This window comes from Nonomuraea indica (assembly GCF_002850745.1).
GTDB classification, from domain to species: Bacteria; Actinomycetota; Actinomycetes; order Streptosporangiales; family Streptosporangiaceae; genus Nonomuraea; species Nonomuraea indica.
The window spans coordinates 163,394-219,917 of sequence record NZ_KZ559468.1 but is presented as its reverse complement, the minus strand read 5'-3'; the positions used below and the strand labels follow the sequence as shown (position 1 = coordinate 219,917).

Below are 56,524 nucleotides of genomic sequence, written 5' to 3'. Positions count from 1 at the left end.
GTAGAGGCCGACCGTCACGGCGCGTACCGCCACCGCGCCGAGGTCGGCGTAGAGCCACTCGGGCCGGTTCTCGGAGTGGACCGCGATCCGGTCGCCCGGCTCGACGCCGAGCGCGAGCAGCGCGTGGGCGACCAGCTCGGCCCGCTCCCAGTAGCCGGACCAGGTGACCTCCCGCCAGATGCCGAGGTCCTTGTGCCGCAGCGCGACGGCGCCGGGGGTGGAGAGGGCGCGCTCGCGCACCCGGGTGACGATGGTGGTCAGGCCGGCCGCGTTCCGCTCGCCGATGGTCGCCGTCATGCCGCCCCTCCCAGGTACGCCTTGATCACTTCGGGGTCGCGCTGCACCTCGGCCGGGGCGCCCAGCGCGACGGGCCGGCCGAAGTCGAGCACCAGCACCCGGTCGGCCAGGTCCATGACCAGGCCCATGTCGTGTTCGACGAGCACCATCGGGATGCCCAGCTCGTCGCGGATGTCCAGGACGAACCTGGCCATGTCCTCGGTCTCCTCCAGGTTCATCCCGGCGACCGGCTCGTCCAGCAGGAGCAGCCGCGGCTCCATCGCCAGCGCCCGGCCCAGCTCGACGCGCTTCTGGACGCCGTACGGCAGCAGCCGCACGGGGTGGCGCCGCCACGGCTCCAGCTCCAGGAAGTCGATGATCTCCTCGACCCTCGCGCGGGCGGCCAGCTCGGCCCGCCTGGCCCGGCCGTACCAGACGACGGCGGCGAGCGCGCCGTAGCGGAAGTGGTGGTGACGGCCGAGCATGAGGTTGTCCAGGACGGTGAGGTTGTGGAACAGCTCGACGTTCTGGAACGTCCTGGCCAGGCCGAGCGCGGCGATCTCGGGTGGCCGCCGGGCCAGCAGGTCCTCGCCGAGGAAGGTGACCCGGCCGCGCTGCGGCCGGTAGACGCCCGACAGCACGTTGAAGATCGACGTCTTGCCGGCGCCGTTGGGACCGATGATCGCCAGCAGTTCGGCGGGGCCCACCTCGAAGGTGACGCCGCCGATCGCCTGGACGCCGGCGAAGCTCAGGTGCACGTCCTGCACGCGCAGGACCGGCGCGGCCGGCCCGGTGTTCACGACAGCCACCGCTTCCTCCGCTTGTAGTGCTTGACCTCGCGGAAGGACCGGACGGTCCCGAGGTAGAACTCCTTGATGTCCTCGTCGGCCAGCAGCTCCCCGGCCGGCCGGTCCATGACGATCTTGCCGGTCTCCATGACGTAGCCGTGGTCGGCGATCGACAGGGCCATGGTGGCGTTCTGCTCCACGAGCAGCACGGTGGTGCCCTGCCGGTTGATCTCGACGATCAGGTCACGGATCTGCGTGACCAGGGCGGGGGCGAGCCCCAGGCTGGGCTCGTCGAGCAGCAGGTAGCGGGGGCCCGCCATGAGGGCGCGGCCGACGGCGAGCATCTGCTGCTCGCCGCCCGACAGGTAGCCGGCCACGTTGGACCGCCGCTCGCGCAGCAGGGGGAAGAGGTCGTAGACGCGGTCGAGATGGGAGACGCGCTCGGTGTGGCCACCGACCCTGAGGTTCTCCTCGACGGTCAGCTCGGCCAGGATGCGGCGGCCCTCCATGACCTGGCTGATGCCGCGCCGGACGATCTGCGCGGGGCTGAGATGGTGGACGGGCTCGCCCTCAAGGGTGACCGAGCCTTTGGTGATCTTGCCGTCGTGCACGTCGAGCAGGCCCGACAGGGCACGTAACAGCGTGGTCTTGCCCGCGCCGTTGGCGCCGAGCAGGGCGACGACCGAGCCAGGGCGGACCACGAGGCTCACGCCCCGCAGCACGAGCATCACGTCGTCGTAGACGACCTCGAGATTGCGGACCTCCAGCAAGCCGGCTCCCGGGATTGTGGTGTACGTCACCCCCCGTGTGCTCACAATCTGGACCGCGACCACGCCGATCAGCAAGAGGCGTCGCCAAATTGGAATGCTGTTCTAGTCCTAGGATTTCCCCTATGGCAATTTGTGAGCATCTTTCCAGCGCAGCCGACCCGACCGCCCGCACCCCGGACGGCTGCGAGGAGTGTCTGGCCACCGGCAGCCGGTGGGTGCACCTGCGCCGCTGCCTCACCTGCGGGCACATCGGCTGCTGCGACTCCTCGCCCAACAAGCACGCCACCCGGCACTTCCACGAGGTCGCCCACCCCGTGATCCAGTCGTACGAGCCCGGCGAGCAGTGGCGCTGGTGCTACGTCGACAACGAGATGGGCTGACCGCCTTCCTGGTCCGAAGGCCTTCGGCGGCCGGGCCGCTCAGCGTTCGAGGATGGCCTCCTCGAAGTCGAGCTGGGCCATCACCTCGCGCATCACCTCGTCGTCCAGGCGGCGCTCGTCGCGCAGGCGGACGAAGACCTCGCGCTCGGCCTGGAGCATGTCCCGGCGCAGCCGCCGGTAGAGGGCGCTGGGCGTCTCCGCCCCGTCCTGTCCGGTGCCGCCGCCGAGCCGTTCCCACGCGCCCAGTGAGCGGCGCCACGACTTCTCGCGGAGCTGGTCGATGACCTGCTTGCGGATCTCGTCCGGCTCGCCCTCCAGCTCGGTCAGGCGGTCCAGCACCTCCAGACCGGCGGTGAGCGCGGCCTGCTGGGCGTTGGCCTCGGCGAGCGCGTCCTCGTAGCGTTCGCGTTCGCTGGAGACGCCGAGCCGCCTGATCAGGGCCGGGAACGACAGGCCCTGGACGAGCAGCGTGGCGATCACGGTGGTGAAGGTGAGGAAGAGCATCATCGGCCGGCCCTGGACGCTCTCGGGGATGGAGAACGCCGCCGCCAGCGACACCACGCCGCGCATCCCGGCCCAGCTCACGACGGTGACGTGCGCGCGCGTGGGCGGCGGCTGGTCGGCGGGCCCGAACAGCCGCAGCAGGAACGCCGTCGGGAACACCCAGGCGAACCGCACCAGCACCGTCACCAGGAACACCGCCAGCGCGTAGAGGGCCACCTCCCACGGGCGGTAGCCGCCGATGCCCTGGATCACCGTGACGAGCTGCAGCCCGATCAACGCGAAGACGATCGTCTCCAGGAAGAAGTCGACGACCTTCCACACCGACGTGGACACCAGCCGCGTGCCGAACCCCCGGAGATGCATCTGGTGCCCCAGGTAGAGGCCGACGATGACCACCGAGATCACGCCCGAGGCGTGCACCGACTCGGCGGTCAGGTAGGCCGCGAACGGGATCAGCAGCATGAGCGTGTTCTCCACCAGCGAGTCCCGCGTGTGCCGGAACAGCCAGGCGAACACGAAGGCCAGCGCCAGCCCGACGGCCACCCCGACCGCCGCCGCGTACAGGAACTCGCCGACCGCGTGCAACAGGTCCACCGTGCCGCCGACGGCCGCCGCGATCGCCACCCGGTAGGCGGTCAGCGCGGTGGCGTCGTTGAACAGGCTCTCCCCCACGAGGATGGTCAGCGGCCGGCGCGGCAGGCCGAGCCTGCGCCCGACCGCCACGGCCGCCACCGCGTCCGGCGGCGCGATGATGGCGCCCAGCGCGAACGCCGCCGCAAGGGGCAGCTCGGGCAGCAGCAGGTGCACGAGGAAACCCACGGCGACCATGGTGACCAGGACCAGCCCCACCGACAGCAGCGCCACGTGCCGGGTGACCTCGCGCAGCCGCAGGTAGGAGCTGTCGAGCGCGGCCGAGTACAGCAGCGGCGGCAGGAAGACGTACAGCACCAGCTCGGGCTCCAGCGGCACGGCGGGCACCAGGGGCGACACCAGCAGTCCGGCGGCGACGAGCAGCAGCGGAGCCGACCAGCCCCGGCGGCGGGCCACGGCGGCGACGGCGACCGCCCCACCCGCGACCAGCAGCAACTGCAGGCCCGTTGTCGGATTCACGGGTTTCCTCCCGGTTTGCGGACGGCACGATGGGTTCCATCATGCCGTCCGGTCATCCGGAATCCCGCACAGGCCTGGGGACTCCCGCGGCCGGCGCCGGCGGGCGGTCACCAGTCCCGGCGTTCGCCCCTGTCGTCGTAGCCGCGCTCGTCGTAGCCGCGCTCGTCGTAGCGGCGCTCGTCGTAGCGGCGCTCGTACTGCGCCTCCCCGTAGGGTCGCTCGTCGTAGCGGCGCTCGTCGTAGCGCTCCTCGGGGTGCAGGCGCTCGCCGGTGGAGAACATCGGGTCGCCGCCGACGTAGGGGCGGGACAGCGAGCCGGGGTCCTGCTGGGGGTGCTGCGTGCCGGGCTCGCTCAGGGCGAGCAGCGGGTCGACCGGGTTGGGCGCGCTCTGGCGGGGTGGCGGGTACGCGTCCTGGCCGGAGTACGGGCCCTGGCCGGAGTACGGGCCCTGGCCGGTGTAGCCGTCGGCGCCTCGGTAGGAATCGGCGTACGGGGTGTCCAGGCTGGAGTACGTGTCCTGGCTGGAGTACGTGTCCTGGGCCGGGTAGCGGTCCCGGGACGGCGGGGGCGGCGGGACGGCGCCGCGACGGCCGGCGCCGGGGATGCCGTGCATGGGGGTGCCCAGGCCGGCCGTCCCCGCGCTCTGCTGGTAGCCGGAGTCGGACGGGGTGTAACGGTCCTGGCGAGGCTCGCGGCGGGGCGTGCCGAGCGGGTCGGCGGCCTGCGACGGGAAGCCGAGCGGATCGGTGGACAGCGGCGCCGGCCGCATCTGGTAGCCGCGCTCTCCCTGGGCGGCCACCTGGTGCGGACCGGAGAAGGGGTCGGGGTCCAGGCTGTACTGCGGGCCCGTCGGGGTGGACTCGTCGACGTACTGGGGGCCGGTGAACGGCTCGGCGCGGCCCGGGTCGCGGTAGGAGGGGCCGCCGTAGGACTGACCGGCGCCGGGGTCGGTGTACTGCGGGTCGGTGTACTGCGGGCCGGTGAACGGGCTGCGCTCACCGTACTGGGGAGGCTGCTGGGGGGCCGAGGTGCCGCGCGGCGGCGTGGTCTCGCTGTAGGAGGCGACCAGCTTGTCCTGCGGGGCGGGTTTGTCCTGGGCGGGCGTGCCCCTGGCCACCAGGACGTCGTTGGGTGAGAGCGTCGCCGTGGGACGCTCGTCGGGCTGCGCCTGGGGCATGGGCTGCGACATCGGCTGGGGCGCCGGCGGGGCCACGGGCTGGGGCGGGCGTTGGTACTGGCCGGTGCCCGGGATGACCTCGGTGCCCGGGTCGTGCGCGGGCACGGCGGGCTGCTCGCCCGTGGCCTCCGCGTAGCCGTCGTCGAGGGTGTCGAGCAGGCGGCCGACGTCGTCCATCGGCATGCGGAAGCTGGCGGTGCACATCTCTCCCCGCCACAGGCTGAGGACCAGCGTGCCCTCGTGCCACGTCACCCGGAGGCACCGCTCCTGACCTCGGGCATCGAAGAACACTTCACCGAACGACGGCAACGGGACAACTTCCGACATGGCAGACATACTGCTTTAACCAGCCTTTATTCGTCCACTCAACCCCGGAAAACCCTACTTGACCGGACCTCCCACCCCCATCGGGAGCCCCTCCGGCCACTCTATGCGATGACCGCCGGGGTCCTGATCGTTCAGTGTGCCACGTGCGCCGCCGGACGACTCGGCGAACGACGGGATGCGTCCATCCGATCACAGCCCGCTGCGGGCCGGCGCCGACGATCACGAGGCTGTGGACGACGCGGTTCCGGACGACCCGCCTGTGGATGTCCGGCGCGGCGCGCCGCCGAATGCGGGTACCGTTTACCTCCGTGCCGGACTCCCATCTCCCGCCAGTCGACGAACTGCTCAGCATCGCGGTCAACGCTCTCGGAGGGAGCGAGCGGCAGGGCCAGATCACGATGGTCCAAGCCGTCCAGCGGGCCATCGACAACGAGGAGCACCTCGCCGTCCAGGCGGGCACGGGCACGGGCAAGTCGCTCGCCTACCTCGTGCCCGCGATCCGCCACGCGATGGAGTCCGACACGCCCGTGGTGGTCTCCACCGCCACGATCGCCCTGCAGCGCCAGCTCGTCGACCGCGACCTGCCCCGGCTGTCGGAGGCCCTGGCCAAGGAGCTGCCGCACGAGCCCACGTACGCCATCCTCAAGGGCCGGCGCAACTACCTGTGCCGCTACAAGGCGACGGCGGGCTGGCCCGAGGAGGACGAGCAGGACCAGCTGTTCGACCCGCGCGAGGTCAGCGCCACCGGCCGGATGGTCCAGCGCATCCAGGAGTGGGCCGAGGAGACCGAGACCGGCGACCGCGACGAGCTGGTCCCGGGGGTGAGCGAGCAGGCGTGGCGGCAGTTCTCGGTGAGTGCCCAGGAGTGCCTCGGCGCCAGCCGCTGCCCGAGCGGCGCCGAGTGCTTCGCCGAGCTGGCCCGCTCGAAGGCCGGTGAGGTCGACGTGGTCGTCACCAACCACGCGCTGCTGGCCATCGACGCGATGGGCGACCTGCCGGTGCTGCCCGAGCACGACATGGTGGTCGTGGACGAGGCCCACGAGCTGGTCGACCGGGTGACCTCGGTGGTGACCGGCGAGCTGTCGGAGACGTCGGTGTCGCTGGCCGTGCGCCGGGTGGCCCGGCTGATCGAGCAGCCCATCGCCGACCAGCTGCAGGAGGCCGGCGAGGATCTCAAGGCGCTGCTGGCCGCCGCCCCGCCGGGCCGGGTGGACGAGCTGCCCGAGGTGCTCGCGCTCACCCTGGCGCTGGTGCGCGACTCCGCCGCCCGCTGCGTGACCGCCCTCGGGCCGCGCGGCGCCGACCGGGACGACCCCGACAAGGCCGGGCAGCGCAAGGCGGCGTTCACGGCGCTGGACGAGGTGCACGACACCGCGGTGCGCATGCTGGAGGCCTACGGGCACGCCTCGGAGGCCGACCGGGCCGAGGTGGTCTGGCTCGACGCCGCCACCGACCGCCGCCCGCCCGTCCTGCGCGTCGCCCCGCTCAACGTCGGCGGCATGCTGCGCGACCGGCTCTTCGGCGACCGTACGGTGGTGCTCACCTCGGCCACGCTCGCCCTCGGCGGCACGTTCGACGGCATGGCCCGCCAGTGGGGCCTGGGCGCGGCGTCGAGCCCGGCCTCCGGCTCGGGCGGCGGGTCCGGCACGGGCTCGGGTGCCGGGTCCGGCAAGGGCTCGGGTGCCGGGTCCGGCAAGGGCTCGGGCGGCGGGTACGGGGCCGACTCCGCCAGGACGCGCGACTGGCAGGGCATCGACGTCGGCTCCCCGTTCGACCATCCGCGCGCCGGCATCCTCTACGTCGCCAAGCACCTGCCCCAGCCGGGCCGCGACGGCCTGCCCGAGCAGTACGTCGACGAGATCGCCGAGCTGATCGAGGCGGCGGGCGGCCGCGCGCTCGGGCTGTTCTCCTCCATGCGGGCCGCCAAGGCCGCCACCGAGGCGCTGCGCGACCGCCTCGACGTGCCGCTGCTGTGCCAGGGCGACGACTCGACCATGCTGCTGGTCAAGCAGTTCGCCGAGGACGAGCCGACGTGCCTGTTCGGCACGCTCTCGCTGTGGCAGGGCGTCGACGTGCCCGGCCCGTCGCTGCGGCTGGTCATCATCGACCGGGTGCCGTTCCCGCGCCCCGACGACCCGCTCACCTCGGCCCGCCAGCGCCACGTGGCGGCCAAGGGCGGCAACGGCTTCATGACGGTGGCCGCCACCCACGCCGCGCTCCTGCTCGCCCAGGGCACCGGCCGCCTGCTGCGCTCGCAGCACGACAAGGGTGTCATCGCGGTGCTCGACCCGCGCCTGGCGACGGCCCGCTACAGCGGGTTCCTGCTGGGCTCGCTGCCGCCGTTCTGGCGCACCACCGACCCCGCCATCCCCCGCGCCGCCCTCAAACGCCTGGCCGCCGAGGGCTGACCCGCGCACGAGGGCTGACCCGCGCACCGGGGGCACGACGTGCGGTCGTTCGGGACCGCGCGTGGAGCCGCCGGAGTCGCGGCGCCGCCGCGCGTGGAGCCGCCGGAGTCGCGGCGCCGCCGCGCGTGAAGCCGGGGTTCAGGGGGTCCAGGGGGCGAGGTCGGGGCGCTTGGGGTCGACGCCGTCGCCGCTGGAGACGCCGCGCAGGCGGCGGGCCACCCACGGCACCAGGTGCTCGCGCATCCACAGGGCGTCCTCGCGACGCTTGGTGCGCGGATCCACCGTGCGCGCCGGCCACTCCTTGCGCCAGTCGTCGAACGGCACGCCGAGCACGTCGAGGACGCGGGCGGCGACCAGACGGTGACCGTCCTCGTTCATGTGCAGCCGATCGTCGCTCCAGGCGCGCCAGTCGCGCAGGCCCTGCATCGACCACAGGTCGATCAGGTGGCAGCCGTAGAGGTCGGCGATGGAGCGGATGTGCAGGTAGTAGATGGCGAACCGGCCGCGCAGCCGCCGCATGAGCGGGGTGTCGCGCGGATCGACGCCGGTGAACAGCAGCACGTCCGTGCCGCACGCGCGCAGGTCGCGCACGGCTCGGGCGAGGGTCTTGGCCATCACGTCGGGGTCGCTGCCGGGCCGCAGCAGGTCGTTGCCGCCGGCGCAGAGGCTCACCAGGTCGGGGGCCGTCTCGACGGCGAGCGGCACCTGCTCGGTGACGATCTGGTCGAGCAGCCGGCCGCGTACGGCCAGGTTGGCGTAGCGGAACGCGGGTTCGTCGGCCGCCAGGCGCTCGGCCACCCGGTCCGCCCAGCCGCGGTAGTGGCCGCCCTCTCCCGGGTCGTTCAGGCCTTCGGTGAAGCTGTCGCCGAGAGCCATGAAGGAACGGTAGTGACGGGTCATGAGCACCTTCTCCCGGCGCTGGTCGGAGCGATCGGCGCGGTCGGGGCGGCCGCACTCGCCGTGGTCATCGGGAGATCTCCCGGTAGGCCGCCTCCAGCAGCTCCTCGGCCGGGTCTTCGAGCCGGCCCGGCCGGGCGAGGTCGTCGAGGACGACGAAGCGCTGCTTGGCCCCGCGGTTCTTCTTGTCGAGCCGCATGTGGTCACGCAGCTGCGGCCAGGCGTCGGCGCGGTAGGCGACGGGCAGGCCGACCGAGGTGAGGATGGAACGCGTGCGCTGGACCAGGTCGGCGCCGATGCGCCCGTCGAGGCGGGACAGCTCGGCGGCGTAGACCATGCCGATGGCGACGGCCTCGCCGTGACGCATCCGGTAGTGCTCGGCGCGTTCGATGGCGTGGGCGAGCGTGTGGCCGTAGTTGAGGATCTCGCGCAGCCCCGCCTCACGCAGGTCGGCGCCGACGACGTCGGCCTTGACCCGGATCTTGCGCTCGATGAGCTCGCGGGTGTGGCGGCCGTCGGGCCGGGTGGCCGCGTCGGGGTCGGCCTCGACGAGGTCGAGGATCTCCGGGTCGGCGATGAAACCGCCCTTGATGATCTCGGCGAGTCCGGCGACGTAGTCGGCGCGCGGCAGCGTGGGCAGCGTGGCCAGATCGCACAGCACCCCGGCGGGCGGCAGGAACGTGCCGACGAGGTTCTTGCCCTCGGGCGTGTCGATGCCGTTCTTGCCGCCGACCGCGGCGTCGACCATGGCGAGCAGCGTGGTGGGCACGAGCACCACCTGGACGCCGCGCAGCCAGGTGCCGGCCACGAACCCCGCCAGGTCGGTGGTGGCCCCGCCGCCGACGCCAACCACGGCGTCGGATCGGGTGACGCCGTAGCGCCCTAGCGCCGACCACAGCTGGGCGGCCACCTCGACGGTCTTGGCCTGCTCGCCGTCGGGCACCGGCAGCGCCACCACGTCGTGGCCGGCGTCGGACAGCGCCTCGCACACGGGGCGGGACATCTCCGGCAGGCTCGCCGGGTGGATCACGGCGACCGTGCGGACGCCGGGCTTGAGCAGCCCGGGCAGTTCGCCGAGCACGCCCGTGCCGACGACCACGTCGTACGGGCTGTCACCCCTGACCGTGATCCTCGTCGCGGCCGTCGTCATGGCGTGTGCTCCCTCCGTCGTCGCGCCGGCCGGGCGGCGCTCCGCGCCGTCATGTCGGCAACCCCCGCACGATCTCGTCGACCAGCTCGCCGGGCTCGCGGCCGTCGGTGTCCACGGTGAGGACGGCCAGCCGTTCGTAGACGGGGCGGCGCTCCTCCATGAGCTTCTTCAGCTGGCTGCGCGGGTTGAGCACGAGGAGCGGCCGGGCCGAGGCGAGGCCGACCCGCTGCACCGCGGCGGACAGGCCGACCTGCAGGTAGACGACCCGGTGGCCGGCCAGCAGCGCCTGCGCCTCCTCGTTGAGCACCGCGCCGCCGCCGAGCGACAGCACGCCGTCGTGCTCGGCCAGCGCCGAGCGCACGGCCCGCAGTTCCAGCTCGCGGAAGCGGGCCTCACCCTCGTCGACGAAGATGTCGGAGACGGGCTTGCCGGCGACGGCCTCCACGTCGGCGTCGGTGTCGCGGAAGGCGACGCCGATCCGCTCGGCGAGGAGTCGGCCGAGGGTCGTCTTGCCGGATCCGGGCGGGCCGATGAGCACGACCCTGGGCTGCGCGTCACGAGTCACTTGATCACCATCGAGGACAGGTAGCCGGACAGGTTGCGGGCGACTTCCTCGACGGAGTCGCCGCCGAACTTCTCCAGCGCCGCGTCGGCCAGCACCAGCGCGACCATCGCCTCGGCGACGACGCCGGCGGCGGGCACGGCGCAGACGTCGGAGCGCTCATGGTGGGCCTTGGCGGCCTCGCCGGTCTTGACGTCGATCGTCGCCAGCGCCCGTGGCACGGTGGAGATGGGCTTCATGGCGGCGCTGACCCGCAGGACCTCGCCGTTGGTCATGCCGCCCTCGACGCCGCCGGCGCGGTTGGTGATGCGGCGCACGCCGTCGCCCTCGGTGTACTCGATCTCGTCGTGGGCGCGGGAGCCGGGCCGGCGGGCGGTCTCGAACCCGTCGCCGACGGCCACGCCCTTGATCGCCTGGATGCCCATGAGCGCTCCGGCCAGGCGGGAGTCGAGGCGGCGGTCCCAGTGGGTGTAGCTGCCCAGGCCGGGCGGCAGGCCGTAGGCGAGCACCTCCACGACGCCGCCGAGCGTGTCGCCGTCCTTGTGCGCCCGGTCGATGACCTCGACCATGGCGGCGCTGCCCTCGGGGTCGGCGCACCTCACCGGGTCGGCGTCGACGCGCGCCAGGTCGCCGGGGCCGGGCAGGACCTCGGTGGGCGTGCGGGCCTCGCCGATGGAGACCACGTGGCTGACCACGTCGACGCCGAGCGCCTGCTTGAGGAAGCGCCTGGCCACCTCGCCGAGCGCCACCCGGGCGGCGGTCTCGCGGGCGCTGGCGCGGTCGAGGACCTGCCGGGCGTCGTCGAAGCCGTACTTCTGCATGCCGGCCAGGTCGGCGTGGCCGGGCCGGGGCCGCGAGCGCGGGGCGTTGCGCGCCAGCCCCTCCAGCTCGGCGGGGTCGACCGGGTCGGCGGCCATGACCTTCTCCCACTTCGGCCATTCGGTGTTGCCGATGCGGATGGCGACCGGGCTGCCCATGGTGCGGCCGTGGCGGACGCCGCCGACGATCGTCACCTCGTCCTGCTCGAACTTCATCCGGGCGCCGCGGCCGTAGCCGAGGCGGCGGCGGCGCAGCGCCTCGTCGATGGCGGCCGTGGTCACCTCGACCCCGGCCGGCAGGCCTTCCATGACGGCAACGAGCTCCGGGCCGTGAGACTCTCCGGCGGTCAACCAGCGCAACATGCGTACAAGTCTTCCACGTGCCGCCCAGTGGGATGGCCGGGCGTTCACCAGCCGAGACGTCAGAGCCCGGAGCAGAGCGCGGCGAGCGCGCCGAGCAGCATGAACGGGCCGAGGGGGAACTCGGTGTCGCGGCTCGCCCGGCCGGTGGCGAGCAGCGCCAGGGCGTACAGGGCGCCGCAGAGCTGGCCGGCCACGGCGGCGACGACCCATGCGGGCCAGCCGAGCGAGGCGGCGGCCATGCCGATGAGCCCGGCCAGCTTGACGTCGCCCAGTCCCATCGCGGCGGGCCTGACGAACCAGAGCACGCCGTAGACGGCGGCCAGCGCCGCCGCGCCGAGCAGCGCGCGTGGCAGCTCTCCCCCGGGCAGCAGGCTGAGGGCCAGCAGCGGGTATGCCGGGAGCGTGATCGCGTCGGGCAGCCGGCTGGTGCGCCAGTCGATGATCGCCAGCGCCGTGCCGGCGACGGCGAAGAGCACGTACGGCAGGCCCGCCCGCCAGGCGACCAGGGCGGCCACGGCCGCGGTGACCAGTTCGACGGCCGGCGGCCAGGCGGGGACGGGCACGGTGCGCAGGGTGCGGGCGAGGGCGGCCCGCGCCTCGGCCCCGGTGTCACCGGGGTCCTCCCGGAAGGCGCCGGCCAGGGTCCTGACGTAGGGGCCGGCGAGGAGACCGAGCAGCGCCGCCAGTGCTACCACGGGGCGACCCTAGTGCGCGGTGGCGGGCGGCGCGGGAGTTCGGCCGTTGCGGGCCTCCGGAGAGGGGGGTACGGGCCCGCCGATTGGGCGCAGGGGGGAAGCGGGTCAGCGCCGGGCGGGCCGGTCAGGCCTGCTCCGATCGCTCCCGCGCGGGTCGCTCAGGGCTTGCGGGAGAACCAGCGGCGCCTGCGGGCCGGCGGCGCGGGGGCGGGCTCGACGCGGGCCACGGTGACGCCGGGCAGCGTGCCGAGCGTGCCCGACTCGACGGCGGCCAGCGCCTGCAGCACCTCCCCCTCGATCACGAACGTCACCGGCCCGGCCACGTCCACGACGACGGCGGCGGCCTGCTCGCCCACCGCGGCACGGCAGACCTGCAACGTGCTCGCCTGGATGGGCCGCGCGTCGGGCCGCCACAGCGTCAGCGCCCGGGTGCCGGTGAACGCCAGCACCGCCTCCCGTCCGTCCTTGCCGACGAGCTTGGGCAGCGCCATCTCGCTCTCCTTCTCCTGGCGCACCGCGTGCTCCCCCACCTCGGACGAGGTGAGCAGGGCCACGACGGGCACCAGGAGCCGGGTGCCGGTCAGGGCGCCGAGGACCTCGGCGGGACCGGCCGTGCCGTCGGCGTAGGCCGCGAGCGCGGCGGCCACACCGGGTGCGGCGCTGCCGTCGTCGTCCGGGTCGAGAGGTTGTGGGATGGTCGGCACAGGCCGAGACTACCCGTGGCCGCTCGCGGTCCCGCATCCGGCCGCTCGAGCGCCGCCGGGAACCCTCGGCGCCGCTACCGGGGAAGGGTGAGGACGATGTACGTACGGCACGCGAGCGAGATCTGGCGGGACTTCCCGGAGCTGGTCCCCGGGGTGCTGTCCGCGGGCGGGATCACGGCGGAGGTCCGGCGCGAGGCCGTGGACGCCGTGGTGAGCGAGCACGAGCGGGTGGCGCTGACCCGCCTGGCGAACTCGCCGGAGGGCGAGCTGCCCGAGGTGCGGGCGTGGCGGCGGGCGTTCTCGCGGATGGGGCTGAAGCCCACGCAGTACCGGTGCGCCTCGGAGTCGTTGCTGCGGCGGCTGCGCAAGGAGGGGTCGCTGCCGCGGATCCACCCGCTGATCGACGTGTGCAACGCGCTGTCGGTGGCGTACGCGATCCCGGTGGCCGTGTTCGACGTCTCCGCCGTCACCGGCGGGCTGGAGGTGCGGTACGCGAGCGGGCGGGAGACGTACCTGACCTTCTCCGGGGAGACGGAGAGCCCGCCGCCCGGCGAGGTGGTCTTCGCCGACGAGGCCGGCCGGGCGCACGCCCGGCGCTGGACCAACCGGCAGAGCGGCCTGTCGGCCGTCCGCGACACGACGAGCGAGGTGCTCATCGTCGCCGAGGCGCTGCACGAGTCGGCGCCCGCCGACGTCGGCAAGCTCGTGGCGGCGCTCGCGGGGGTGCTCGGCGACCTGTGGCGGGCCCGCCCTGCGCACACCGTCCTGACCGCGTCGGCGCCCCGCTTCGACACCTGAGACCGCACGGGCTCCGCGCCCTCCAGGACCGTACGACCCGCCACAGGCGGCCGTCCAGACCCGCACGACCCGCCACCGGCGGGCGTCCGGACCCGCACGACCCGCCACCCGCGGCCCATCGCACCGCACGCCCCGCCACCCGCGGCCCTTCGCAGCGTGGTGACCGGAGCGGGCGGCTCCGGACGGGCGCGGCGGGTCAGGGGGCGGAGATGGCCGCCACCGGGCCGCCGCCCGACGGCCCCTGGTGGACGGCGGCCACCGACACGAACACGGCCGGGTCGCCGGTGACCGAGGCCGCCACGCCGCCCACGGCGGCCTTGATCTGCCGGTGCCAGTGGACGTCGGAGTCGTCCAGCATGATGTTGCGCCGCCCCCGTACCCGGCCCGAGGGGTCGGCCTCGCACTTCATGAAGACGTTCACCAGGCGGTCGCCCAGGTCGGACGGGTGGGGGCGGTCGGGCAGGCCGAGGCCGGAGTCGCGGATCGCCGCCCAGATGCCGTCGGCGTCCAGCGCGTCCTTCATGACGCTGTGCCCGATCCGGTACCGGCCGCCGATGCCGCGAACGTTGCCGACGAGCACGATCTGCGCCCGGTCGAGCTCCACCCCGGAGGAGCAGGACGCGACCGACGAGTAGAGGGAGAGGTCCTTGTGGATCTGGTCGGCGTGCGGCATCTCGATCTCGCCCAGGGCGACGGCGATGCCGAGGGCGGTGGTGGAGTTCGACAGGTCCATCGAGGGGCCGGTCTCCTCGATGGCGGTGTCCTTGCCGCGGCGTCTGGCGTCGGTGATGGTGGCGAGGGTGAGCAGCGGCGTCTTGGTCTGGACGTAGTGGACGTCGCGCGGGTCGTCGATGCCGGCGATCTTCATGGCCTCGCGGACGCCGGCCGCGACCTTCTCCACCATGGCGGGCCGGCCGATGTCCTCCGGCAGGATCACCTCGCTCATCGCCACGCCGACCGACACGCGCGGCTCGTCGGACGGCACGGCGACGGCGGGGTCCAGGCTCGCGAAGACGGTGGCGTGCGGGCTGAGGACGCCGTCGGTCCCGCCCGACCACACCAGGGGCACGCTGTCGGGAGCCGGGTGCCCCCTCCTCGCGAGCACCTCGCGGAAGGCCCGGTCGGCCAGGATGCGGGTGTAGTCGTTCACGCCGCCGTTGCCCTCGGTCTTGCCGATGACCGCCAGGACCCGGTGCGCCTCGATCACCCCGTCGTCGATCAGCCGCTCCAGGCCGGAGGCGTCGGTCACGCTCTCGATCGGCACCTTGCGCACTTCAATCGGATCCGGCATCGCACGCCCTTTCTGCACCTGTCCGGCGGATACCCCACCACGTGCCCGGCACGCGGTCACCCCACGCGGCCCCTCGCGCGAAGGACGCGCAAAGACCCCGAAGAACACCGCGAGACCACGACGCTACTCAGACTCGGCGTCCGTTTTCATGGGCAATGTCTGCCCAACGCCGCGGCCCTCGCCTGTGAGGCGGGGCCGGGTAGGGTGCGGGCGTGATGCGCACCGCGAACGTCAACGGGATCAGGCTCGCCTTCCGCGAGGAGGGGGACGCCACGGCGCCCCCGATGGTGCTGCTGCACGGCCGCACCGCCGACCACAACGACTGGAACGGCATCACCCAGCACTTCGCCGCCCGCCACCACGTCGTCGTCCCGGACCTGCGCGGGCACGGCGCCAGCGGGCGCCCGGACGGCTACCTGCTGACGGACATGGCCGACGACGTCGCCGCCCTCCTCGACCACCTCGGCCTCGGGCGGGCCACGGTGGTGGGCCACTCCCTGGGCGGCGTGGTCGCCTACGTGCTGGCCGTGCGCCATCCGGACCGGGTCGAGCGGCTGGTGCTGGAGGACGCGCCGCCGCCGTATCCGCTGGAGGGGCGCCCGCCCCTGGTGGAGGACGACTCCGTCCACTTCGACTGGCGGATGATGCACGCGACCGAACGGCAGCTGGTGCGGCCCGACCCCGCGTGGGCCGAGGCCCTGCGACGGGTGGCCGTGCCAGCGCTGGTGCTGTCGGGCGGGCCGGCCAGCCCGTTCGGCGCCGAACGGCTCGCCGAGCTGATCCCGGGCGCCCGGCTGGTCACGATCGGCGTCGGCCATCTCATCCACGTCGGCGACCGCAAGGCGTTCCTGCGGGCGGTCGACGACTTCCTCGCCGCCACCGGCACGGGAACGGCGGCGGGCACGGGAACGGGCCCGGGCGTCGGCTGAGCCAGGCGAGCGGCACCTCGGCCGAAGCGCCCGCCGCGCGGCGCACGCGCGAGGCACGCGCGGGGGACGCGCGAGGCACGCGGGGGGACGCGGGGCCACCCGGGCGGCACGCGGGGGACTCGCGGTGCACGCGGATCACTCGGTGCTTTCGGGGGAAAAAATACCGATCGTACGGTGTGACCGTAATGTCACCTAGATCGGTAAGGGTGGAAGGGTGAGAACGAGGCTCGGTGAGCACGTGCGGGAGCGGCTGGGGGGCTTCGCGGTCGTCGCGCCGTCGATCGCCCAGGCGGCCGTCGGCGCGGGCCTCGCCTGGACCATCGCCGTCAACCTGCTCGGCCACCCGCACCCGTTCTTCGCCCCCATCGCGGTGCTGATCGGCCTCGGCGTGGGCCTCGGGCAGCGACTGCGCCGGGTGGCCGAGCTGGTCGTGGGCGTCAGCCTCGGCGTCGGCGTCGGCGACCTGCTCGTGTCCTGGATCGGGTCCGGCCCGTGGCAGATCGCGCTCGTGGTCGCCCTGGCCATGACCACGGCCGTGCTCCTCGACGGCGGCGCGCTGTTCGTCGGGCAGGCGGGCTCGTCGGCGGTGCTCGTCGCCGCGCTGGTGCCCGGCGACGGCTCCGGCGGCCTCGACCGGATGCTCGACGCGCTCACCGGCGGCCTCGTCGCCATCGCGGCCGTCGCGCTGCTGCCCGCCAGCCCGTTCTACCTCGCCGCCCGGCACGCCTCCACGGTGCTCGACGCCCTGTCCACGGTCCTCGAACGGGCCGCGCAGGCGATCGAGTCGCGCGACGCCGACCTAGCGGCCGAGGCGCTGGAGGAGGGGCGCGGCACGCAGCACGCCATCGAGGAGTTCCAGCAGGCGCTCGCCACCGGCAAGGAGATCGCCACCATCTCGCCCCTGCACTGGCACCGCCGCGCCCGGCTGGCCCGCTACGAGCGGGCGGCCGTGCCGATGGACCACGCCCTGCGCAACTCGCGGGTGCTCGCCCGCCGCACCCTGGCGGCACTCGGCGAGGCGGACCCGCCGTCGCCCGCGCTCGCCGAGTCGCTGCGCGAGGTGTCGGAGGCGGCGCTGCTGCTGCACCTGGAACTGGCCGCGGGCCGCGAACCCGAGCTCGCCCGGCAGGCCCTCACCGCCGTCGCCGCCCGCCAGCGGCCCGAACGGCTCGGCTTCTCGGCCGACGTCATCGTCGCGCAGCTGCGCTCCATCGTCGTGGACCTGATGCTGGCCACGGGCGCCGCCCCCGAGGAGGCCGGAGCCGCCCTCGCCCCGCTCGACTCCCCCGCGCGCGGCACCGACCGCCCGGAAGAGCCCCGCGAGGGCGGAGCGCGCTAGGCGGACAGCCGCTTCAGCCGCGCCACCGCCTCGTCGATGACCTCGTCCTTCTTGCAGAACGCGAACCTGACGAAGTGCCTGCCCCGCTCGGCGTGGCTGTAGAACACCTGCGTCGGCACGGCCACCACGCCCGCCAGCTCCGGCAGCCGGCGGGCCAGCTCCAGCCCGTCGGTGAAGCCGAGCGGCCGGATGTCGGTCTGCACGAAGTACGTGCCGGCCGGCCGCAGCACGTCGAACCCGGCCGCCGCCAGCCCCGCCATCAGCCGGTCACGCTTGTCCTGCAGCTCCGCCCGCAGCCGCGACACCCAGCCCAGCTCGTGCCGCAGGCCGTGGGCGGCGGCGAGCTGCCACGGCGCGCCCGCGGTGAACGTCGTGAACTGCTTGACCGTCGCCACCGCCCCCACCAGCTCCGGCGGCGCGCACACCCAGCCGGTCTTCCAGCCGGTCACCGAGAACGTCTTGCCCGCCGAGGAGATCATCACCGTCCGCTCGCGCATGCCGGGCAGCGTCGCCAGCGGCACGTGCTCCGCCCCGTCGAACGTCAGGTGCTCGTACACCTCGTCGGTGATCGCGATCAGCCCCCGCTCCCGGCACAGCTCCGCGACCACCTCCAGCTCCTCACGGGTGAACACCGTGCCCGTCGGGTTGTGCGGCGAGTTGACCAGGATGGCCCGGGTCCGCGGCGTGACGGCCGCCCGCAGCTCCTCCGGGTCGAACGTGAACCGCCCCGCCACCGGCCGCATCGTCACCGCCACCAGCTCCGCCTGGGCCAGCGCGATCGAGGCGGCGTAGGAGTCGTAGTACGGCTCGAACGCGATCACCTCGTCACCCGGCTCGCACAACGCCAGCACACTGGCGGCGATCGCCTCGGTGGCGCCGACCGTCACCAGGATCTCGCCGTCGGGCGCGTAGTCGAGCCCGTAGCGCGACCGGCGGTGCTCGGCGACCGCCTGGCGCAACTCCGGAACCCCCGGACCGGGCGGATACTGGTTGGCGCCCGACCGGATGGCCCGCACCGCCTCGTCGAGCATCGCCGGCGGCCCGTCGGTGTCGGGGAACCCCTGGCCGAGATTGATCGCACCGGTGCGGGCGGCCAGCGCGCTCATCTCCGCGAAGATCGTGGTGCCGAACACGCGCATGCGCGCCACAAGTGCATCGTTCACGGGCCCAGACTATTAGGCTCGTCCCCTGTCGGCCCGGCCGCCCGCCGGGACGTTTCACCGTAGGGTGGTTCGCCTGGTGGCCAAGACGCGCATTCGCGAGCTGGACGCCCTCCGCGGTTTCGCGGTGGGCGGGATCATGCTGGTCAACACCTGGCAGCACGCGGTGGACAGCGTGCCCCCCGACGCCCGCAACGGCTTCGACTGGACGATGCAGGCGGTGGTCCAGGGCCGGTTCTACCCGATCTTCTCGCTGCTCTTCGGCATCAGCTTCGTGCTGTTCCTCGAGCGGGCGGGCCGGTGGCTGCTGCTCTCACGCCTGTTCTGGCTGTTCTGGATCGGCATCGTGCAGCACTCCTTCTACGAGGGCGAGGTGCTGACCGACTACGCCTTCTACGGCCTGCTGGTGCTGCTGCCCGCGTCGTTCCTGTCGAGCGGGCCGCCCGTCCTCGTCCTGGGGATCGCGGTCGTCGGCTGGGCGCTGGGACAGGACCGGTCCGCGCTGCTCATCATCCCCGGCCTGTTCCTGATCGGCATGGCCCTGATGCAGATGCGGCCGTCCCCGCGGCTGCTGTGGCCGGGCTTCGCCGTCAGCACGGTGGCCGCCGCGCTGCTGACCGTCGCCTACGAGACGGGCGGCGGCGCAGTCGTCTACCGTCTCGCCGCGCTCGCCGGAGCCGCCGCGTTCACCACCGGGACGCTGCTCCTCCTGCGCTCCCGCCGGTCGGCGCCGATCTCGGCGGCGCTGGAGCCGCTCGGCAGGATGGCGCTGACCAACTACGTCACCGGCACCGCCGTCATCGTGCTCACCGGCGGGCTCCTGCACGCCGACCCCACCCGCTGGTCCGTCCCCGTCATCGCGGCGGTCACCCTGGTGGCGCAGGCGGAGGCCAGCCGCTGGTGGCTGGCCCGATACCGGTACGGCCCGCTGGAGTGGGCCTGGCGGTGCCTGACCTGGTTCAGGCCGGTGCCGAACCGGCTAGAGTCGGGCCGTGACCACAATCGCCCTCTGCCAGATCCCGGTCTCTCCTGACCCGGCGGTCAACCTGGAGCGGGCCCGCGAGGCGCTCGCCAAGGCCGCCGGCGCGGACCTGGCGATCTTCCCCGAGGCGACGCTCACCCGCTACGGCCGGCGCATCACCGACCTGGCCGAGCCGCTCGACGGACCGTTCGTGTCCGGCCTGGCCGAGGCCGCCCGCGAGCACGGCACGGCGGTGATCGCCGGGGTGTTCGGGCCCGGGGACCGGCCGGGCCGCGTGCGCAACACGGCCGTGGCACTCGACGCCTCCGGCGAACTGCGCGGCGCCTACCACAAGATCCACCTGTTCGACTCGTTCGGCGCGAAGGAGTCGGAGCTGGTCACGCCCGGCGCCGAGCCCGTCGTGGTGGAGCTGGCCGGGCTGCGCGTCGGCCTGGTCACCTGCTACGACGTGCGCTTCCCCGAGCTGACCAGGGCGCTGGTCGACCAGGGCGCCGAGCTGTTCGCGGTGATCGCCGCGTGGGGCTCCGGACCGCTCAAGGAGGACCACTGGGTCACCCTCGTCCGGGCCCGCGCCCTGGAGAACACCATGTGGACCGCCGCCGTCGGCCAGGCGCCCAACCCGGCCGAGTCGTCCGACGGGTTCGGCGTCGGACGCAGCCTGCTGGTCGACCCGCTCGGCGTGGTCCGCGCCGACCTGGGCAGCGCCCCGGGCGTGCAGGTCGTCGAGCTGGATCCCGAGGCGACCGCGGCCGCCCGGACCACCCTGCCCTGCCTCGAACATCGCGTACTAGGGGTCAACAGATCGTAAAGTGGGAAGCATGAGCAGAACGCTGATGCAGAAAGTGGTCCCGCCGCGTCTGCTCGTGCCCTATCTCTCGGGCAAGCGCACGGTCATCTCCGGCTACGTCTACCGGGTGCAGGACTGCGAGCGGCTGACCACGCCCCGCGACCTCTATTTCGGGCTCGACCTGTCGTTCGACGGCTCGGAGCTGACGGCCGACGTGCCGGAGCTCTACGTCCTGCGCTGGCACGCCCGCGACGTCGACACCTACGTGGTGCCGTACGGGCCGCACATGGGCGGCGACTGGAGCGACGTGGCGCCGTTCGCCGGCAACGGGTTCACCAGCTCGGCCCAGCACGCGGTGCCGCAGTTCCACACGGTGCCGATGCCGATCCCGGCGGGCGCCGAGATCGTGCACGTCACCGCCTCGGGCGAACGCCCGTTCGCCTCCTACGACGGGCTCACCTGGCGGCAGGCCGCATGAGCGCCGACCTGACCCCCGTGGCCTCCGGCTTCGTCGCCCGCTTCGGCGAGCGCACCCTGCCGGCCGCGCTCGGCCCCGACAGCGACGAGGTCGTGCTGTTCAGCGAGGACCAGCTCGACGGGTTCGAGCAGGCGGCCGGCTACTGGCGGCGCACCGTGCGCCGCGCCGAGCTGGAGTGGCTCGTGCTCGTCCGCACCGTCGGCGCGTTCGGCGGCGAGCCGTGCGTCGTGCTCGACGAGGACGACGACGGCCTGCACATCGCCTATCTCGGGCACAGCGGGATGAAGGCCGAGGCGCTCGGCTACTGGATGGTCGACCACGGCGCCTACGAGGTCGTGGTGCCGCGCGAGGAGGTCGTCTCCATCCGCGTCGAACGCGTGCCCGTCCCCTAGAGTCCCGGGAGGCCGAGGCCGCGGAAGCGGGCCGTGCGGGCGGCCAGGCGGGCGTCGTGGTCCTGCGTGAGCAGCCCGGCGATCTCGTACTCCAGCGCCCGCCCCACCCGCTCGCAGAACGCCCGGTGCTCGTAGGCGGCGTCGGGCACCTCCGGGATGACCCGGTCCACCACCCCCGACCGCCTCAGATCGGTCGCGCGCACCCCCTGCGCCTGGGCGATCTCCGGCGCGAAGTCCGTGGACCGGTAGAGGATCGCCGAGGCCCCCTCCGGCGGCAGCGGCGACAGCCAGGCGTGCTGGGCGCACAGCACCCGGTCGGCCGGCAGCAGCGCCAGCGCCGCGCCGCCCGCGCCCTCCCCCAGCAGCAGGCAGACGGTCGGCGCCGGCAGGGTCACCAGGTCGGCCAGGCAACGGGCGATCTCACCGGCCAGCCCGCCCTCCTCGGCCGCCTTCGACAGCGCCGCCCCCGCCGTGTCGATCACGGTCACCAGCGGCAGCCCCAGCTCGGCGGCCAGCCGCATGCCGCGCCTGGCCACCCGCAGCCCCGCGGGGCCCAGCGGCGAACTCGACCGCTGCCGGTGCCGGTCCTGCCCCAGCACCACCGCCGGGGCGGCGCCGAACCTGGCCAGCGCGAGCAGCAACCCCGGCTCGTTCTCCCCCACGCCCGTGCCGTTGAGCGGGGTGACATCGGTGGCCGCCAGCTTGAGCAGGCTGCGCACCCCCGGCCGGTCGTCGCGCCGCGAACGGGTGATCGCCTCCCACGCCTCCACCGGCCGCAGATCCTCCTCGGGCGCCGCCCCCGGCTCCAGGCCGCTCGTGTCGGCCCGCAGCACCGACAGGGCACGGATGGCCACGTCACGCGCGTCGGCCGCCGACACCACCGCGTCGATGAGGCCGTGCCGGTAGAGGTTCTCGGCCACCTGCACGCCCTCGGGGAAGGGGTAGCCGTGCAGCGACTCGAACACCCGGGGCCCCAGGAACCCGATGAGCGCGCCCGGCTCGGCCGCCGTGACGTGCCCGAGCGACCCCCACGACGCCAGCACGCCGCCGGTCGTGGGATGGCGCAGGTACACCACGTGCGGCAGGCCCGCCGCGCGGTGCGCCTGCACCGCCGCGGTGATCTTCACCATCTGCACGAACGCCGTCGCGCCCTCCTGCATGCGCGTGCCGCCGGAGGCGGGCGCGGCCAGCAGCGGCAGCCGCTCGGCGGCCGCCCGCTCGACCGCCAGGGTGATCCGCTCGGCCGCCGCCACCCCGATCGACCCAGCCATGAACGAGAACTCGCTGGCCACGACCGCCACCCTGCGCCCGTCGAGCAGCCCCTCACCGGTGACGACCGCCTCGTCGTACCCCGACTCGGCCCGCGCCACGGCCAGCTCCTCGGCATAGGAGGAGCCGGGCACGGCCGGATCGACGGGGGGCGCGTCCCACGACTTCCACGACCCCCTGTCGAGGACCGTGTCGATCAGTGCGCGCGCGTCCGGTCGGCTCACCAGTGCTCCTTACTGTCATGCGGTGCTGCAATGTTGACGCACGAACGTACCGGCCGGTGCCATGAAATGCCGATCATCTCTCTCGCGCTTCGAGCCAGGCGAGCACCGCGCCCGTGTCCTGGCCGAGCGCCGGCGGCGCCACGTGCTCCATCGCGGCGAGCCCGTCGAAGCGCAGCGGCGGGCCCGGCAGCTCGACCCGGCCCAGCACCGGATGGTCGACCTCCACGACGAGTCCCTGCGAACGCGTCTGCTCCCAGGAGTAGACCTCGTCCAGCGAGCGGATCGCCCCCGCGGGCACCCCCGCCTCGCCCAGCCGGGCCAGCCAGTGGGCGCGGCCATGGGCGGCCAGCGCCTTCTCCATCTCGGCGATCAGCTCGTCGCGGTGGGCGAACCGGTCGCGGTTGGTCGCGTACCTCGGCGCGCCGGGGTCGATGCCGAGCAGCGTCGCCGCCCTGCGCCACTGGCCCTCGTTGGCCACGGCGATCTGCAGCATCCCGTCGGCGCAGCGGAACGCCCCGTACGGGGCGATCGAGGCGTGGTGGTTTCCGTTGGCCCCCGGCACCTGCCCGCCCACCGTCCAGGCGGTGCCGTGGTAGGAGTGCACGCCGGTCACCGCGGCCAGCAACGAGGTGCGCACCACCCGTCCCCTGCCGGTGCGCTCACGCTCGTACAGCGCGGCGGCCACGCCGTACGCGCCGTGGATGCCGGCGAGCAGGTCGGCGATCGAGGCGCCCACCCGGTACGGCTCGTCGCGGGACGGACCGGTCAGCGACATGAGGCCGGCCTCCCCCTGGGCGATCTGGTCGTAGCCGGGCCGGCCGCCCTCGGGACCGTCGTGGCCGAACCCCGTGATCGACAGGATGACCAGGCGCGGGTTGAGCTCGTGCAGGCGCTCCACGGGGAAGCCGAGCCGGTCGAGGACGCCGGTGCGGAAGTTCTCGACCAGCACGTCGCTCTGCCGGACGAGCCGCTCGACGAGCCGCCTGCCCTCGGCGGACTTCAGATCGACGGCGATGGACTGCTTGTTGCGGTTGGCCGCCAGGAAGTAGGTGGAGATGTCGTGATCCGGCCCGACGAAGGGCGGACCCCACCCGCGCGACTCGTCGCCCCCGTCCGGGTGCTCCACCTTGATCACTCGCGCCCCGAGGTCGCCCAGCATCTGCGCCGCGTGGGGGCCGGCGAGCGCCCGGGACAGGTCCAGCACCACGATGTCACCAAGAGGTCCGGGCACGGTCGTCCTCCAGCCTGCGTCAGCGGGAGAGGACATTCTCTCCCCTACCCCGGCATGTCCCCTAGCCTGGGTGCGTGCAAGCACTGGCCGACCGCATCCTGGCGGCCCCGCCTTCCTGCGGGCCCGTCCGCCTCGTCGCCGTGGACGGCCCGGCCGGGTCGGGCAAGACCACGTTCGCGGTCCGGCTGGCCGCGGTGCTGGACTGTCAGGTCGTGCACAGCGACGACTTCCCGGTGCCGTGGGAGGAGGGCCCCGGACCGTGGTTCGGCGCTCTGGAGGAGCAGGTGCTCCGGCCGCTGCTGCGCGGCCTGCCGGGGGCGTTCCGCCGCTACGACTGGACGCGAGGCGCGTACGCGGAGCTCGTCCCGGTCCCGGTGGCGCCGGTGCTGATCGTCGAGGGCGTCGGCACGGCCCGCCGGTCGGCCGCGAGCCTGACGGCGCTCGCCGTCTGGGTGGAGGCGCCGGAGGCGCTGCGGCTGCGGCGCGTGACCGAGCGCGACGGTCCCGGCCTGGCGGACCGGTGGCGCGCCTGGTTCGAGGCGGAACGGGCCTGGTTCGCCGAGGACGGCACCCGGGACCGGGCCGACGTCGTGTTCGACGGGAGCCGACCGGCCGAGGCCTTTACAATGTAGATTTCTTGGTCGGCCGAGCTCGCGCCGGCGCCGGAGCGCCCCGGACACCAGGGGCGGTCGGCCGTCCCGCTCAGGGGGCGCTCTCCGCGAGGACCTTGGCGAAGGCCCGGGCGATGTCCGCGGCGCGGGCGGGGTCGTCCATGAGCATCGGCTGACGCAGCCACACCACGCTCCGGGCCGCCTCGGCGGCGGCCGGGCACGGCTCGGCGCGTGCTCCGGCGCCGGTCAGCGCGTCCATCGTGCCGAGCGGCGGGTATCCGGCGTCGAGTGGCACCCCCTCGGCCGCCATCGCGGCCAGCAGGAAGCCGCGCTCCACGGAGGCGTCGACCCGCAGCATCAGCAGGTGCCGCGAGTCGCGGGTGGTGCCGGGCGGCGGAGGCACCACGGTCACCGGCGGGCCCGAGTCCCGCGCCGGCAGGTGAGCCAGCTCGCGTCCGACGGCCGCGCAGAAGGCGTCACGGCGGGCGATCTCGTCGTCGAGCCGGTCCAGCCAGGGCAGCAGCAGGGCAGCCTGGACGTCGGTGAGCCGGAGGTTCCAGCCGACGGAGGGGTGGCCGTACCACTGGCCGCCGACCGCGCGGCCGACGTTGCACGCCGACCAGATCGCCTCGTAGACCGCCTCGTCCCGGCAGACGATCAGCCCGCCCTCGCCCGCGGTCATCGCCTTGCTCGACTGGAAGCTGTAGACGCCCGCGTCGCCGAGGCCGCCGACCGGCCGGTCGCGGTAGGTCGCGCCGTGCGCCTGGGCGGCGTCCTCGACGACCGCCAGACCGTGCTCGGCGGCCAGGGCGGTCAGCGGGTCCATGTCGGCGGGACTGCCCGCCAGGTGGACCGGCATCAGGGCCGCGGTCCGGTGGGTGAGCGCGGCCCGTACGGCGTCCGGCGACAGGTGCAGGTGGACCGGGTCCACGTCGGCGATCACGGGGACGGCGCCGGCGAGCAGCACCGCCGTGGCCGACGCGACGAACGTGTAGGCGGGCACGATCACCTCGTCGCCCCGCCCCACCCCCAGCCCGCGCAGCGCGGCGAACAGCCCGAGCGTGGCGTTGCCGACGGTCACCCCGTACGGCACCGCGGACCGGCGGGCGAAGGCGGCGGCGAGGTCGCCGGTCACGCCGCCGCCCTGGGCGGCCCCCCACCGGCCGCTCTCCAGCACCTCGGTGACCAGCGCGCGCTGCGCGGCGTCGAGCGGCGGCGGCCAGGAGGGCCACGGGGCGGTGCGGACGGGGGTGCCGCCGTGCAGGGCGAGGGTCACGGGAGGTCCCTTCGGACGCGGGAGACGGGATCACCGAGGACGCGGGCGAGGTTGCCGCCCTGGACCAGCGCCCGGTCGGCGGCGGAGAGGGGGGCGAGGGCGACGCGGCCGTAACCGATCCGCAGGTCGAGGAAGCACGCGTCGGAGCCGAACACCACCCGCTCGGCGCCGGCCGTGGCGACCAGCCGGGCGATCCAGCGGCCGGTCATCCTGGACCCGCACACCTCCAGGTACAGGTTCGGATGTCCGGCCGTCAGCCGGGCCGCGCGGTCGAACCCGTACGGCCAGAGCCCGGTGTGCCCCATGAGCAGGGGGACGTCCGGATGGCGGGCGGCGACGGCGGCGAACCGGGCCGGGTCGCTCCACGGCGAGTCGGTCTGGCCGTGGGCGAGCACCGGCAGGCCGAGCCGCCAGACGGGCTCGTAGCGGGGGTCGTCCAGCGGGCACCGGTGGACGTCGGGATGCAGTTTGACCCCCCACACCCCCTCGCGGGTCAGGGGTGTGCGGTGGTGCGGGTTGTAGACCTGCCAGACGCCGAACCTGCCCGGGAACCGCCTGGCCGCCTCCATGGCCAGCCGGTTGCCCGTCTCGGCGTCGGGGCCGACGGCGAGCAGGTGGCTGACGCCCATGGCGGTGACGCCGATCGCGTCCATCGTGGCCACCAGGCCCTCGGCGGTCGGGTCGGGGATGAGGAAGTCGGGCCAGGTGCCGATGTGGCCGTGCGCGTCGAGCACCGGCGCCGCCTGCGCCGCCGCGGCGCCGGCCGCCTCGTGACCGGTGGGGCCGGTGGTCACAGCAGCCTCCCCAGCGAGCCGGCGGCGATCAGGTCGACGTCGGCCGGCTCCAGGTCGAGATGGTCGAGCAGGAAGCGCGGGCCGCAGTCGTCGGCCACCGGCGCCCCGGTGCCGAACACGAGCCGCCCGGCGCCGAACCGCCCGGCCAGCCACTCGACGCCGCGCTGGGTGTTGACGGTGCCGATCTCCACCCACACGTCCGGCGCCTCGGCCATCAGCTCCGCGAGCGCGCGCAGGCCCCGGTAGCCCGGGTTGAGCACGAGGACCCGCAGGCCCGGCAGCCGCGCCGCGAGCGTGCGGAGCGCGGCGGGCGAGGTCTCGTCCAGGTCGATGGCGACGGGCAGTCCCAGCTCGGCCAGCCAGCGCAGCGCCATCGGGCCGGTCAGGTCGAAGCGGTGCCGCTCCGGGCAGAGCCTGACCAGCCGCACGCCCCACTGCAGCACCTCGGCCGGAGCCGCGGGGGCCGACGCGCCCGGCACGCCCGGCACCACCACGGGCACCGGGACGAGCCGCGGGTCGTCCAGCCGCAGGAGGGCGTCGTTGCCCGCCTGCGGGTCGGAGTAGAGGCTGAGCGCGTGGGTCACGCAGGCCCGGTCGATGCCCAGCCGGTCCATCTCGGCCCGCGGGTCGGCGGGCAGGTCGTCGAACGGCACGGGACCGATCAGCCGGTGAGCGTCAATGACGAATTTCGGCACAGACCGAAACTAGTTGCCCGCCGGCGGGACGGTCAAGGGCGGGCAGGCCGGGTCCAGCCGGATCCTGGCCAGGTCGCGGCCGACGAGCGCCCAGGCGTCCCAGGTGCCCGGCACGAAGTGGAGCTGGGGGTTGGTGTACCACTCGTCGCCGAGGCCGGTGGCGAGCAGCTTCGCCTCGTCGCCCAGCAGGTAGGCGTTACCGCCGCCGCGGAAGACGGAGGTGAAGACCCTGCCCCGGTGCACGGTCAGCTCGCCGTAGCCGGCGATCGTGCCCTGGCGCACCACCTTCCGGGTCGTCAGGTCCATGGCCGTCCAGGTGCCGGAGTCGCGCTTGTAGACGGCGTACAGCAGGTCGCCGTGCACCTTGATGTCCTGGAACGTGCGGTGGCCGGGCACCGGGTCCACCTGCCAGAGCACCTTGCGCGACCTGAGGTCGAAGGCCGCCACCGAGGCGGTCGTGTGCACGGGCGGGACACCGCCGCCGCCGAGCACGTCGCCGCCCAGGTACACCACGCCCCGCTTCGCGTCGAGCGACAGGCTCATGAGGCTCTGGTCGGGGATGACGTCCACGTAGACGTCGATGGCTCCGGTGCGGGGGTCCACCACGGACAGGGCGCCCTTGAGGTTCGCCCCCAGCGGGGCGCTGGCCACGAGCAGCTTGTCGGTCACCGGGTCGTACTCGATGTCCCACGGCCGCTGCTGGCCGTGGCCGAGGAAGCCGACGCCGCGCACCTCGTCGGTGCGCAGGTCGATGGAGACGATCTGCCCGCTGGGGTACATGGCGGCGTAGATCTTGTCGCCCCGCCGCACCAGGTCCTTGGGCTCGCCCGGCAGCCGGAACCGGCGCTTGTCACCGGTGCGCAGGTCGCGGACCTCCATCGAGAAGTGGCCGCCGACGTACACGGCCCGGTTGGGGACGAGGAGCATGCTCTGCGGCCGCTCGGTGCCCGGGGGCAGCCCCGCGTCGAGCAGGTCCGTGAACTCCGACGCGCCGGTGCTCGGGTCCAGCGTCCACACGCCGCCGCTGCCCGCGAAGCCGATGAGGGCGTTCTCGCCGACCGGCTGGATCAGCCGGGTCTCGTCGCCGGGTGCGGGCGCGTCGGCGACCCTGGTGAGCGCGGTGTCGCCGGTCCGGTATCGGTGGACGGCGCCGTCCGGGCGGGAGGTGGCGTAGACCGTGCCGTCGCCGGTCACGGCCAGGGCGTCGAGGGTGCCCGACTCCAGCTTGACCCGTCGCAGGTCGGAGCCGTCCTTGCGCACGTCGATGAGCTCGCCTCCGGCGGCCGCCAGCACGCGGTCGCCGTGCAGGGTGACCACTCCGACGCCGGTGGGGGCGGCCGCCAGCTGCTGGACGGCGCCGCTCGTCCGGTCGATCCGCACCAGCTTCGCCTTGTCGAGCAGGCCCGCGTAGACGTATTCGTCGTCGGCGGCGACCGCGCGCGCGTACCGCTCACCCTGGGCCAGCACGCCGAAGTCACGGACCGCGCCCGTGGCGGGGACGTACTCGAAGACCCGGCCGCCGGGATAGGTGCCCGCGTAGAGGGTGCCGTCGGGGGCGGCGGCCAGGCTCCACACGAAGCCGCCGTTGCGGCCGAAGGAGTGCAGGTGCCGCACCTCGCCGGTGGCGATGTCGAAGCTGTAGAGGTCGGGCACCGGGTACGTGCCCACGTACACCTTGCCGCCGGAGACGGCGATGCCCCAGCCGCCCTCCGGCTCGCCCGTGGCCGGGCCGTCGGGGAGGGTGACGCTCCTGATCACCTTGCGGGTGCTCAGGTCGAGCTCGGCGAGCACCGGCGGCTTCGGGCCGCGGGTCACGACGTAGGCGCGCCCGTCGTGGACGGCGGAGCCGACGATGGCCCCGGTGACCGAGGCGGGGCCGTAGGTGCGCACGGCGGGCTCGGCGCAGGTGGCGGCGGCCTGTGCGGCGGGGGCGGTGAGGAGGGCGGGGAGCAGCCCGGCCACGGCGGCCAGGACACGTCGGAGCATGCCGAGCACCTCGCGTTCATTTCTGTTCGATTTAGGTCCAGACCGTAACTGGGTGGGCGTAGTACGTCAATGGCATGATGGCGCGCATGACGACAAGGGATGGGGCCGGTACGGCGTTCGACGCGTGGCGGCTGATCGGGGACCTTGAGGTGACGCTCGACGTCGACGTGCTCGTGGGCGCCTATCCGGACCGCGACGGTCCACGGGGCGACCCCGGCGAGGTGCTCGCCACGCTGGCCCGGCACCGGATCCGGGAGGGCGCGGCGGCGAGCCTGCGCGCGGCCCTGTTCGACGTGCGGTCCGGCAACGACGAGGCGCTGGCGCTGGGCGCGCTCCGGACGGAGGGGTCGGCGTTCGCCCCGGTCGGCGCGGTGGACCTGCGCGACCCGGTCGGAGCGGCGCGCGAGCTGGAGCGGCTGGCGGCGGCGGGGAGCCGGGCGGTCCGGCTCTTCCCCGACGAGCAGGGTGTGGAGGCCGGGTTCCCGTCCGTCCGCCACGTCGCCCGCCGCGCGACGTCGCTCGGCCTGACCGTGCTCACCGGAGGTGACGTGCGGAGGTTCTGGCGGCCGTTCGCGGGGATCGGCGCCCGCGTCGTCTTCCTCGACACGCACTTCTACCACCTGGGCGACTTCCTGGTGGCGGCCGCCGACGAGCCGGGCTTCCACACCTCGACCCGGCTGCTCAACTCCCCCGACGCGCTGGAGACCGCGGCGGCGGAGGTGGGCGCGGACCGCCTGCTCTACGGCTCGCGCGCCCCGCACTGCGAACCGCTCGTCCCCCTGCTGCGCCTGGCCACCGGCGGGCTCGGTCCCGACGAGGTCGCCGCGGTGGCCGGCGGCAACGCCCGGAGGCTGCTTTCATGATCATCGACGTGCACGCCCACTGGGGGCCCTGGTTCTTCACCATGGACGTGGCCGAGGCGAGCCTGGCCACCATGGACCGCTACGGCATCGACCGGGCCGTCGTCTCGGCCACCGAGGCGGTCATCTACGACGCCCCGGCCGGCAACCGGGCCCTCGCCCAGGTGCTGGAGAGGCAGGAGCGCCTGCTCGGCTACGTCACGGTCAACCCGCGCCGGCTGCGCGAGGCCGCCCGGGACCTGGACACCTACCTCCCCACCGGGAGGTTCGTCGGCGTGAAGATCCACACCGACTACACGGGGTCACCCGTCACCTCGCCGCAACTCCGGGAGGCCCTGGCGCTCGTCGCCGAGGCCGGCTGCCCCGCGCTCGTGCACACCTGGGGCGCCTCCGTGCTGGACCTGGCCCAGGTCTGCCTGGACACGCCGGGGCTCCGGGTGATCGCGGGGCACATGGGCGCCGACGGGTTCCGGTACGCCATCGAGGCCGCCGCCGCCTGCGACCGGCTCTACCTCGAACCCTGCTGGTCGCACGCGCCGGCCGGGCGCATCGCCGAGGTGGTGGCGGCCGTGGACGGGAGCCGGCTGCTGTTCGGCACGGACGCGACGCTCATCGACCCGTCGTCGGCCTTCGGCGCGGTCGCGGCGGCCGGGCTCTCCGCCGAGGCGGCCGAGCGGGTCGCGTGGCGCAACGCCGCCCGCCTGTTCGGGATCTAGACATTACGGACCAGCCCGTTATAGCGTGCGGCAAACTTCACCAGGGAGCCGCACATGATCCCCCGCCGTCGTTTCCTGCAGGCGGCGGCCACCACCACAGTGGCCGCCGCCCTGCCCGTCACCCTGCCCGCCGCCCCCTCGTCAGCCGCGGCCGCCCAGGTCCGGCAGCCCGAGGGAACCGTCACCGACCTCGGCCCGGCCAGCGTCGCCAGCCCGCTCGGCAACGCCGAGATCGTGGGCGACGTCCTCTACGCCGGAACGCGCGGACTGTCGCCCAACGCCGTCGGCGCCTACGACCTGACCAAGGATTCGGTCACGGCCCATTTCGACATCCCGACGGGCATCGGCATCTGGGCGATGTGCCGGGCGGGCACCGACGTCTACGCCGGCACCCACGCCCGCTCCGACCTCTACAAGATCGACACCGTGACCGGCACGGTGACGAAGGTGGCCGCGTACCCCGATCACTTCATCTGGACCATGGCCTCCTCCCCCGACGGCAAGATCTACCTGGGCACGTCGGAGCCCGGCCGGGTCCGCGAGTACGACCCGGCCACCGGCGCCAGCCGGGACCTCGGCGAGGCCAGCCCCGGCGAGTCGTACGTGCGCAGCATCCAGGCCGACGACAGGTACGTCTACGCCGGCGTCGGCGCCAACGCCCACCTCGTCGCCATCGACCGCGTCACCGGCGAGCGCCGTGAGCTGCTCCCGCCCGAGCTGGCGGACCGCGACTGGGTGGCCAGCATGAGCGTCTCCGCCACCCACATCGCCGGCGGCATGAACTCGCTGGCCGAGGTCCTCGTCCTGGACAAGGCCGACCCCACCCGCTACAAGGTCGTCAAGGCCACCGCGCCGGGCGAGAAGTACATCGTCTCGGTGCTCCTCCACGACGGGTACGTCTACTTCGCCGGCCGGCCCACCGGCACCCTCTACCGGTACTCGATCGCCGAGGACCGGCTCGAGGTGCTCGGCGTGCCGTACTTCGAGGCGGCCACCCACCGCCTCCTCGCCCACCAGGGACGCGTCTACGGCGTGCAGGACAACGCGGTCTTCGTCTACGACCCGGCGACGGGCACGATCGACTACCGCAACCTGGTCCAGCGCGGACTGCGGGCCGCCCCCGAGGAGCCCATGTCCGTCCACTCCGACGGCGCGCGCGTCTACGTCGGCGGCAAGAGCGGCGCCGACGTCCACGACCTGGCGACCGGCAAGGTCACCCGGCTCGGCATCCCCGGCGAGCCGAAGACCATGCTCACCGTGCGCGACACCACCTACATCGGCGTCTACACCCAGGCCGCCCTGTACGCGCACCGGCCGGGCCAGGCCGAGGCCGAACTGCTCGCCCGGGCCGGCAACCAGCAGGACCGGCCGCGCGACCTGGCCTACGACGCGCGCACCGGGCTCATCGTGATGCCCACGCAGCCGGAGCCCGGCCACATCAACGGCGCGCTGTCGCTCTACTCCCCCCGCACCGGGAAGCTGGAGACGTACCGGCCCGCCGTCGAGCGGCAGACGGTCTACTCCGTCGTCACCCGGCGCGGCACGGCCTACCTCGGCACCCTCATCCAGGAGGGGCTGGGCCTGCCGCCGGTCACGACCACGGCCCGCCTGGCCGCCTGGGACCTGACCGAACGCCGGCTGCTGTGGCAGCTCGAACCGGTGCCCGGCGCGCGCTCCATCACCTCGCTCGCGCTCGGCCGGGCCGGGACCATGTTGTACGGCATGGCGAGCACCGGCGAGGTGTTCGCGTTCGACCTGGGCGCCAGGAAGGTGACGAGGACGCTCAAGGTCGGCGCGAAGGGCGGCGAGCTGTTCGTCACCGGCCAGGTGGCCTACTGCACGGACGGCGACAAGGTGTACAAGATCGATCTGCTGTCGTTCACGGCGACTGCCATCGTGACGGGGCTGGCCGGCCAGTGGTTCGGCGGCGAGCCCAAGCTGGCGCTGGACCCCTCGCGCCGCGCCCTGTACGGGCTGCGCGGCCGCAACCTGGTCCGCATCGCCATCTCCGGACGTCCCTGACCTCCTCCTGCCCGGCGAGGCGGCCGCCTACGTGGCGAGGCCCGCCTCCCCCTGACCGGCAGGGCGGACGCGGCCCCGGTGCCGGACCACCTCGGCCCGCTCTGCCTCGTGCAGCGGCGGGCCGTACGGGTCGTGGGCGTACCGACCGGGGATGCGGCCCTCGGCCGCCGCCAGCCACAGCATGCGCTGGACGTAGCCCTCCATCGGCTCGGTGAAGGTGACCTGGGCGAGCCGGTCGAGGCGGGCGGACGCCTCCTCGAACGCCCGCAGGTCGCGGCCCCGGAAGGTCTCCAGCACGGCGACCGTGATCTCCACACCGGCCGCGGCGATGCCCACCAGCGCGGCCTCGGCCCCCCACAGCAGGGACGGGCCGAACATGCGGTCCTCGCCGGTGATGGCCAGCCGGCCCGCCCGCCTGGCCAGCGCGATGGCGCGCTGGCAGCCCATCGCGTCGGAGAGCAGGGCCGTCTTGAGCCCGGCCACGCCCGGGTGGGCGAGGAGCGCGGCGAGCACGTCCGGCGGGCACGGCCGGGTGTAGAGGTCGAAGGCGATCATCGGCAGCCCGCACGCCCGCCACACGGCGTCGTGCAGCGCCACCCGGTCGCCCGCCCCGGGGAACACGAGGACACCCGCCGCGCCCAGCCCGGCCGCCACCCGCGCCTCGGCCACCGTCCGCTCCACCGCCCGCTCCAGGGCCGCCTCACCTGTGACCGCCCCATCCGTGACCGCCCCGTCCAGGGCTGCCCCGTCCAGGGCTGCCCCGTCCAGGGCCGTCTCCGTGGCCGCCTGGTCGGGGTGCGGGGTGGTGGGGTGGCCGCCGACTCCGACGAGCACGGGGACGCCGAGCGCCACCGCCCGCTCGATCACGCCCGCCCGTACCTCCGGCGGCAGGAACGGGCCCCGGCCCGTGTGGGCCAGCACCGCCAGGGCGCCCGCCCCGTCGGCTACCAGACCGGCCAGGTAACGGGTCACGAGATCGAGATCCACGTCGCCGTCCGCCGTCATGGGGGTGGCCGCGGCGGCGATCAGGGAGCCGCGCAGGCGGTCCCGGAGGGTCTGTGCCGAGATGTGCATCCAGAGAGCTTAGGCGAGCCCGGGCCCCGCTACTTGAGGCCGGTCATCGCGATGCTGTTAACCAGGTAGCGCTGGAGCAGGAAGAACACCACCAGGCACGGCACGACCGAGATGGTCGCCGACGCCATCAGCGTCGACAGCTGCATCTCCTCCGTGCGCAGCGTGGTCAGCCCCACGGTGAGCGTGCGCGTCGTGTCGCTCTGCCCCACGATCAGCGGCCACAGGAAGTCGTTCCAGTGCCACAGGAACACGAACACGCCGAGCGTGGCGAGGACCGGCCGGGTCAGCGGCACCACGATCGTCCAGTAGACCCGCAGCTCGGAGGCGCCGTCCACCTTGGCGGCGTCGAACAGCTCGTCCGGCAGGCCCAGGATGAACTGGCGCATCAGGAAGACGGCCTGGGAGTTGGCCAGCGTCGGCACGATCAGCCCCCAGAACGTGTCCACCCCGCCCAGCTCGTTCACCAGGACGAACGTCGGGATGAGCGTCGCCTGGAACGGCACCATCATGGTCGCCAGGAACGTCCAGAACATCGCGTCCCGGCCCGGGAAGCGCTTCTTGGCGAACGCGTACCCGGCCATGGAGGCGGTGAGCAGGATGACGACCACGGACACCACGGAGTAGACCAGCGAGTTGACCGTCCACGAGACGAACCCGGTGGAGGACAGCACCCGCGTGAGGTTGTCCAGGGTGAGCGACTCCGGCCACCGCCCCGGCACGGTCGGCCGGCCCGCCGGCGACAGCGCGACGACCACCATCGCCACGAACGGGCTGACGGTCAGCAGCGACAGCACGGCCAGCAGCGCGGCGAGCGGCCACCTGACCGGCGGACGGCCCGCGCGCGCGGCGCCGGCGGCGCGCGACAGGGGCCTCGATGCGGTCAGCGTCATGTGTTCCCCCGGTCGAGAAAGCGGCGCTGCACCAGCGACACGACGAGCACGATGGCGAACAGCACCATTCCCCAGGTGGCCGCGTAGCCGAAGTCGAACGATCGGAAGCCGTGCTCGTAGATGCCGTAGATGAGCGTGTACGTGGCCCGCGCCGGGCCGCCGCCGGTCATCACGTAGATGGTGTCGAACGTCTGGAAGGCGCTGATCGTCTCGATCACCAGCACGAAGAACAGGGTCGGCTTGAGCAACGGCAGGGTGATCCGCCGGAACCGCTGCCAGGGGCTCGCCCCGTCGACCGTGGCCGCCTCCAGGTAGGAGCCGGGGATCGACTTCAGCCCGGCCAGCAGGATCAGCATCGAGTAGCCGAACCCCTTCCACACCGACACCACCGCCAGCGCGGGCAGCACGAGCGCCGACTGCTCCAGGAACGCCACCGGGCCGAGGTCGGCCTTGGCCAGCAGGCCGTTGATCAGCCCGTCGAACTCGTAGATCCAGCGCCAGATGATGCCCGCCAGCACGAAGCTGGTCACGTACGGCAGGAAGAGCATGCCGCGGAACAGCCCGCGCAGGAACACCACCTGGTTGAGCAGCAGCGCCGTGCCGAGCGCCACCAGCAGGGTGAGCGGCACGTAGACCGCCGCGTACACGAGCGTGACCCGCAGGCTGGTCCAGAAGTTCGTGTCGTCGAGCAGCCGGGCGTAGTTGTCGGCGCCGACGAAGCTCCATTCCCCTCCGATGTTCCAGTCGGTGAGGCTCATGCCCGCCGCGCCGAGCGTGGGGAAGATCCTGAAGATCAGGAAGAGCACGAGCACGGGCAGCACGAACAGCAGCCCGGTGACCGGGTCACGCAAGCGATGACGCACGGTGTCCCCTTCTGTGTCGCACGCGCTGGGTTCCGCGCGCGGGGTCTTCTTCAGCCGGTCAGCCGCCGCTGCTCAGCAGCGTGTCGGCCTCCTTGGCGGCGGCGTCGAGGGCCGTCTTGGCGTCCTCCTTGCCGAGCAGGGCCGCCTGGATGTGCGGGGCGAGGACGCTCATGACCTGGCGGGCCTTGGGGTGCGTGTCGCCGGGGAAGGCGTACTGCAGCGACTTGGCGAACTCCTTGGCCTCGGCCGTCTGGTCGGGCACCGTCACGTCGGTGCGCGCGGGGAAGAAGCCCGACTCCTTGGCGAGCGCCCCGGTGACCTCGGGGGAGGCGAGGTGGGCGGCGAACTTCTTGGCCGCGTCCTTGTTCGGGGAGTGCTTGGCGAGCACCAGCCCGCCGGGGATGCCGAACGCGACCCGCTTCGTACCCTCCAGCGGGAGGCCGACGCCGACGTTCTCGGCGCCGATGGCGGTGCCGAGCTGGACCGCCTGCCCCGCGGTGGCGGCGTGGTACATCGCCGTCCTGCCGGCCGCCAGGGCGCCGCCCTCGATGTCGTTGCCCTTGCTCGCGGTGTTCTCCGGCAGGCCGCCGGCCGCCTTCAGGTCGAGCAGCAGTTGCAGGCTCGCGACGCCCTCGGGACCGTTGAAGGCGACGCGCTTGCCGTCGGGGGCGAAGACGGTGCCGCCGTTGGCCCACAGCAGCGGGTAGAAGCTCTGGTTGAGGCTGACCTCGGGCTTGCCCGGGTAGTCGAGCACCGCGATCTTCTTGGCGGCCAGCTTGGGCGCGGCCTCCTTCAGCTCGGCCAGCGTCTCGGGCGCCTTGTCCAGGCCCGCGTCGGCGAACAGCTTCTTGTTGTAGATCGGCGCGGTGATCGTCTGGTAGATCGGCACGCCGTAGAGCTTGCCGTCCACGGTGAGGGCGCTCAGCGAGCTGGGCAGGTAGGCGGCCTTGGCGGGGGCGACCACGTCGTCGACCGGCTCGACGGTGCCCTGCTGGGCGTACTGGGGGATCTGGTCGGGGCCCAGCACGACGAGGTCGAAGCCCTTCTTGGAGATCAGGGCCGTGGTCACCTTCTCCTGGCGGCCCTCCCAGGGCTGCTGGTCGATGGTGATGTCGATCGTGGGGTTCTTCGCCTCGAAGTCCTTCTCGACCTTGCCCCAGAACGCCTGGCTCTTGGCCTGGTCGCCGATTACGGGGTACATCCAGAGGGTGACGGTGCTCTTGTCCGAGCCGCTGGATCCGCACCCGGCCACCGCGACGCCCAGGGCGGCGGCGATGCCGACTGCCGCTATCTTCCTCATGGCGGCTTCCTTTCGACTAATACCGGTCCTGACCGAAATCTAGTGAGGGCGCTCGGCCAGGTCAACGCCTGAGATCTGAACGTGACTACGGGCGGGGCAACGACCGGGCGATCTCCCGGGCCACGGCCTCGACGTGCTCGGTGGTGTAGCGCTCGTTCCAGTCGATGATCAGCAGCGTCTCGGCCACCAGCCGCTCCGCCTCGGGACAGGCGGCCGGACGGTAGCCCTCCAGGGGGTAACGGGAGCTGCCGTAGACGGGGGCGGCCCAGACGGGCGCGCGGTTCAGCGGCTCGGCGAGGTACCCGGCCCGGGCCGGAATCCCGGCCGCCGCCAGGTCGGCGGCCAGCTCCGGCGCGCCCCCGCCGGGCAGCACGAGGGGGAACAGCCACCAGGCGTGGCCGTCCGGCCGTGGCAGCCGCACTCCCGGGACGTCCTTCAGCGCGTCCAGCAGCAGCGCCGCGGTGCGCCGCCGGGCGCCGACCACGCCGGGCAGCTTGGCGAGCTGGGCCCGGGCGACGGCCGCCTGCAGCTCGGTCATGCGGTAGTTGAGACCGAAGGAGGCGTGCGAGCGCCCGGCCACCCGGTCCCAGCCCTTGTCCGCGAACAGCCGCATCCTCCTGGCCCGCTCGTCGTCGTCGGTGAGCACGGCTCCGCCGTCACCGCAGGTGATGTGCTTCCACTGCTGGAGGCTGAGGCAGCCGACGTCGCCCACGGTCCCCGCCAGCCGGGGCGCGCCGTCGGCGGCGGGCAGGCCGTCGGCGGCGGGCGAGCTGTCGGCGGCGGGCAGGCCGTCCGGGGCGGGCGGGCCGTCCGGGGCGGGCGGGCCGGGCAGTTCGGTGAGCCAGGCCTGCGCGCAGTCCTCGATCAGCGCCAGCCCGTGCGCGTCCGCGAGCGCGCGCAGCTCGTCGATCCGGGCCGGCGCGCCGAACAGGTGCACCGCCATGATCGCCCGGGTGCGCGGCCCGATCAGCGACGCGACGGCGGCGGGGTCGAGATTGCCGTCGGCGGGGTCCACGTCGGCGAAGACAGGGACGGCGTTCTGCGCCAAGATGGGGGCCACAGTCCCGAAGTCCGTGATCGGGGTCGTGATGATCTCGTCTCCGGGGTCCGGCGCGGCCGCCACGACCGACAGGTGGAGAGCCGCGGTGCCCGAGCTGCACGAGATCGCGTGGCGCACGCCGTACATCCGTGCGATCTCGGCCTCCAGCAGCCTGGCCTCGGTGCCCCAGACGGAGTTGAGCATGCCCGAACGGATGACCCGCTCGGCCGCGGCGACCTCCTCGTCGCCGAGGGTGCGGCCCGCCGCCTCTGCCATGGACGGGAACTTCACCGGGACACCTCACAAGAGTATGATTGCGGTCTTGACCGAAATGAGCTGAGAGGGGGACGCGGGTGGGAATCGTCATCGGGGTCGTCGGCCCGCACGATCTGGTCGACGACGTCGCGGCCACGTGCGAGGACCAGCCCGGCGTGACCGCGCTGCGGCTGGACTACGACCACGAGTCGCAGGCGCCCGCGATCGTCGAGGCGCACGCCCCGTCCGTCGAGGGCTGGCTGTTCACCGGCATCGTCCCCTACATGCTGGCACGGGACGCCGACGTGCTGACCCGGCCCGCCGCGTTCGTCGACTACACCGGCGCGACGCTGCTCAGCGCCCTCGTCCGGCTCCAGCACCAGGGCCGGGACGTCACCCGGCTGTCCATCGACACGCTGTCGGCCGCCGACGTGACCGCGACGTTCGCCGAGGCGGGCCTGCCGACCGGCTCGCTGCGCACGCTGCCCTACCGGCCGGAGATGACCTCCGAGAAGGCCGTCGCCTTCCACCGGCGCGACCCAGGACACCCGGTGATCACCTGCCTCAGCAGCGTCCACGAGGCGTTGCGGGACAAGATGCAGGTGCTGCGGCTGGTCCCCTCCGTCCATTCGGTCCGGGTGGCGCTGCGCCAGCTCCTGCTGACGGCCGAGGGCCAGGCCCAGGAGGACGCGCAGATCGCGCTCGGACTGATCGAGGCGGCCAACGAGGAGGGCCTGCTGCGCGAGGCCACCGCGCTGGGCGGCACCATCGCGGCCTTCCGCGGCGGCACGCACCTGCTGGTGACCACCCGGGGCCCGCTGCACGACGCGACCGGCGGCTTCACCTGCCTGCCCATGCTGGCGCGGCTGGCCGGGCAGAACGAGGTGGTCCGCATCGGCTTCGGCCTCGGGCGCAGCGCCGCGGAGGCGGAGAGCCTGGCCCGCCGCGCGCTGGCCAGGGCCCGCCGCATCGGCGAGGTGGCCGCCGTGCTGTCGCTGCGGGCCGACACGGACATCGTGCTGGAGTCGGCGCCCGCCGCCCCCGCCGCCGAGCACAACCTGTCGGTGATCGCCCGCCGGGTGGGCCTGTCGGTGCCCACGCTGGAGAAGCTCCTGGAGGCCCGGGCGGCCGCCGGCGACACGCCGCTGACCACCCGGGAGATCGCCGACCGCCTCGCGGTGCAGCAGCGCACCGCCCGCCGCATGCTGCACCGGCTGGAGCTGGCGGGGCTGGCCGAACGCACCGGCAACCTCACCAGCGGCTCCAGCGGACGGCCACTCACCCTCTACCGCCTCACCCTGTGACCCGCCGGGCCGGCCGGGCGTCCGCGACGGCATGTCAGGACAGCCAGCGGTCCAGGCCGTCGGCGACGAAGTCGTCGTCGCGCAGCCACGGATAGGCGGCCCAGATCCGGTCGATCTCCGCGAGCTGCCCGGGCGAGAGCTCCTCGGCCGGGTCCAGGCACCAGCGGCCGGCCAGCAGGCCCTGTCGGCGCAGCACCTCGTGGATGCCCGGGATGCAGCCGTGGAAGCCGTTGGCGGTGTCGAAGATGGCGGCGTTGGCGTCGGTCATGTGCCCGTCCAGGGTGAGCAGCCGCCGTACCGCCGAGTCGTCGCCGGCCCGGGCGAGCTTGGCCTCCTCCAGCAGCTCCACGGCCCGCCGCACCCAGACGGCCCACTGGCCGAGCAGGCCGCCGACGAACTCGATGTCCACCTCACGCCCGTCCACCACCACGCGGTGCGTGGTGATGAGGTCGGCGAGGATGTGGTCGTCGTTGCCGGTGTAGAGCGCGACGTCGCCGGCCCGCCCGGCCCGCACCACGCCGTGCAGGACGTCGAGGGTGCGGTAGCGGTCGAACGGCGCGACCTTGACGCCGACCACCGACTCGACGGCGGCCAGGCGGGTCCAGAAGTCGCGCGACAGGGGGCGGCCGCCGACCGCCGGCTGCAGGTAGAAGCCGATCACCGGCAGCACCTCGCCGACCGCCCTGGCCCTGTCGATCAGGCCGTCCTCGTCCAGCTCGCGGTACGGGCTGAGCAGCACCATGTGGTAGCCGAGCGACCTGGCCAGCTCGGCCTCCGCCACGGCCTGCGCGGTCGGGCCGGTGGCCCCGGCGACCAGGACCACCTCGCGGCCCGCCTCGCCCGCCGTGCGGGCGGCCAGCTCCAGCACCGGAGCCAGCAGGCCGGTGCCGTGGATGGCGAACTGGGTGGTGTGCACGCCCACCGCCAGCCCGCCCGCGCCCGCCTCGACGTAGTAGCGGGTCAGCGCCCGTTGGCGGCGCTCGTCCAGCTTGCGGTCCTCGGTCAGCGCCAGCGGGTGCGCCGGGATGACGAGGCCGCGCCGGAACAGGTGGCGCACGGACGTCTGCGCCTCTGGAGCCGTGCTGAGCACGTGGGTCCCCCTTCGTTGCGGATGGTGCCTGTGGTCAGAAACGGCCGTCGCGGCGCTCGAACTTGGTGGGCTTGCCGAGCAGTGGCCCGCCCTCGGCGACCCAGCGGGCGGTGTGCTCGATCAGCTCGGCCGGCGTGATCTGCGGGTAGCCGAACAGCCGGTGACAGCGGGCGGCGTTCGACAGCAGCGCCGTGGGCGCCTCCTCGCCGGCGAACACCGGTTCCTTGCCGAGGGCCTCGCCCAGCGCCAGCGCCGCCTGCCGCACGGAGATCAGCTCGGGCCCGGTGACGTTCAGCACGTACGGCGGGACGTCGGCGAGCAGCAGGGAGCGGAGCGTCACCTCGTTGGCGTAGCCCTGCCAGACGACGTTCACCTGGCCGGTCGTCAGGTCGACGGGCTCCCCGGCGAGGATCTTCTGGGCGAGGTCCACGAGCACGCCGTACCTCAGCTCGACCGCGTAGTTGAGCCGGATCAGCGCCAGGCGGGTGCCGTAGGTCTCGGCGAAGTGCGACAGGACCCGCTCCCGGCCGAGGCAGCTCATCGCGTAGTCGCCGACGGGGCCGGTGGCGGAGTCCTCGGTGCTGCCGCCGCCGGTGACGGGGACGAGCGGGTAGACGTTCCCGGTGGACAGGGCGGCGATCCTGCTGTCGCGGAACCGGTCGGCGATGCGGCCCGGCAGGTAGGCGTTGGTGAACCAGGTGGCGTGCTCGCGCCCGGCCGTGCCGAACTTCGCGCCGACGAGGAACACCACGTTGGGCGCGTCGGGCAGGCCGGCCAGCGCCCGCTCGTCGGCGACGTCGGCGCTCACCACGGTGGCGCCTTCCTCCCGCAGCGTGGCGGCGAGCCCGTCCTCGGTGAACCGGGACACGGCGATCACCCGCCGGTCGTGCCCGCCGCGCGCCGTGGCGTTGAGCGCCAGGCGCACCAGGCTCGGCCCCAGCTTGCCGCCGGCACCGATGATCATGATGTCGCCGTCGAGCCTGCCGAGATCGTCGACGAGCCCGGCGCCGGGTCGCGCCAGCCGCTCCTCGAGTTCCGCTGTCGTCCGCACGCGGTCTCCTCCGTACGCTATTTACGGTCCAGACCGTAACTGGGCGATGGCAGGCCTGTCAACGGGCACCACCTCGGGAGACGGCCTCGGACCGCGGCGGCGACCGGACGCCGCACTCGGCGCCCGGTCACGCAGGCGTCACCCGCCAGACGTCAGATCAGACATCAGGGGGCAGAGGGAGAGGCCAGACGCCGTGGGACGGCCGACACACGACCGGGCGTCACCCCACAGGCGTCAGGGCGCAGGCGGGAGGGCGGCCTCGCGGGCCGAGACCAGGACGTCGAGGATGGCCCGGGTCTGCGCCCACGGCACCGGGCTCGGCGCGCCGCCGACCATGTCGAGGAACGCCGCGATCGTCCCCTCGTACCCGAGCCCCTTGATCGGGTCGTCACCGCCCTCGATGACGACGGTCTCGGAGGAGTCGCGCCGGTGCAGGGTGACGCTGTAGGACTCCGCCTCCGACACCCCGATGATCTCGACCGTGCCGGTGACGCCGCTCGCCCACCGCAGCGCCATGACCCCGGTGTCCTCGGAGCGCAGGGACGTGTAGTGCCGCCGCGCGCCGGCCGCGCCGACCAGCCGCACGTCCGGGCCCAGCAGCGCCACCAGGAGCTCGACGCCGTGGACGCCCATGGTCACCAGCGTGCCCCCGCCCTCGCCCGGCGTGTCCTGCCAGGCGTTGTAGCCGCCGGCCCACATCCCCACGTCGTGCCGCACGGTGGCCCGTACGGCCAGCACCTCCGCCGGGTCCGCCGCCGTCCCCGCGAACGCCGGGGCGAAGCGCAGCACCGACCCCGACATCACCCGGTCGTGGATCGGCAGCCGGTCGAGCCGGTCGAGCTGGTCACGGGACGCGGCGGCGGGCTTGTTGACGAAGCAGGCCGCCCCCGTCTCCAGGACCGCGGCCAGCGCCTCGGGCACCTCGGGGTTGGGCACGGTGAGCACCACCCCGTCAGGTCCGGTCGCCAGCGCCTCGGCCAGGGACGGGACGACCACGGCCGCGGGGTGCTCGCCAGTGAAGCGCCGCAACCGCTCGGGGTCCGGCTCCCACACCACCAGCTCCGCGTGCCGGGCCAGGGTGCGTGCGTCGGTGTACGGATGGCTGGTGGCGAGACCGGCGAGAGCGATGCGCACGGGTTCCTCCGGATCGGCGGCAGATCGTCGCCCCATCATGGCAGCCACCCCCGCCCCCGCACCCCGCCCCCATCCGAGGCGTCCCGACAGGCGACGACCCCGGCATTCGTGGTGATCCTGATTCGACGTGACAGGGTGTGCGCGCCCGGGTACGCTGAGAGTGCCGCCCATCGCAGATGGGAGTGGAAGTGAGCCCGGGTGGACTGCCGGACGACAGGAGCCCGGGCTTTGCGCTGTCCAGGCTCAGCCGATCTCCACCACCGCCGGGGCCTCGTCCACTCCCAGCGCCTCCCAGAGCTCCGGCTCGCCGTCGACCGCCAGCGCCGCCACCCCAGCCGCGATGTCCGGCAGCCAGGTCAGCGGCTCCTCGACCGCCGCGACCCACAGAGCACGCAGCCGAGGAGCGATGGCGTTCCTGGTCCGCAGAACGTCGATCAGCCGCTTGTCCGCCCCGTCCATGCTCGGCCCCCGGGACTCGAAGAAGACCTCGACCACCGGCCGCCGTCCCAGCTCCCAGAGCAGGTGCTCAACGCACTTGCGGCGCGCCCGCTCCTGTCTTCTGGCGTCCAGCCCCGTGCCGTCCACGACGACCACGGACGGTCGTAGGGCGGCCACCGCCTCGACGATCTGGACGCGCCGCTTGCCGTTCTCGTCGCGCCAGTGCAGGCGTCTCTGACGGCGCAGGAGCAACCGCCGGAGCGCCGCCCGGTGCCGCTCCGCGTCGGCGGGCGGGACAAGTACTGCGGCCATGACATAGAACCCGCGGGACACCCGCATGGACTCGTCGACGTACGCGGAGAGCGGGGGGATCACGAGGCGTCATACTATCCCCGTTCCATCACCCTGTGCGATTGCCTCCTTACAGTTCGTCCACTTCCGCGTGGGTCCGGCCGCCCGACAGTTTCGGGTAGCCGGGGCCGCGGTCGAAGAAGCGGTCCGTGACGGGACGGAGGCGGGCGCGCAGCTCGGCGGTGCCCCGTTCGTCGATGCGGTCCCCGTCGAGCACCACCCCGTAGTCGCCGAGGGCGCCGGCGATCGAGACCTTGCCGTCGCGGACGTCGGCCGCCACCGCGCGCGGGTCACGGTCGTACGGGGAGCCCCAGCCGCCCCCGCCCGTGGTGCGGATGCGGATCAGCTCACCCGCCTGCACCGGGTGGTCGTCGACCAGGCCCTCCATCTCCTTGCCGGCGATCTCCACGCGGAAGGGACGGCCGGCCAGGCCGCCGTTGACGCCCCAGCACGACAGGATGGAACGGTCGGCGATCGACATGTACGAGGCGTCGCGCAGCATGCGGATGTGCTTGTCGTAGCCCAGCCCGCCCCGGAACATGCCCGGCCCGCCGGAGTCGCAGGCCAGCCCGAGCCGTTCGACCCGCAGCGGCCAGCGGGCCTCGGCGAACTCGACGGGAATGTTGCGCGAGTCGGGCACCACGTGGATGGTGTCCTCGCCGTCGGCGTACCAGCGCCCGCCGGAGCCGCCGCCCAGCACCTCGCGCATCAGGTACGGCAGGCCGTCGCCGTCGGCGCCGTACACGCCGGTGTAGCGGATGGTCTCCTGGTCGGCGGGCATGCGGCCGCCGGTGGCCTTGGCCAGGACGCCGGCCAGCACGCCGAGCAGGCGCAGGATGACGAAGGTGCGGGCGTTCGTGGGCGCCGGGAAGACGGGGGTGAGCAGGGTGCCCTTCTCCGGGAACACCATCCTGATCAGCGGGACGACGCCCTCGTTGACGTCCAGCTCCGCCATGCGTTCCGGGGAGTCGGCGAGGTTGCGCAGCACGGGGGCGAGCCACTTCTTCAGGAACACCCCGTCGGCGTAGTCGCCCGCGTGGTTGATGGGCCCCTTCGCCTGGGGGGAGGTGCCGGTGAAGTCGATCGTGAGCGGCGCGTCGGCCGCGTGGTCCACCGTCAGCGTGATGCGCTGGGTGTGCAGGCGCGGCTCGTCCACGCCGTCGTGCTCGGCGTAGTCCTCCCACACGTACGTGCCCTCGGGGATCTTGGACAGCAGTTCGCGGCGGAACGTCTCGGTCGTCCGGTCGACGATCGCGTCGAAGCAGGCGACGACGGCGTCCTTGCCGTACCTGTCGAACAGCTCGCCGAGGCGGCGCGCCCCCATCAGGCAGGCCGAGCACTCGGCGTCGAGGTCGCCGGCGAGCGAGTCGGGCATGCGGGAGTTGCGGGTCATGATGCGCAGCGCGGCGTCGTTCGGCACGCCCTGGTCCCACAGTTTGATCGGCGGGACCATCAGGCCCTCCTCGTAGACGCTGCGCGCGTGCGAGGGCATCGAACCGGGCACGGCCCCGCCGATGTCGTCATGGTGGCCGAACGCCTGCACGAACGCCACCACCTCGTCCCCGTGGAAGACCGGCACGGTGACGCACAGGTCGGGCAGGTGGCCGATGCCGCCCTCGGACAGGTAGACGTCGTTGTGGAAGTAGACGTCGCCCGGCCGCATCGTCTCGATCGGGAAGTCGCGGACGATCGGCTGGACCAGCGCGCTGTAGGAGCGGCCGGTGAGCTTGCGCAGCCGCGCGTCGTGGATGCCCGCGCGGAAGTCGTGCGCGTCGCGGATCATCGGGGAGCGCGCCGTGCGGGCGATCGCCGTCTCGACCTCCTTCTCGACGGAGGCGAGCGTGCCCTCGACGATCTCGACGAGGATCGGGTCAGCCGTGCGCTTCGGCCGGTCCACGGCGCACCTCCACGTTGCCGTACTCGTCCACCGTCGCGGTGAAGCCGGGGTGGATGGGGATGGTCGAGCCGTACTCCTCGATCACGGCGGGCCCTTCGACCACGGCGCCGTGACCGAGCGCGGCCCGCTGGTGGATGGGCGCCTCGCCCGCCTCCTCGAACACGACCCGCCTGGTCGCCGGCTCCTCCGCGGCCCCCTCGCCGGGCTGCTGGTCCGGCCGCTGGTACGGGTTGCGGCGGACGGCCGGCCGGGTGATCGGCCCGATGCCGGAGACGCGCAGGTTGACCCATTCGACCGTCTGCCGCGGGTCGTCGCGGTAGCCGTAGCCGTACAGCTTCTCGTGCGCGTCGTGGAAGCGGGCGAGCACCTCGGCCCGCCACTCCTCGTCGAGCGGGCCCGCCGGGGCCGGGACGCGCACCTCGTAGGCCTGGCCGTAGTAGCGCAGGTCGGCGCTGCGCGCGAAGACCGGCTCGGCGAACCCCTCGCGTGCCAGTTCCTCGGCCGCCTGCCCCTCCAGCTCACCGAAGATCCGGGCCGCCGCCTGCAGCGACAGCTCGCGGGTGACGTACGTGCGCACGTAGTCGTTCTTGACGTCCACGGTGAGCAGCCCGAACGCGGAGACGTTGCCCGGCTCGGGCGGCACGATGACGGCGGGCAGGCCGAGGATGTCGATGAGCCGGCAGGCGAGCAGCGGCCCGGACCCGCCGAACGTCACCAGCGGGAAGTCGCGCACGTCGAGCCCGCGCTTGACGGTGAGCCGGCGGATCGCGTTGCTCTGGTTGAACGCGCTGATCTCCAGGATGCCCGCCGCGGTCCGCTCGGGGGTGAGGCCGAGTTTGTCGGCCAGCGCCTGGATGCCCATGCGGGCGGCGTCGTAGTCGAGCGGGATCTCCCCGCCGAGCAGGTGGGGCGGGATGCGGCCGAGGTAGACGTGCGCGTCGGTGACGGTGACCTCGGTGCCGCCGCGGCGGTAGCAGAGCGGGCCGGGGTCGGCGCCCGCCGACCTCGGGCCGACCTTGAGCGTGCCCTCGGGTGAGATCCACGCGACGGACCCGCCGCCCGCGCCGACGGTCACGATGTCGATCATCGGGATCTTGCACGGGTAGCGGCCGACGGAGCCCTCGGTGGTGATGGACGGCTCGCCGTCGACCACCACGGCGACGTCGGTGGAGGTGCCGCCCCCGTCGAGCGTGATCACCGAGGGGTGTCCGGCCGTGGAGGCGATGAGCGCCGCGCCGAGCGCGCCGGCGGCCGGCCCGGACAGGACGGTGGTGATCGGCTGGTGGGCTACCTCGCGGGCCGACAGGATGCCGCCGTTGGACTTCATGACCGAGAACGGCATGCCGAGCCGGGCGGAGACGTCGGCGAGGTAGCGGCGCATGGCCGGTTTGACCGCGGCGTCCACGAGCGTGGTGACCGACCGCTCGTACTCGCGGTACTCGCGCAGCACGTCGCTGGAGAGGGAGACCACGGCCTCCGGGTGCTCGCGGGCCAGCACGTCGCGCATGCGGCGCTCGTGGCCGGGGTTGGCGTAGGAGTGCAGGAAGCACACGCCGATCGTGGTGATCCCCCGGGCCCGGTACCAGCGGGCCACCTCGACGGCCTGCTCCTCGGCGAACGGCCACACCTCGTTGCCGAGGTGGTCGAGCCGGCCGCCGACGGTCCGCACCAGGTGGACGGGGACGATGCGGGGCGGCTTGACCCAGAAGTAGGAGTTGCCGTAGCCGTCGGGGACGCTCTGCCGGGCGATCTCCAGGACGAACTCGAACCCCTCGGTCGTGATGAACCCGAGGCCGGAGATGCGGTCCTCGAGGAGCTGGTTGGTCGCCACCGTGGTGCCGTGCACGACGGCGCTCACGTCCAGCCGCCCCAGTTTGGCGACGCCCGCGGCGAACCCGTCGGCCGGGTTCGCGGGCGTGGAGGGGGTCTTCGTGGTGACGATCTCACCGGTCTGCTCGTCCACCGCCACGACGTCGGTGAACGTCCCCCCGGTGTCGACTCCGATTCGGACGCTACGCATGGCTCCTCAGCTCCGGCGCCGGCCCAGCACTTCTTCGATGACGCGAGGCGCGTTGGACGTGCCCACGTACGCGGCCAGCCGCACCACCATCTCCTGCGACCTGGCCAGCTCGGCCTCCACCCTGGCCTTACCCGACTGGCCGGCCTGCACCCCGAAGTAGGCTCCCATGATCGTGCCGATCACGCCCGCCACCCCGGCGAACAGCGCGGCGAACTGGCCCGTGGCGAAGACCGCCGCGCCGAACGCGACGAGGATCGCCACGATGCCCGCCAGCACGACGAAGAACCCGTAACGCCACCTGGCGGCGTCCGCCTGCGCCGCGGTGACGTCGTCGGGCTTCATCAGCTCGTCGAGCGGCCCCTGCGGATTTTCTGTGACCACGCTGCCTCCTGATGTTCAGGGGAGCAAATCTCCCATGAGGTCATGGATTGCGCCAAGCCACTAAGCTGGCCCCCCGTGACTGTGGTGTCTGCTCTGTCTCCCGTGCCGCGCGGCTCCCGCGACGCCGTGCTGAAGTTCTACTTCGGCCCGATGGACTGCGGGAAGTCGACCCTCGCCCTGCAGATGAACTACAACCACAGCCGCCAGGGCCGGCGCGGGCTGGTGCTGACCAAGCACGACCGGTCGGGCGGCGCCCGCGTCACCAGCAGGATCGGGCTCGGGCTGGAGGCGGTCGAGGTCGTCGACTCGCTCGACCTGGTGGAGCTGGTCACCGGGCACGCCGGGCTCGACTACGTGATCTGCGACGAGGCGTGCTTCTACTCCGTCGAGCAGATCGAGCAGCTCGCCGACCTGGTGGACGAGCACGGGATCGACGTCTACGCCTTCGGGCTGGCCTCCGACTTCAGGTCCGTGATGTTCCCGGCGGCGCAGCGGCTGTTCGAGCTGGCCGACGAGGTGTGCCGGCTGCAGGTGGAGGTGCTGTGCTGGTGCGGGCGGCCGGGGCTGCTGAACGGGCGGATCGTCGGCGGTGAGCTGGTGCGCACCGGCGAGCAGGTGGTGATCGGCGACACCGACGACTCGCCCGTGCGCTACCAGGTGCTGTGCCGCCGCCACCACCGCGCCGGCCTGCTCGGCGAGGGCACGCTTCCCGCCTGACGGCTGCGCACGGCTCAGGGACGCCTGAACCCGGTGATCTCGCGACCGCCGACGGTGGTCGGCCGGCTTGCGTCGGCGAGCCGGTACCAGGCGAGCGCTCCCACGGCCACCGCCGGCGCGAGCTGCGCGCACGACAGGATCACGGAGGACAGCCGGGTGCCGAGGAACTCGCTGACGGGGCGCAGCGCCGGGTTGAACCGGGCCGCGATTCCGGCGGCCGCGATGGCGGCCAGGCTGACGCCTGAGAACGCCAGCGCGATGAGGTGGATGCGGTCGAGGTCTCGGACCGTGCCGGACAGCGCGGCGGACAGGCGGCGCGTTCGCTCGGTCAGGTGGTTGCCCGCGGCGATGAACTCGACCAGCCGCAGGTCGGCGGAGTCCTTGGCGAGACCGTCCCAGGACGCGGCGATGGCCTCGCGGACGGCCCGGGTGTCGTGCCCGAAGACCTGTCCGCAGTAGTAGGCGATGCTGTCCCAGGCGGCGATCGCTTGGTCGAGGTCCTCGTCCGAGGGGACGACCATGGAGATCCAGGCGAGTCCGGCGGCTGCCGCCGTATAGGAGAACGCCTTCGCGTACGTCAGGTTGCGCAGCGTGGCCTGGCTCCGCTCGGCGATCTTCGACAGCCTCTGCTCCCGGAGCGGACCGGACCCGTAGTTCTGCCATGCGGCGGCCCGGCTCTTGGCCGCCCGGAGCAGCGCCTCCTCCTTCTCGTACCCCACGACGAACCGGGTGGCCAAGCCGCCCGCCGTGACGCCCGCCCCGACGACAGGCGACCACGGGAAGGGCGGCCTCTCCAGACCGTCGGAGAAGTCGTCGATGTAGGGGGGTGCCTCGGCGGGCTTCGACTCGCGGGATTCGGCCACGGCGGCGAGCACCGTACGGGCGTTCGCGCTCTCAGCCGTGTGGTAGCCGTCCTCGGTCTTCCTCAGCAGGCCGGCCAGGGTCTGGGCCTCCTGGTCACCGTGGCGGAACTCCTGTTTGAGGTCTTCCCAGGTGCTCATGTACTCGTGCCGGGCGGGCCACTCGCACGCCGCGCCCAGGGCGAACATGCCGAGCTCCACCCTGTACCCCGCGTAGTAGTGCGCGCCCAGTTCTCGCGCGACCGAGTCGAGGCTCATCTCCGCCTTCGCGAAGCCGCCGTTGCCGAAGGCGTATCCGTCACCATCTGCCATATGATCACCCCGTCGCGCGGCCGACCGTCTTCCACATGTGATCACACGCTACCGGTTCGGGAACCGCGCCCGACGGCTGGTGCGGGCGCTATCCGGCGGCCAGCTCCTCCAGCCGGTAGGGCAGGTAGCCCGAGTCGTCCACCAGCGCCGACGCCCCACGCCACCAGCCGAACCACTCGCCGCTGCGCCACATCCAGTCGACCCGCTCGATCGCCGACACCACGTCGCCCACGCGTCGCCACGACTCGCCGAGCTGCTCCTCCGTCGCGCCGTGGCGCAACGCCCAGTCGCGCAGGATGCCGGCCGCGCGGGGATCCACCTCACGGGCGTAGGGGTCGGGGTCCTCGCCGGGCAGCGGGTGCGGGCCGAGCCCGGCGGCCACCCCCCAGCTCCACTGGGCCTCGGCCGGCCGGGAGTAGCGCAGCGAGTTGAAGTCGAGGTTGGAGCCCAGCTCGTCGTCGGCCCGCCAGGTGACGACCGCGTCGAGGCGGCCACCGGCGTCGAAGTGCACGACCAGCCGCTGCCCCGCCCTGACGCCCGGCGGCAGGGCGAATCGGTCCTCGGCCTGCCACGAGTTGAGGTCCACCTCCGCCACCGGGGCGCCCCACAGCGCGTCGGCGGCGTCGTCGGCGATCCACGCCGCCAGCATCTCCAGCGCGGTGAGGTCGGTCCACGGCTCGATCGCCACCGCCGTGGCCAGCACCTCGTCGGGCGCGGGCAGCTTGCCGCCCCTCACGCGCCTCCACCATTCGGGCCCGAGGTCGCGGGTGCCGACGACGAGCGCGGCGAGGGCCGACAGCTCGGCCGAGCGTCTGGTCAGCGCCGCGCCCAGCGCCAGATCGAGACAACGTCCGGTCCGCTCCTCGCCCAGCACGGGGCGCGCGTCCGCCAGCAACGCCCCGGCGGTGGGCCGTTCCTCGCCCAGCAGGGCGGAGACGATCCGCCTGGCCTCGGTCCTCGCGTCTTCAGCGTGTGCCTGCCGCATACAGCCACGCTACGCCGGGAGATCCTTTTCCGCGAGAGCGGCCCGTCCGGCTCCGTGGCCGGGCCGCGCTGGACGGAACGCGTTGGACCGGGCGCGTTGACCTGGGCGCTTCCCGTCCCCGTGGAGGGGCGGGCCGGGTGACGGGGAGGTCCTCGTAGGAGCGCAGCACGAGGACGGCCCGCCGCGCGTTCAACGGCGGCCGGCGCGGCCGAACAGCCAGCCGATCGCGGCCCCGGCGAGGGCCACACCGGCGCCCATGCCGAAGGAGGCGAGCATCACCCACGGCCGCGTCTCGGCGTGCGTCCGCTGCGCGCGCGGCGCGGCGGGGCGCTCGTAGACGGCGGCGCCCGGCGAGCCCGGCGCCGCCGTGGCCGGGGCGAGCGACGCCGCGGCGCCGGGCGCGGCCGGGACGCCGGCCCGCTCCCCCGGCGCGCGGTCGCCCGGCGCGCCCTCGCCCGGCGCGCCCTCGCCCGGCGCGCCCTCGCCCGGCGCGCCCTCGCCCGGCGCGCGGTCGGCGGGCGCGCGGTCGGCGGGCGCGCGGTCGGCGGGCGCGCGGTCGGCGGGTGTGTCGGCGGGCGTGCGGAGGTGGTGCTCGACGGCCGAGAAGAACTCTCCCGCCGTCCGCCTGGCCACCGAACCGAGCATCCGCTGGCCCACACCGCCGATGGGGCCGCCGACCACCGCGTCGGCGTCGTAGTCGACCCGGGTGCCCCCGTCCACCTCGCTGAGCCGGATCCGGACCGTGGCGTCCACCGTCCCGGGCGCGCCCTGGCCGCGCGCGCGCAGCACGAAGCGCTCGGGTGGCTGCGGCTCGGCCAGCGCCACCTCGCCCTGGTAGACGCCCTTGACGGAGGCCACCCCCGCGTTGACGGTCATCCGGTAGGTGTCGGGCCCGCTCTCCTCCAGGCGCTCGCAGCCCGGGATGGTGCGCACCAGCACCGCCGGGTCCTGCAGCGCGGCCCACACCCGATCTCTGTCGGCGCCGATCACGGCGCTCCCTGCGACGTTCACACGGCCACTCTAGGGAGGAGCGGCCCCCCGGATAAGGGCAACACCTGACAGACGGCGTGCCGGTGGTGCGAGCGCCGGAGTCCGTCGCCGGAGGTAGGCCGATATCAGCCCACCGGCTGACGCGCCGCGCTGACCTCGTACGACATCCTCGACGGGCACGGGGAGAGCCGCTGTGACGAAGATCTCCACAGTCACCGCGACGATGCTCTACGAGCTGTAGTACTACTGGAGATAGATGCTCTACGCCTTGTAGAGCATCCGAGCCGGCGAGGGGGAAATGGACGCACTCGACCTAGCGCGGTGGCAGTTCGGCGTGACCACCGTCTACCACTTTCTGTTCGTGCCGCTGACGATCGGTCTCGGCGTCTTCGTGGCAGGACTGCAGACGGCGTGGCACCGCACCGGCAAGGAGCACTACCTCCGGCTGACCAAGTTCTTCGGCAAGCTGTTTCTGATCAACTTCGCCATGGGCGTGGTGACGGGCATCGTGCAGGAGTTCCAGTTCGGGATGAACTGGAGCGAGTACTCCACCTTCGTGGGCGACGTGTTCGGCGCGCCGCTGGCGCTGGAGGCGCTGCTGGCCTTCTTCATGGAGTCCACGTTCCTCGGACTGTGGATCTTCGGGTGGGACCGGCTGCCGAAGCGCGTGCACCTGGCGTGCATCTGGGCCGCCGCGATCGGCTCCAACCTGTCGGCGTACTTCATCCTCGCCGCCAACGCCTGGATGAAGCACCCGGTGGGCTACGAGGTCGTGGACGGCAGGGCCCGGATGACGGACCTGTGGGCGGTGCTGACCAACTCCACGGCCCTGGCCCAGGTGCCGCACGTGATCGGGGCGGCGTTCATCGTGGCGGGCGGGTTCGTGCTGGCGGTGAGCGGCTACTGGCTGCTGCGCACCAAGGCGGACATGTGGCGCGGCGCGGCGCGCGCGGCGCTGGTGATGACGGCTCTCGCGGGGGTGGTCGTCGCGGGCAGCGGCGACGTCTCCGGCAAGCTCGCCCACGAGCAGCAGCCGATGAAGCTGGCCGCCGCCGAGGGGCTGGAGCGCGACACGGCGGGCGCGGGGTTCACGGTCGTCCCCGGCGTCGAGATCCCCAAGCTCCTCAGCTTCCTGTCCGCCGGCGACTTCGACGCCACCGTCCAGGGCACCGAAGACCTCCAGCGCCGTTACGAGGAGCGGTTCGGTCCCGGCGACTACCGGCCCGACCCGGTCGTGGTCTTCTGGTCCTACCGCGTGATGATCGGCTTCGGGCTGGCCACGGTGGGGCTGTCGGTGCTCGGGCTGTGGCTGACGCGCCGCCGCCGCGACCTGCCGCCCTGGCTGGCCAGGCTGTTCGTGCTGGCGCTGCCCCTGCCGCTGCTCGCGGTGACCGCCGGCTGGCTGCTCAGCGAGATCGGCCGCCAGCCGTGGACGGTCACGGGCGAGCTGCTCACCGCCGCGAGCGTCTCCCCCGGCGTGAGCCTGACCGAGGTCGCCGTCTCGCTGACGATCTTCACGCTCCTGTACGGCGGGCTGGCGGTCGCCGAGGCCGTGCTCCTCACCAGGCACGTGCGCAAGGGTCCCGAGGAGTCCGAGCCGGCGCCCGCCGCCGAGAAGCTCGAACCGTCGCTGATGTATTGAGGTGTGGACAGTGATCGACCTGTGGTTCGGCATCATCGCCTTCCTGTGGACCGGCTACTTCGTGCTGGAGGGCTTCGACTTCGGCGTCGGGCTGCTGGCCCCGTTCGTCAGCCGGGACGGTGACGAGCAGCGGCAGAGCCTGCAGACGATCGGGCCGGTCTGGGACGGCAACGAGGTGTGGCTGATCACCGCGGTCGGCGCGATGTTCGCCGCGTTCCCCGCCTGGTACGCGGGCGTGTTCAGCGCCTTCTACGTGCCCGTGGTGCTCGTGCTGGTGGGCCTCATCATGCGGGGCGTCGGCCTGGAGTGGCGCGGCAAGGTGACCAACCCGGTCTGGTGCGACCTCGGCATCGTGGTGGGCAGCGCGCTGCCGGCCTTCCTCTGGGGCGCGGTCTTCGCCAACCTGGTGCTCGGCTCGGCGCTCGCGGCCGTCGTGGGCGGGCTGTTCACGCTGGCGCTGTGCGTGCTGCACGGCGCGGTGTTCCTGGCACTGCGCACCGACGGCCCGGTACGGCGGCGCGCCCGGGTGGCGGCGCTCGCCTCCGGCGCGGTGACGCTGCCGCTCGCCGCGGTCGCGCTGTCCGGCCTCGCCTTCGGCGGCGGCGCGACCGGCACGGCGACCGGCACGGCGCTCGACGCGCGGTCGATCCCCGCGCTGGCCGCCATGGCGGCGCTGGCGGCGGCGGTGGCCCTGATCTGGCGGCGGCGTGAGGGGTGGGCGTTCGCCGCCACGGCGACGGCCATCGCGCTGACCTCGGCCTCGGTCTTCGCCGAGCTGCGGGTGGCGCCCCTGGACGGCCTCACCCTCGCCGAGGCGGCCTCCGGCCCCTACACGATGACCATGCTCACCTGGATCGGGCTGATCGCGCTGCCGTTCGTCCTCCTCTACCAGGGATGGACGTACTGGGTGTTCAGGAAGCGCGTCTCACTGGTCCACTGACCAGGCTGTGATGTAGGTCACGCACCGGAGTAAAGGTCGTCAGGACACGAGGTCAGGCGCCCGGCGCCTGCCCTGCCGAAACGATCGGCGCCCCGGAAAAGGGTCCGCTTTACGGTCACACCGCCACGGGAAACGCGGGTTGCCCCGGAGTTTTTCTCGTTCTAGCATCACGGGGCGCAAGGATTTACGGCCCACCGGCGAACGAATCCCTGCGTATTCTCCTCCGCACAATGGGGCGGGTCACAGAAACAACCGCCCCACCACCCCGCTGTCGCCATCGCGACAGAGACCAAGGAGGCAACCCATATGCTGTTCCGGCGAACCATTCCCGTGGCCGCCGCCGCGGCCGGCCTGACGCTCCTGCTGGGCGCGGCTCCGGCCACGGCGATGTCCGTCCCCTCATACGACCCCGTCGGCGTCTACGTGCTGACCGTCACCCCCGATGACGGCACCACCGCGGAGCCGCTGGCGGCGTCCACGCTGCTCTGCGGCCCCGACGGCGGCGCGCACGCCGCCGCGGCGGCGGCCTGCGACCAGTTGCGCCGCGTTCAGGGCAGAGCCGAGCGCATCCCCGAGGACCCGGGCCCGTGCACGCGCGAATACGCTCCGGTCCGCGTCAGCGCCGTCGGGATATGGCGCGGCCAGCGCCGCGAATACGCCCGGACATTCCCCAACCGGTGCGAGGCGGTACGCGCCACCGGCGGCATACTTTTCGCTTTCTGAGGCGTAACCGCCCGTTAACCCGGGGCGGCCTCGGCCGCGAATATCCGACGACCGGACGATCGTCTTCCGGGATATCGCGAAAAGGCCGTGACAACGTTTACTCCAGTGATGCCGGGCCTGCTTCCCGCTCGGCCTCATCGACATATTCGAGATATCCGGCCGGGTGAGGACACGTGCGCCGACCGTGCGCGCCGGTCACGCACGCCTCTCCCCTTGACCGGCCGCCGGCAGCCCGTCGGCGGCCGGTCGGCCCCCTTCACCGGTCAGTAGCCGCCGGCGGGCCGGGCCGGCTGCGGCGACTTGGTCCGGTGGTCGTTCAGGTGCAGGTCGCCGTTGAGCGGGCCCTTGAGCGCCCGCAGGACCTCCAGGCTGGACAGCACGGTCCACCGGTGGCCCACCAGGTGGGGGTTGTACTCAGGCGCCCGGTCCATCCAGACGTCCTTGTCCTTCTCCGACAGGAAGGTGTTGACGAAGAACTCGCCGTGCTCGGTCTTGCAGTACCCCGTCCGGATGTCCTCGGCGTCGACCTGGATGCGGGGCTTGCACCCCACCTTGGCGGAGAGCTCCTCGACACTGAACACCTGCAGCTCGGTGGGGTCCGGGATCGGCTGGTCCGCTCCGCCCGCGACGGGCGCGGCGGGCGCGCCGCCGGATCCGATCCCTCCGCCGCCCGGCGAACAGGCGGCCACGAATCCGACCAGGAGCGCAGAAGCGGCCAGACGTGCGAATGTCGTCATGTGCCGAGATACGCAGCCCTCACCGGGCCGGTTCACCCCGATTCACATCAGGACGGCGCAGCCGCGCTCCCGCAACCGCCGCAGCGGCTCGGGATCGCCGTCGAGCTTGTTCCACCGCAGGTCCAGCTTGGCCAGAGCGGGCAGGTCGGCCAGGTCCGCGGGCAGCTCGCGCAGCCGGTTGTTGCGCAGGTCCAGGTGGGCGAGCCGGGTCAGTCCGGCCATGCCCGCGGGCAGCTCGGCGAGGAGGTTGTCGCGCAGGTCGAGATGACGCAGCTCCCCGAGCCGGGTCAGCTCCGGCGGCAGGGCGGTCAGCCGGTTGCCGCGCAGGTGCAGCTCGCGCAGCCGGGCCAGGCCACCGAGGGAGCGGGGCAGCTCCGCCAGCCGGTTGCCGGACAGCCGCAGCTCCGTCAGCGCCGCCATCGCGCCGAGGGACGCGGGCAGGCGGGTCAGCCGGTTGGCGTCGAGGCCCAGGTAGGACAGCCGGTCCAGCTTCGCGAGGGCCTCCGGCACCTCGGTGAAGGCGTTGTCGCCCAGGTAGAGGTAGTCGGTGAGACCGAGGTCGCCCAGCTCGGGCGGGATGACGGTGAGCCGGTTGTGGGCGAGGTCGAGCATCCGCAGCGCCGTCAGCCGGCCGACGGCCGGGGGCACCTCGGTGAACCGGTTCTCCGCCAGGTTGAGCGACTCCAGGCCGGTCAGCTCCCAGAGCGTGTCGGGCACGTCCGTCAGCCGGTTGCCGCCGAGCGACAGGTGCCGCAGCCCGG

At 73.4% G+C, this 56,524-nt stretch carries 54 protein-coding genes (1 of these 54 only partly in view); 18 read left to right on the top strand and 36 right to left on the bottom strand.

Features of this window, described 5'->3' with window-relative positions; genetic code table 11:
* The 3 genes in view from CXR44_RS08805 to CXR44_RS08795 are tightly spaced (each overlapping or abutting the next) and all read right to left on the bottom strand, a layout consistent with a single transcriptional unit that may run on beyond the window.
* Positions 1–297, bottom strand: partial view of an AMP-dependent synthetase/ligase gene (locus tag CXR44_RS08805; protein ID WP_101784467.1) — the beginning only. It extends 1,563 nt beyond the left edge of the window; the window shows 297 of its 1,860 coding nt (coding positions 1–297); its start codon is at positions 295–297; its stop codon lies beyond the left edge, outside the window.
* Positions 294–1,085: an ABC transporter ATP-binding protein gene (locus CXR44_RS08800; RefSeq protein WP_245898990.1), complete on the bottom strand. Its 792-nt coding sequence runs from the start codon at positions 1,083–1,085 to the stop codon at positions 294–296. The genes CXR44_RS08805 and CXR44_RS08800 overlap by 4 nt, the downstream gene beginning before the upstream one ends.
* A complete protein-coding gene (locus tag CXR44_RS08795; protein WP_245898988.1) occupies positions 1,073–1,864 on the bottom strand; it encodes an ABC transporter ATP-binding protein in 792 nt (263 codons plus the stop codon). Before CXR44_RS08795 ends, CXR44_RS08800 begins: the two co-directional genes overlap by 13 nt.
* Before the next feature lie 92 nt (positions 1,865–1,956).
* Here CXR44_RS08795 and CXR44_RS08790 point away from each other — a divergent pair, with 92 nt between their 5' ends.
* Positions 1,957–2,214: a ubiquitin carboxyl-terminal hydrolase 14 gene (locus CXR44_RS08790; protein WP_101784461.1), complete on the top strand. Its 258-nt coding sequence runs from the start codon at positions 1,957–1,959 to the stop codon at positions 2,212–2,214.
* A 39-nt stretch (positions 2,215–2,253) separates the two neighbouring features.
* Here CXR44_RS08790 and CXR44_RS08785 read toward each other — a convergent pair whose 3' ends face one another.
* Both CXR44_RS08785 and CXR44_RS08780 read right to left on the bottom strand, forming a co-directional pair.
* Positions 2,254–3,828 (bottom strand): Na+/H+ antiporter, encoded by a 1,575-nt coding sequence (locus CXR44_RS08785; protein WP_101784459.1) that lies wholly within the window; start codon positions 3,826–3,828, stop codon positions 2,254–2,256.
* Between the two features lie 107 nt (positions 3,829–3,935).
* Positions 3,936–5,333, bottom strand: a complete 1,398-nt coding sequence (locus tag CXR44_RS08780) for a hypothetical protein (RefSeq protein WP_144069907.1) — start codon at positions 5,331–5,333, stop codon at positions 3,936–3,938.
* A 287-nt stretch (positions 5,334–5,620) separates the two neighbouring features.
* On the opposite strand from CXR44_RS08780, the gene CXR44_RS08775 reads away from it, so the two are divergent.
* On the top strand, positions 5,621–7,741 hold the full coding sequence (locus tag CXR44_RS08775; RefSeq protein WP_101784455.1) for an ATP-dependent DNA helicase: 2,121 nt from the start codon (positions 5,621–5,623) through the stop codon (positions 7,739–7,741).
* A 138-nt stretch (positions 7,742–7,879) separates the two neighbouring features.
* On the opposite strand, the gene CXR44_RS08770 is transcribed toward CXR44_RS08775, so the two are convergent.
* The 6 genes from CXR44_RS08770 to CXR44_RS08745 all read right to left on the bottom strand — a co-directional run bounded on the left by CXR44_RS08770 (position 7,880) and on the right by CXR44_RS08745 (position 12,930).
* The gene (locus CXR44_RS08770; protein WP_101784453.1) at positions 7,880–8,641 is read right to left on the bottom strand and encodes an SGNH/GDSL hydrolase family protein; all 762 of its coding nucleotides are present in this window, start codon (positions 8,639–8,641) and stop codon (positions 7,880–7,882) included.
* Between the two features lie 64 nt (positions 8,642–8,705).
* A complete protein-coding gene (gene aroB, locus CXR44_RS08765; RefSeq protein WP_101784451.1) occupies positions 8,706–9,788 on the bottom strand; it encodes a 3-dehydroquinate synthase in 1,083 nt (360 codons plus the stop codon).
* Positions 9,789–9,837: 49 nt separating this feature from the next.
* Positions 9,838–10,353 carry a shikimate kinase gene (locus tag CXR44_RS08760; RefSeq protein WP_144069906.1) on the bottom strand — a complete coding sequence of 172 codons (516 nt, stop codon included), beginning with the start codon at positions 10,351–10,353 and terminating at the stop codon, positions 9,838–9,840.
* Positions 10,350–11,531 carry a chorismate synthase gene (aroC, locus tag CXR44_RS08755; RefSeq protein ID WP_101784447.1) on the bottom strand — a complete coding sequence of 394 codons (1,182 nt, stop codon included), beginning with the start codon at positions 11,529–11,531 and terminating at the stop codon, positions 10,350–10,352. Before aroC ends, CXR44_RS08760 begins: the two co-directional genes overlap by 4 nt.
* 59 nt (positions 11,532–11,590) lie before the next feature.
* Positions 11,591–12,226: a prepilin peptidase gene (locus CXR44_RS08750; RefSeq protein ID WP_101784446.1), complete on the bottom strand. Its 636-nt coding sequence runs from the start codon at positions 12,224–12,226 to the stop codon at positions 11,591–11,593.
* A gap of 158 nt (positions 12,227–12,384) precedes the next feature.
* The gene (locus CXR44_RS08745) at positions 12,385–12,930 is read right to left on the bottom strand and encodes an SseB family protein (RefSeq protein WP_101784444.1); all 546 of its coding nucleotides are present in this window, start codon (positions 12,928–12,930) and stop codon (positions 12,385–12,387) included.
* Between the two features lie 96 nt (positions 12,931–13,026).
* Here CXR44_RS08745 and CXR44_RS08740 point away from each other — a divergent pair, with 96 nt between their 5' ends.
* The gene (locus tag CXR44_RS08740; RefSeq protein WP_101784443.1) at positions 13,027–13,728 is read left to right on the top strand and encodes a B3/B4 domain-containing protein; all 702 of its coding nucleotides are present in this window, start codon (positions 13,027–13,029) and stop codon (positions 13,726–13,728) included.
* Between the two features lie 196 nt (positions 13,729–13,924).
* Here CXR44_RS08740 and bar read toward each other — a convergent pair whose 3' ends face one another.
* Positions 13,925–15,019, bottom strand: coding sequence for a barbiturase (gene bar / locus CXR44_RS08735; protein ID WP_101784441.1), 1,095 nt, complete (start codon positions 15,017–15,019; stop codon positions 13,925–13,927).
* 215 nt (positions 15,020–15,234) lie between these two features.
* Between bar and CXR44_RS08730 the strand changes: the two genes are divergently transcribed.
* Both CXR44_RS08730 and CXR44_RS08725 read left to right on the top strand, forming a co-directional pair.
* Positions 15,235–15,948 (top strand): alpha/beta fold hydrolase, encoded by a 714-nt coding sequence (locus tag CXR44_RS08730; RefSeq protein WP_101784440.1) that lies wholly within the window; start codon positions 15,235–15,237, stop codon positions 15,946–15,948.
* Between the two features lie 214 nt (positions 15,949–16,162).
* Complete coding sequence (locus CXR44_RS08725; RefSeq protein ID WP_101784438.1) at positions 16,163–17,287, top strand: FUSC family protein; 1,125 nt, start codon at positions 16,163–16,165, stop codon at positions 17,285–17,287.
* Here CXR44_RS08725 and CXR44_RS08720 read toward each other — a convergent pair.
* Positions 17,284–18,450 (bottom strand): pyridoxal phosphate-dependent aminotransferase, encoded by a 1,167-nt coding sequence (locus CXR44_RS08720; protein WP_101784436.1) that lies wholly within the window; start codon positions 18,448–18,450, stop codon positions 17,284–17,286. The two genes, CXR44_RS08725 and CXR44_RS08720, sit on opposite strands and share 4 nt — an antisense overlap.
* Positions 18,451–18,526: 76 nt before the next feature.
* Here CXR44_RS08720 and CXR44_RS08715 point away from each other — a divergent pair, with 76 nt between their 5' ends.
* From CXR44_RS08715 to CXR44_RS08700, 4 genes are read left to right on the top strand one after another with little or no spacing between them, the layout of a single operon-like run.
* Positions 18,527–19,480 carry a DUF418 domain-containing protein gene (locus CXR44_RS08715; protein ID WP_144069905.1) on the top strand — a complete coding sequence of 318 codons (954 nt, stop codon included), beginning with the start codon at positions 18,527–18,529 and terminating at the stop codon, positions 19,478–19,480.
* Positions 19,440–20,237 carry a carbon-nitrogen hydrolase family protein gene (locus CXR44_RS08710; RefSeq protein ID WP_101784433.1) on the top strand — a complete coding sequence of 266 codons (798 nt, stop codon included), beginning with the start codon at positions 19,440–19,442 and terminating at the stop codon, positions 20,235–20,237. Before CXR44_RS08715 ends, CXR44_RS08710 begins: the two co-directional genes overlap by 41 nt.
* 10 nt (positions 20,238–20,247) lie before the next feature.
* Positions 20,248–20,694 (top strand): hypothetical protein, encoded by a 447-nt coding sequence (locus CXR44_RS08705; protein ID WP_245898987.1) that lies wholly within the window; start codon positions 20,248–20,250, stop codon positions 20,692–20,694.
* The gene (locus CXR44_RS08700) at positions 20,691–21,086 is read left to right on the top strand and encodes a hypothetical protein (protein WP_101784429.1); all 396 of its coding nucleotides are present in this window, start codon (positions 20,691–20,693) and stop codon (positions 21,084–21,086) included. Before CXR44_RS08705 ends, CXR44_RS08700 begins: the two co-directional genes overlap by 4 nt.
* Here CXR44_RS08700 and CXR44_RS08695 read toward each other — a convergent pair.
* Both CXR44_RS08695 and CXR44_RS08690 read right to left on the bottom strand, forming a co-directional pair.
* Positions 21,083–22,579, bottom strand: coding sequence for a carboxyl transferase domain-containing protein (locus CXR44_RS08695; RefSeq protein WP_101784428.1), 1,497 nt, complete (start codon positions 22,577–22,579; stop codon positions 21,083–21,085). The two genes, CXR44_RS08700 and CXR44_RS08695, sit on opposite strands and share 4 nt — an antisense overlap.
* Before the next feature lie 73 nt (positions 22,580–22,652).
* Positions 22,653–23,810: a CaiB/BaiF CoA transferase family protein gene (locus CXR44_RS08690; RefSeq protein WP_101784426.1), complete on the bottom strand. Its 1,158-nt coding sequence runs from the start codon at positions 23,808–23,810 to the stop codon at positions 22,653–22,655.
* Positions 23,811–23,884: 74 nt separating this feature from the next.
* Here CXR44_RS08690 and CXR44_RS08685 point away from each other — a divergent pair, with 74 nt between their 5' ends.
* The gene (locus CXR44_RS08685) at positions 23,885–24,442 is read left to right on the top strand and encodes a uridine kinase family protein (RefSeq protein WP_101784424.1); all 558 of its coding nucleotides are present in this window, start codon (positions 23,885–23,887) and stop codon (positions 24,440–24,442) included.
* A gap of 70 nt (positions 24,443–24,512) precedes the next feature.
* On the opposite strand, the gene CXR44_RS08680 is transcribed toward CXR44_RS08685, so the two are convergent.
* From CXR44_RS08680 to CXR44_RS08665, 4 genes are read right to left on the bottom strand one after another with little or no spacing between them, the layout of a single operon-like run.
* Entirely contained in the window at positions 24,513–25,697 is a 1,185-nt protein-coding gene (locus CXR44_RS08680) for a DegT/DnrJ/EryC1/StrS family aminotransferase (protein ID WP_101784423.1), read from the bottom strand.
* On the bottom strand, positions 25,694–26,491 hold the full coding sequence (locus CXR44_RS08675) for an amidohydrolase family protein (protein ID WP_245898985.1): 798 nt from the start codon (positions 26,489–26,491) through the stop codon (positions 25,694–25,696). Before CXR44_RS08675 ends, CXR44_RS08680 begins: the two co-directional genes overlap by 4 nt.
* The gene (locus tag CXR44_RS08670) at positions 26,488–27,186 is read right to left on the bottom strand and encodes an amidohydrolase family protein (protein ID WP_144069904.1); all 699 of its coding nucleotides are present in this window, start codon (positions 27,184–27,186) and stop codon (positions 26,488–26,490) included. Before CXR44_RS08670 ends, CXR44_RS08675 begins: the two co-directional genes overlap by 4 nt.
* Positions 27,187–27,195: 9 nt before the next feature.
* Positions 27,196–29,172 (bottom strand): outer membrane protein assembly factor BamB family protein, encoded by a 1,977-nt coding sequence (locus CXR44_RS08665; protein WP_101785310.1) that lies wholly within the window; start codon positions 29,170–29,172, stop codon positions 27,196–27,198.
* An 86-nt stretch (positions 29,173–29,258) separates the two neighbouring features.
* On the opposite strand from CXR44_RS08665, the gene CXR44_RS08660 reads away from it, so the two are divergent.
* Genes CXR44_RS08660 through CXR44_RS08650 form a run of 3 tightly spaced genes read left to right on the top strand, consistent with a single transcriptional unit; the run spans position 29,259 to position 32,770 of the window.
* Positions 29,259–30,035 (top strand): amidohydrolase family protein, encoded by a 777-nt coding sequence (locus tag CXR44_RS08660; protein WP_245898983.1) that lies wholly within the window; start codon positions 29,259–29,261, stop codon positions 30,033–30,035.
* Complete coding sequence (locus tag CXR44_RS08655; protein ID WP_101784417.1) at positions 30,032–30,748, top strand: amidohydrolase family protein; 717 nt, start codon at positions 30,032–30,034, stop codon at positions 30,746–30,748. The genes CXR44_RS08660 and CXR44_RS08655 overlap by 4 nt, the downstream gene beginning before the upstream one ends.
* Before the next feature lie 54 nt (positions 30,749–30,802).
* Positions 30,803–32,770, top strand: coding sequence for a ligand-binding sensor domain-containing protein (locus CXR44_RS08650; RefSeq protein WP_101784415.1), 1,968 nt, complete (start codon positions 30,803–30,805; stop codon positions 32,768–32,770).
* A gap of 27 nt (positions 32,771–32,797) precedes the next feature.
* Here the strand turns inward: CXR44_RS08650 and CXR44_RS08645 are convergent, their stop codons facing one another.
* The 5 genes from CXR44_RS08645 to CXR44_RS08625 form a co-directional block, all read right to left on the bottom strand.
* Positions 32,798–33,844: a dihydrodipicolinate synthase family protein gene (locus CXR44_RS08645; RefSeq protein ID WP_101784413.1), complete on the bottom strand. Its 1,047-nt coding sequence runs from the start codon at positions 33,842–33,844 to the stop codon at positions 32,798–32,800.
* A gap of 29 nt (positions 33,845–33,873) precedes the next feature.
* The gene (locus CXR44_RS08640) at positions 33,874–34,734 is read right to left on the bottom strand and encodes a carbohydrate ABC transporter permease (protein WP_101784411.1); all 861 of its coding nucleotides are present in this window, start codon (positions 34,732–34,734) and stop codon (positions 33,874–33,876) included.
* On the bottom strand, positions 34,731–35,597 hold the full coding sequence (locus tag CXR44_RS08635; protein ID WP_101784410.1) for a carbohydrate ABC transporter permease: 867 nt from the start codon (positions 35,595–35,597) through the stop codon (positions 34,731–34,733). The genes CXR44_RS08640 and CXR44_RS08635 overlap by 4 nt, the downstream gene beginning before the upstream one ends.
* A 58-nt stretch (positions 35,598–35,655) precedes the next feature.
* Complete coding sequence (locus CXR44_RS08630; RefSeq protein WP_101784408.1) at positions 35,656–36,897, bottom strand: ABC transporter substrate-binding protein; 1,242 nt, start codon at positions 36,895–36,897, stop codon at positions 35,656–35,658.
* A gap of 85 nt (positions 36,898–36,982) precedes the next feature.
* Entirely contained in the window at positions 36,983–38,227 is a 1,245-nt protein-coding gene (locus CXR44_RS08625) for a DegT/DnrJ/EryC1/StrS family aminotransferase (RefSeq protein ID WP_245898982.1), read from the bottom strand.
* A 62-nt stretch (positions 38,228–38,289) separates the two neighbouring features.
* Between CXR44_RS08625 and CXR44_RS08620 the strand changes: the two genes are divergently transcribed.
* Positions 38,290–39,495 (top strand): helix-turn-helix domain-containing protein, encoded by a 1,206-nt coding sequence (locus tag CXR44_RS08620; RefSeq protein WP_101784407.1) that lies wholly within the window; start codon positions 38,290–38,292, stop codon positions 39,493–39,495.
* A gap of 34 nt (positions 39,496–39,529) precedes the next feature.
* On the opposite strand, the gene CXR44_RS08615 is transcribed toward CXR44_RS08620, so the two are convergent.
* The 7 genes from CXR44_RS08615 to CXR44_RS08585 form a co-directional block, all read right to left on the bottom strand.
* A complete protein-coding gene (locus CXR44_RS08615; protein WP_101784405.1) occupies positions 39,530–40,585 on the bottom strand; it encodes a dihydrodipicolinate synthase family protein in 1,056 nt (351 codons plus the stop codon).
* Positions 40,586–40,619: 34 nt separating this feature from the next.
* On the bottom strand, positions 40,620–41,636 hold the full coding sequence (locus CXR44_RS08610; protein WP_101784403.1) for an NAD-dependent epimerase/dehydratase family protein: 1,017 nt from the start codon (positions 41,634–41,636) through the stop codon (positions 40,620–40,622).
* Positions 41,637–41,870: 234 nt separating this feature from the next.
* Entirely contained in the window at positions 41,871–42,770 is a 900-nt protein-coding gene (locus CXR44_RS08605) for a Gfo/Idh/MocA family protein (protein ID WP_101784401.1), read from the bottom strand.
* 243 nt (positions 42,771–43,013) lie between these two features.
* Entirely contained in the window at positions 43,014–43,583 is a 570-nt protein-coding gene (locus CXR44_RS08600) for a hypothetical protein (RefSeq protein WP_101784399.1), read from the bottom strand.
* Positions 43,584–43,629: 46 nt separating this feature from the next.
* The gene (locus CXR44_RS08595; protein WP_101784397.1) at positions 43,630–45,456 is read right to left on the bottom strand and encodes a hydantoinase B/oxoprolinase family protein; all 1,827 of its coding nucleotides are present in this window, start codon (positions 45,454–45,456) and stop codon (positions 43,630–43,632) included.
* Positions 45,431–47,476 carry a hydantoinase/oxoprolinase family protein gene (locus CXR44_RS08590; protein WP_101784395.1) on the bottom strand — a complete coding sequence of 682 codons (2,046 nt, stop codon included), beginning with the start codon at positions 47,474–47,476 and terminating at the stop codon, positions 45,431–45,433. Before CXR44_RS08590 ends, CXR44_RS08595 begins: the two co-directional genes overlap by 26 nt.
* Positions 47,477–47,482: 6 nt before the next feature.
* Entirely contained in the window at positions 47,483–47,857 is a 375-nt protein-coding gene (locus tag CXR44_RS08585) for a hypothetical protein (protein WP_101784393.1), read from the bottom strand.
* A gap of 75 nt (positions 47,858–47,932) precedes the next feature.
* Here CXR44_RS08585 and CXR44_RS08580 point away from each other — a divergent pair, with 75 nt between their 5' ends.
* Positions 47,933–48,574, top strand: a complete 642-nt coding sequence (locus tag CXR44_RS08580; protein ID WP_245898981.1) for a thymidine kinase — start codon at positions 47,933–47,935, stop codon at positions 48,572–48,574.
* 14 nt (positions 48,575–48,588) lie between these two features.
* On the opposite strand, the gene CXR44_RS08575 is transcribed toward CXR44_RS08580, so the two are convergent.
* The 3 genes from CXR44_RS08575 to CXR44_RS08565 form a co-directional block, all read right to left on the bottom strand.
* Positions 48,589–49,746 (bottom strand): hypothetical protein, encoded by a 1,158-nt coding sequence (locus CXR44_RS08575; RefSeq protein ID WP_101784389.1) that lies wholly within the window; start codon positions 49,744–49,746, stop codon positions 48,589–48,591.
* An 88-nt stretch (positions 49,747–49,834) separates the two neighbouring features.
* Entirely contained in the window at positions 49,835–50,731 is an 897-nt protein-coding gene (locus CXR44_RS08570) for a hypothetical protein (RefSeq protein WP_101784387.1), read from the bottom strand.
* 189 nt (positions 50,732–50,920) lie between these two features.
* Positions 50,921–51,742 carry an SRPBCC family protein gene (locus CXR44_RS08565; protein ID WP_101784385.1) on the bottom strand — a complete coding sequence of 274 codons (822 nt, stop codon included), beginning with the start codon at positions 51,740–51,742 and terminating at the stop codon, positions 50,921–50,923.
* Between the two features lie 277 nt (positions 51,743–52,019).
* Between CXR44_RS08565 and CXR44_RS08560 the strand changes: the two genes are divergently transcribed.
* The 3 genes from CXR44_RS08560 (at position 52,020) to CXR44_RS08550 (ending at position 55,026) form a co-directional block, all read left to right on the top strand.
* On the top strand, positions 52,020–53,363 hold the full coding sequence (locus CXR44_RS08560; protein WP_101784383.1) for a cytochrome ubiquinol oxidase subunit I: 1,344 nt from the start codon (positions 52,020–52,022) through the stop codon (positions 53,361–53,363).
* A 10-nt stretch (positions 53,364–53,373) separates the two neighbouring features.
* Positions 53,374–54,303, top strand: a complete 930-nt coding sequence (gene cydB, locus CXR44_RS08555; RefSeq protein ID WP_101784381.1) for a cytochrome d ubiquinol oxidase subunit II — start codon at positions 53,374–53,376, stop codon at positions 54,301–54,303.
* A 306-nt stretch (positions 54,304–54,609) separates the two neighbouring features.
* Complete coding sequence (locus CXR44_RS08550; protein ID WP_101784379.1) at positions 54,610–55,026, top strand: SSI family serine proteinase inhibitor; 417 nt, start codon at positions 54,610–54,612, stop codon at positions 55,024–55,026.
* A gap of 263 nt (positions 55,027–55,289) precedes the next feature.
* Here the strand turns inward: CXR44_RS08550 and CXR44_RS08545 are convergent, their stop codons facing one another.
* Positions 55,290–55,763 (bottom strand): hypothetical protein, encoded by a 474-nt coding sequence (locus CXR44_RS08545; RefSeq protein WP_101784377.1) that lies wholly within the window; start codon positions 55,761–55,763, stop codon positions 55,290–55,292.
* Between the two features lie 42 nt (positions 55,764–55,805).
* Positions 55,806–56,524: leucine-rich repeat domain-containing protein (locus tag CXR44_RS08540; RefSeq protein ID WP_245898979.1), on the bottom strand; the 719-nt coding region annotated here is incomplete at its 5' end.

Excerpts from the sequence above, each read along its gene's own strand:
- CXR44_RS08790 (WP_101784461.1), top strand. The coding sequence starts at position 1,957 with ATGGCAATTTGTGAGCATCTTTCCAGCGCAGCCGACCCGACCGCCCGC.
- CXR44_RS08780 (WP_144069907.1), bottom strand. The coding sequence starts at position 5,333 with ATGTCGGAAGTTGTCCCGTTGCCGTCGTTCGGTGAAGTGTTCTTCGAT.
- CXR44_RS08775 (WP_101784455.1), top strand. The coding sequence starts at position 5,621 with ATGCGGGTACCGTTTACCTCCGTGCCGGACTCCCATCTCCCGCCAGTC.
- CXR44_RS08770 (WP_101784453.1), bottom strand. The coding sequence starts at position 8,641 with ATGACCCGTCACTACCGTTCCTTCATGGCTCTCGGCGACAGCTTCACC.
- aroB (WP_101784451.1), bottom strand. The coding sequence starts at position 9,788 with ATGACGACGGCCGCGACGAGGATCACGGTCAGGGGTGACAGCCCGTAC.
- aroC (WP_101784447.1), bottom strand. The coding sequence starts at position 11,531 with ATGTTGCGCTGGTTGACCGCCGGAGAGTCTCACGGCCCGGAGCTCGTT.
- CXR44_RS08740 (WP_101784443.1), top strand. The coding sequence starts at position 13,027 with ATGTACGTACGGCACGCGAGCGAGATCTGGCGGGACTTCCCGGAGCTG.
- bar (WP_101784441.1), bottom strand. The coding sequence starts at position 15,019 with ATGCCGGATCCGATTGAAGTGCGCAAGGTGCCGATCGAGAGCGTGACC.
- CXR44_RS08730 (WP_101784440.1), top strand. The coding sequence starts at position 15,235 with ATGCGCACCGCGAACGTCAACGGGATCAGGCTCGCCTTCCGCGAGGAG.
- CXR44_RS08705 (WP_245898987.1), top strand. The coding sequence starts at position 20,248 with ATGAGCAGAACGCTGATGCAGAAAGTGGTCCCGCCGCGTCTGCTCGTG.
- CXR44_RS08700 (WP_101784429.1), top strand. The coding sequence starts at position 20,691 with ATGAGCGCCGACCTGACCCCCGTGGCCTCCGGCTTCGTCGCCCGCTTC.
- CXR44_RS08665 (WP_101785310.1), bottom strand. The coding sequence starts at position 29,172 with ATGCTCCGACGTGTCCTGGCCGCCGTGGCCGGGCTGCTCCCCGCCCTC.
- CXR44_RS08660 (WP_245898983.1), top strand. The coding sequence starts at position 29,259 with ATGACGACAAGGGATGGGGCCGGTACGGCGTTCGACGCGTGGCGGCTG.
- CXR44_RS08655 (WP_101784417.1), top strand. The coding sequence starts at position 30,032 with ATGATCATCGACGTGCACGCCCACTGGGGGCCCTGGTTCTTCACCATG.
- CXR44_RS08650 (WP_101784415.1), top strand. The coding sequence starts at position 30,803 with ATGATCCCCCGCCGTCGTTTCCTGCAGGCGGCGGCCACCACCACAGTG.
- CXR44_RS08645 (WP_101784413.1), bottom strand. The coding sequence starts at position 33,844 with ATGCACATCTCGGCACAGACCCTCCGGGACCGCCTGCGCGGCTCCCTG.
- CXR44_RS08640 (WP_101784411.1), bottom strand. The coding sequence starts at position 34,734 with ATGACGCTGACCGCATCGAGGCCCCTGTCGCGCGCCGCCGGCGCCGCG.
- CXR44_RS08630 (WP_101784408.1), bottom strand. The coding sequence starts at position 36,897 with ATGAGGAAGATAGCGGCAGTCGGCATCGCCGCCGCCCTGGGCGTCGCG.
- CXR44_RS08590 (WP_101784395.1), bottom strand. The coding sequence starts at position 47,476 with ATGCGTAGCGTCCGAATCGGAGTCGACACCGGGGGGACGTTCACCGAC.
- CXR44_RS08575 (WP_101784389.1), bottom strand. The coding sequence starts at position 49,746 with ATGGCAGATGGTGACGGATACGCCTTCGGCAACGGCGGCTTCGCGAAG.
- CXR44_RS08570 (WP_101784387.1), bottom strand. The coding sequence starts at position 50,731 with ATGCGGCAGGCACACGCTGAAGACGCGAGGACCGAGGCCAGGCGGATC.
- CXR44_RS08560 (WP_101784383.1), top strand. The coding sequence starts at position 52,020 with ATGGACGCACTCGACCTAGCGCGGTGGCAGTTCGGCGTGACCACCGTC.
- CXR44_RS08550 (WP_101784379.1), top strand. The coding sequence starts at position 54,610 with ATGCTGTTCCGGCGAACCATTCCCGTGGCCGCCGCCGCGGCCGGCCTG.
- CXR44_RS08545 (WP_101784377.1), bottom strand. The coding sequence starts at position 55,763 with ATGACGACATTCGCACGTCTGGCCGCTTCTGCGCTCCTGGTCGGATTC.